The sequence below is a fragment of the Lacibacterium aquatile genome (assembly GCF_042683105.1).
Lineage (GTDB): Bacteria > Pseudomonadota > Alphaproteobacteria > Elsterales > Elsteraceae > Lacibacterium > Lacibacterium aquatile.
In genome coordinates this window covers 108,981-164,960 of sequence record NZ_JBHUIP010000004.1, presented here as the reverse complement: position 1 = coordinate 164,960, position 55,980 = coordinate 108,981, and the positions used below count along the sequence as shown (strand labels likewise).

At 62.5% G+C, this 55,980-nt stretch carries 56 protein-coding genes and 1 pseudogene (2 of these 57 running past the window's edge); 31 read left to right on the top strand and 26 right to left on the bottom strand.

Annotated elements, in window-relative coordinates:
- The 5 genes in view from thiP to ACFSM5_RS06365 are tightly spaced (at most 60 nt apart) and all read left to right on the top strand, a layout consistent with a single transcriptional unit that may run on beyond the window.
- On the top strand, window positions 1-963 hold the 3' portion of the coding sequence (thiP, locus tag ACFSM5_RS06385; RefSeq protein WP_379875471.1) for a thiamine/thiamine pyrophosphate ABC transporter permease. It extends 624 nt beyond the left edge of the window; 963 of the gene's 1,587 nt are visible here — the last part of the coding sequence; its start codon lies off the left edge, out of view; it ends in the stop codon at window positions 961-963.
- Entirely contained in the window at window positions 941-1,654 is a 714-nt protein-coding gene (gene thiQ / locus ACFSM5_RS06380; protein WP_379875470.1) for a thiamine ABC transporter ATP-binding protein, read from the top strand. The genes thiP and thiQ overlap by 23 nt, the downstream gene beginning before the upstream one ends.
- Window positions 1,651-2,922 (top strand): alanine racemase, encoded by a 1,272-nt coding sequence (locus ACFSM5_RS06375; protein WP_379875469.1) that lies wholly within the window; start codon window positions 1,651-1,653, stop codon window positions 2,920-2,922. The genes thiQ and ACFSM5_RS06375 overlap by 4 nt, the downstream gene beginning before the upstream one ends.
- A gap of 60 nt (window positions 2,923-2,982) precedes the next feature.
- Complete coding sequence (locus ACFSM5_RS06370) at window positions 2,983-3,252, top strand: CopG family ribbon-helix-helix protein (RefSeq protein ID WP_379875468.1); 270 nt, start codon at window positions 2,983-2,985, stop codon at window positions 3,250-3,252.
- Complete coding sequence (locus ACFSM5_RS06365) at window positions 3,252-3,527, top strand: type II toxin-antitoxin system RelE/ParE family toxin (protein ID WP_379875467.1); 276 nt, start codon at window positions 3,252-3,254, stop codon at window positions 3,525-3,527. Before ACFSM5_RS06370 ends, ACFSM5_RS06365 begins: the two co-directional genes overlap by 1 nt.
- Here the strand turns inward: ACFSM5_RS06365 and ACFSM5_RS06360 are convergent.
- The 10 genes from ACFSM5_RS06360 to ACFSM5_RS06315 all read right to left on the bottom strand — a co-directional run bounded on the left by ACFSM5_RS06360 (window position 3,524) and on the right by ACFSM5_RS06315 (window position 11,022).
- Window positions 3,524-4,519, bottom strand: a complete 996-nt coding sequence (locus ACFSM5_RS06360; protein WP_379875466.1) for an Ldh family oxidoreductase — start codon at window positions 4,517-4,519, stop codon at window positions 3,524-3,526. The genes ACFSM5_RS06365 and ACFSM5_RS06360 overlap by 4 nt on opposite strands.
- On the bottom strand, window positions 4,516-5,439 hold the full coding sequence (locus tag ACFSM5_RS06355) for a hydroxyacid dehydrogenase (RefSeq protein WP_379875465.1): 924 nt from the start codon (window positions 5,437-5,439) through the stop codon (window positions 4,516-4,518). The genes ACFSM5_RS06360 and ACFSM5_RS06355 overlap by 4 nt, the downstream gene beginning before the upstream one ends.
- A 144-nt stretch (window positions 5,440-5,583) precedes the next feature.
- A complete protein-coding gene (locus ACFSM5_RS06350; RefSeq protein WP_379875464.1) occupies window positions 5,584-6,765 on the bottom strand; it encodes a UxaA family hydrolase in 1,182 nt (393 codons plus the stop codon).
- Between the two features lie 2 nt (window positions 6,766-6,767).
- Complete coding sequence (locus tag ACFSM5_RS06345; protein WP_379875463.1) at window positions 6,768-7,055, bottom strand: UxaA family hydrolase; 288 nt, start codon at window positions 7,053-7,055, stop codon at window positions 6,768-6,770.
- Between the two features lie 465 nt (window positions 7,056-7,520).
- Window positions 7,521-7,967, bottom strand: a complete 447-nt coding sequence (locus ACFSM5_RS06340; protein WP_379875462.1) for a DUF1801 domain-containing protein — start codon at window positions 7,965-7,967, stop codon at window positions 7,521-7,523.
- Complete coding sequence (locus tag ACFSM5_RS06335) at window positions 7,968-8,396, bottom strand: iron-sulfur cluster assembly scaffold protein (RefSeq protein ID WP_379875461.1); 429 nt, start codon at window positions 8,394-8,396, stop codon at window positions 7,968-7,970.
- Complete coding sequence (locus tag ACFSM5_RS06330) at window positions 8,396-8,830, bottom strand: SufE family protein (protein WP_379875460.1); 435 nt, start codon at window positions 8,828-8,830, stop codon at window positions 8,396-8,398. The genes ACFSM5_RS06335 and ACFSM5_RS06330 overlap by 1 nt, the downstream gene beginning before the upstream one ends.
- A gap of 103 nt (window positions 8,831-8,933) precedes the next feature.
- Window positions 8,934-9,347, bottom strand: a complete 414-nt coding sequence (cueR, locus tag ACFSM5_RS06325; RefSeq protein WP_379875459.1) for a Cu(I)-responsive transcriptional regulator — start codon at window positions 9,345-9,347, stop codon at window positions 8,934-8,936.
- 90 nt (window positions 9,348-9,437) lie between these two features.
- Window positions 9,438-10,205 (bottom strand): 3-hydroxybutyrate dehydrogenase, encoded by a 768-nt coding sequence (locus ACFSM5_RS06320; RefSeq protein ID WP_379875458.1) that lies wholly within the window; start codon window positions 10,203-10,205, stop codon window positions 9,438-9,440.
- Window positions 10,206-10,278: 73 nt separating this feature from the next.
- Window positions 10,279-11,022, bottom strand: coding sequence for a tetratricopeptide repeat protein (locus ACFSM5_RS06315; RefSeq protein ID WP_379875457.1), 744 nt, complete (start codon window positions 11,020-11,022; stop codon window positions 10,279-10,281).
- Between the two features lie 24 nt (window positions 11,023-11,046).
- Here ACFSM5_RS06315 and ACFSM5_RS06310 point away from each other — a divergent pair, with 24 nt between their 5' ends.
- Complete coding sequence (locus ACFSM5_RS06310) at window positions 11,047-11,913, top strand: SDR family oxidoreductase (RefSeq protein ID WP_379875456.1); 867 nt, start codon at window positions 11,047-11,049, stop codon at window positions 11,911-11,913.
- On the opposite strand, the gene ACFSM5_RS06305 is transcribed toward ACFSM5_RS06310, so the two are convergent.
- Together ACFSM5_RS06305 and ACFSM5_RS06300 are read right to left on the bottom strand one after the other, a co-directional pair.
- Entirely contained in the window at window positions 11,910-12,200 is a 291-nt protein-coding gene (locus ACFSM5_RS06305; RefSeq protein WP_379875455.1) for a hypothetical protein, read from the bottom strand. The genes ACFSM5_RS06310 and ACFSM5_RS06305 overlap by 4 nt on opposite strands.
- Before the next feature lie 31 nt (window positions 12,201-12,231).
- A complete protein-coding gene (locus ACFSM5_RS06300) occupies window positions 12,232-13,026 on the bottom strand; it encodes an alpha/beta hydrolase (protein ID WP_379875454.1) in 795 nt (264 codons plus the stop codon).
- Between ACFSM5_RS06300 and ACFSM5_RS06295 the strand changes: the two genes are divergently transcribed.
- Together ACFSM5_RS06295 and ACFSM5_RS06290 are read left to right on the top strand one after the other, a co-directional pair.
- Window positions 13,025-14,200, top strand: a complete 1,176-nt coding sequence (locus tag ACFSM5_RS06295) for a glycosyltransferase family 4 protein (protein WP_379875453.1) — start codon at window positions 13,025-13,027, stop codon at window positions 14,198-14,200. The two genes, ACFSM5_RS06300 and ACFSM5_RS06295, sit on opposite strands and share 2 nt — an antisense overlap.
- Before the next feature lie 179 nt (window positions 14,201-14,379).
- Window positions 14,380-15,132 (top strand): glycosyltransferase family 9 protein, encoded by a 753-nt coding sequence (locus ACFSM5_RS06290; RefSeq protein ID WP_379875452.1) that lies wholly within the window; start codon window positions 14,380-14,382, stop codon window positions 15,130-15,132.
- A gap of 542 nt (window positions 15,133-15,674) precedes the next feature.
- Here the strand turns inward: ACFSM5_RS06290 and ACFSM5_RS06285 are convergent.
- The 7 genes from ACFSM5_RS06285 to ACFSM5_RS06255 form a co-directional block, all read right to left on the bottom strand.
- On the bottom strand, window positions 15,675-15,959 hold the full coding sequence (locus tag ACFSM5_RS06285) for a hypothetical protein (protein WP_379875451.1): 285 nt from the start codon (window positions 15,957-15,959) through the stop codon (window positions 15,675-15,677).
- A gap of 23 nt (window positions 15,960-15,982) precedes the next feature.
- Complete coding sequence (locus tag ACFSM5_RS06280) at window positions 15,983-16,261, bottom strand: hypothetical protein (RefSeq protein ID WP_379875450.1); 279 nt, start codon at window positions 16,259-16,261, stop codon at window positions 15,983-15,985.
- Between the two features lie 199 nt (window positions 16,262-16,460).
- The gene (locus ACFSM5_RS06275) at window positions 16,461-17,885 is read right to left on the bottom strand and encodes a saccharopine dehydrogenase NADP-binding domain-containing protein (protein ID WP_379875449.1); all 1,425 of its coding nucleotides are present in this window, start codon (window positions 17,883-17,885) and stop codon (window positions 16,461-16,463) included.
- 153 nt (window positions 17,886-18,038) lie between these two features.
- Entirely contained in the window at window positions 18,039-19,451 is a 1,413-nt protein-coding gene (gene der / locus ACFSM5_RS06270; protein WP_379875448.1) for a ribosome biogenesis GTPase Der, read from the bottom strand.
- Entirely contained in the window at window positions 19,451-20,797 is a 1,347-nt protein-coding gene (locus ACFSM5_RS06265; RefSeq protein WP_379875447.1) for an outer membrane protein assembly factor BamB family protein, read from the bottom strand. The genes der and ACFSM5_RS06265 overlap by 1 nt, the downstream gene beginning before the upstream one ends.
- A 1-nt stretch (window position 20,798) precedes the next feature.
- Window positions 20,799-21,443 carry a tetratricopeptide repeat protein gene (locus ACFSM5_RS06260; RefSeq protein WP_379875446.1) on the bottom strand — a complete coding sequence of 215 codons (645 nt, stop codon included), beginning with the start codon at window positions 21,441-21,443 and terminating at the stop codon, window positions 20,799-20,801.
- A 94-nt stretch (window positions 21,444-21,537) separates the two neighbouring features.
- Window positions 21,538-22,086 (bottom strand): thioredoxin family protein, encoded by a 549-nt coding sequence (locus tag ACFSM5_RS06255; RefSeq protein WP_379875445.1) that lies wholly within the window; start codon window positions 22,084-22,086, stop codon window positions 21,538-21,540.
- A 111-nt stretch (window positions 22,087-22,197) separates the two neighbouring features.
- Here ACFSM5_RS06255 and ACFSM5_RS06250 point away from each other — a divergent pair, with 111 nt between their 5' ends.
- From ACFSM5_RS06250 to ACFSM5_RS06240, 3 genes are all read left to right on the top strand, one after another.
- The gene (locus ACFSM5_RS06250) at window positions 22,198-23,406 is read left to right on the top strand and encodes an MFS transporter (RefSeq protein WP_379875444.1); all 1,209 of its coding nucleotides are present in this window, start codon (window positions 22,198-22,200) and stop codon (window positions 23,404-23,406) included.
- 9 nt (window positions 23,407-23,415) lie between these two features.
- Window positions 23,416-25,905, top strand: coding sequence for an ATP-dependent helicase HrpB (gene hrpB / locus ACFSM5_RS06245; RefSeq protein WP_379875443.1), 2,490 nt, complete (start codon window positions 23,416-23,418; stop codon window positions 25,903-25,905).
- Window positions 25,906-25,974: 69 nt separating this feature from the next.
- A complete protein-coding gene (locus tag ACFSM5_RS06240) occupies window positions 25,975-27,759 on the top strand; it encodes a bifunctional diguanylate cyclase/phosphodiesterase (protein ID WP_379875442.1) in 1,785 nt (594 codons plus the stop codon).
- Window positions 27,760-27,771: 12 nt separating this feature from the next.
- Here ACFSM5_RS06240 and ACFSM5_RS06235 read toward each other — a convergent pair whose 3' ends face one another.
- From ACFSM5_RS06235 to ACFSM5_RS06225, 3 genes and pseudogenes are all read right to left on the bottom strand, one after another.
- Complete coding sequence (locus tag ACFSM5_RS06235; RefSeq protein WP_379875597.1) at window positions 27,772-28,104, bottom strand: hypothetical protein; 333 nt, start codon at window positions 28,102-28,104, stop codon at window positions 27,772-27,774.
- Window positions 28,105-28,191: 87 nt separating this feature from the next.
- Window positions 28,192-28,320, bottom strand: a pseudogene (locus ACFSM5_RS06230) (LacI family DNA-binding transcriptional regulator); the annotation flags it as partial.
- 299 nt (window positions 28,321-28,619) lie between these two features.
- Entirely contained in the window at window positions 28,620-30,101 is a 1,482-nt protein-coding gene (locus tag ACFSM5_RS06225) for a M81 family metallopeptidase (RefSeq protein WP_379875441.1), read from the bottom strand.
- Between the two features lie 153 nt (window positions 30,102-30,254).
- Between ACFSM5_RS06225 and ACFSM5_RS06220 the strand changes: the two genes are divergently transcribed.
- From ACFSM5_RS06220 to cysQ, 8 genes are read left to right on the top strand one after another with little or no spacing between them, the layout of a single operon-like run.
- On the top strand, window positions 30,255-32,129 hold the full coding sequence (locus tag ACFSM5_RS06220; protein ID WP_379875440.1) for a proton-conducting transporter transmembrane domain-containing protein: 1,875 nt from the start codon (window positions 30,255-30,257) through the stop codon (window positions 32,127-32,129).
- Window positions 32,126-33,064: a respiratory chain complex I subunit 1 family protein gene (locus ACFSM5_RS06215; RefSeq protein WP_379875438.1), complete on the top strand. Its 939-nt coding sequence runs from the start codon at window positions 32,126-32,128 to the stop codon at window positions 33,062-33,064. The genes ACFSM5_RS06220 and ACFSM5_RS06215 overlap by 4 nt, the downstream gene beginning before the upstream one ends.
- The gene (locus tag ACFSM5_RS06210) at window positions 33,061-33,678 is read left to right on the top strand and encodes a hydrogenase-4 component E (RefSeq protein ID WP_379875437.1); all 618 of its coding nucleotides are present in this window, start codon (window positions 33,061-33,063) and stop codon (window positions 33,676-33,678) included. Before ACFSM5_RS06215 ends, ACFSM5_RS06210 begins: the two co-directional genes overlap by 4 nt.
- The gene (locus ACFSM5_RS06205; protein ID WP_379875436.1) at window positions 33,675-35,105 is read left to right on the top strand and encodes a proton-conducting transporter transmembrane domain-containing protein; all 1,431 of its coding nucleotides are present in this window, start codon (window positions 33,675-33,677) and stop codon (window positions 35,103-35,105) included. The genes ACFSM5_RS06210 and ACFSM5_RS06205 overlap by 4 nt, the downstream gene beginning before the upstream one ends.
- Window positions 35,102-36,535 carry a hydrogenase large subunit gene (locus tag ACFSM5_RS06200; protein ID WP_379875435.1) on the top strand — a complete coding sequence of 478 codons (1,434 nt, stop codon included), beginning with the start codon at window positions 35,102-35,104 and terminating at the stop codon, window positions 36,533-36,535. The genes ACFSM5_RS06205 and ACFSM5_RS06200 overlap by 4 nt, the downstream gene beginning before the upstream one ends.
- A 3-nt stretch (window positions 36,536-36,538) precedes the next feature.
- On the top strand, window positions 36,539-37,036 hold the full coding sequence (locus ACFSM5_RS06195; RefSeq protein WP_379875434.1) for an NADH-quinone oxidoreductase subunit B family protein: 498 nt from the start codon (window positions 36,539-36,541) through the stop codon (window positions 37,034-37,036).
- 54 nt (window positions 37,037-37,090) lie between these two features.
- Entirely contained in the window at window positions 37,091-39,394 is a 2,304-nt protein-coding gene (locus tag ACFSM5_RS06190) for a xanthine dehydrogenase family protein molybdopterin-binding subunit (RefSeq protein WP_379875433.1), read from the top strand.
- The gene (gene cysQ, locus ACFSM5_RS06185) at window positions 39,391-40,149 is read left to right on the top strand and encodes a 3'(2'),5'-bisphosphate nucleotidase CysQ (RefSeq protein ID WP_379875432.1); all 759 of its coding nucleotides are present in this window, start codon (window positions 39,391-39,393) and stop codon (window positions 40,147-40,149) included. Before ACFSM5_RS06190 ends, cysQ begins: the two co-directional genes overlap by 4 nt.
- 10 nt (window positions 40,150-40,159) lie before the next feature.
- Here the strand turns inward: cysQ and parA are convergent, their stop codons facing one another.
- Entirely contained in the window at window positions 40,160-40,789 is a 630-nt protein-coding gene (parA, locus tag ACFSM5_RS06180; RefSeq protein WP_379875431.1) for a ParA family partition ATPase, read from the bottom strand.
- 118 nt (window positions 40,790-40,907) lie between these two features.
- On the opposite strand from parA, the gene ACFSM5_RS06175 reads away from it, so the two are divergent.
- From ACFSM5_RS06175 to ACFSM5_RS06165, 3 genes are read left to right on the top strand one after another with little or no spacing between them, the layout of a single operon-like run.
- Window positions 40,908-41,864 (top strand): L-threonylcarbamoyladenylate synthase, encoded by a 957-nt coding sequence (locus ACFSM5_RS06175; protein WP_379875430.1) that lies wholly within the window; start codon window positions 40,908-40,910, stop codon window positions 41,862-41,864.
- A complete protein-coding gene (locus tag ACFSM5_RS06170) occupies window positions 41,861-43,273 on the top strand; it encodes an FAD-binding oxidoreductase (protein ID WP_379875429.1) in 1,413 nt (470 codons plus the stop codon). Before ACFSM5_RS06175 ends, ACFSM5_RS06170 begins: the two co-directional genes overlap by 4 nt.
- On the top strand, window positions 43,270-45,042 hold the full coding sequence (locus ACFSM5_RS06165) for an acyl-CoA dehydrogenase (protein ID WP_379875428.1): 1,773 nt from the start codon (window positions 43,270-43,272) through the stop codon (window positions 45,040-45,042). The genes ACFSM5_RS06170 and ACFSM5_RS06165 overlap by 4 nt, the downstream gene beginning before the upstream one ends.
- Here ACFSM5_RS06165 and ACFSM5_RS06160 read toward each other — a convergent pair.
- The 3 genes from ACFSM5_RS06160 to ACFSM5_RS06150 form a co-directional block, all read right to left on the bottom strand.
- The gene (locus tag ACFSM5_RS06160; RefSeq protein ID WP_379875427.1) at window positions 45,039-45,188 is read right to left on the bottom strand and encodes a hypothetical protein; all 150 of its coding nucleotides are present in this window, start codon (window positions 45,186-45,188) and stop codon (window positions 45,039-45,041) included. The genes ACFSM5_RS06165 and ACFSM5_RS06160 overlap by 4 nt on opposite strands.
- A 42-nt stretch (window positions 45,189-45,230) precedes the next feature.
- Window positions 45,231-47,099: an adenylate/guanylate cyclase domain-containing protein gene (locus tag ACFSM5_RS06155; protein WP_379875426.1), complete on the bottom strand. Its 1,869-nt coding sequence runs from the start codon at window positions 47,097-47,099 to the stop codon at window positions 45,231-45,233.
- 203 nt (window positions 47,100-47,302) lie between these two features.
- Window positions 47,303-47,767, bottom strand: coding sequence for an Hsp20 family protein (locus ACFSM5_RS06150; protein ID WP_379875425.1), 465 nt, complete (start codon window positions 47,765-47,767; stop codon window positions 47,303-47,305).
- 229 nt (window positions 47,768-47,996) lie between these two features.
- Here ACFSM5_RS06150 and ACFSM5_RS06145 point away from each other — a divergent pair, with 229 nt between their 5' ends.
- The 9 genes from ACFSM5_RS06145 to ACFSM5_RS06105 form a co-directional block, all read left to right on the top strand.
- Window positions 47,997-48,482, top strand: a complete 486-nt coding sequence (locus tag ACFSM5_RS06145) for a YajQ family cyclic di-GMP-binding protein (protein ID WP_379875424.1) — start codon at window positions 47,997-47,999, stop codon at window positions 48,480-48,482.
- A gap of 21 nt (window positions 48,483-48,503) precedes the next feature.
- On the top strand, window positions 48,504-49,625 hold the full coding sequence (locus ACFSM5_RS06140; RefSeq protein WP_379875423.1) for an NAD(P)/FAD-dependent oxidoreductase: 1,122 nt from the start codon (window positions 48,504-48,506) through the stop codon (window positions 49,623-49,625).
- Window positions 49,626-50,225 (top strand): 2-hydroxychromene-2-carboxylate isomerase, encoded by a 600-nt coding sequence (locus ACFSM5_RS06135; RefSeq protein ID WP_379875422.1) that lies wholly within the window; start codon window positions 49,626-49,628, stop codon window positions 50,223-50,225. It begins immediately after the preceding gene.
- A gap of 2 nt (window positions 50,226-50,227) precedes the next feature.
- Window positions 50,228-51,403, top strand: a complete 1,176-nt coding sequence (locus ACFSM5_RS06130) for an extracellular solute-binding protein (protein WP_379875421.1) — start codon at window positions 50,228-50,230, stop codon at window positions 51,401-51,403.
- On the top strand, window positions 51,403-52,203 hold the full coding sequence (locus ACFSM5_RS06125) for a class I SAM-dependent methyltransferase (RefSeq protein WP_379875420.1): 801 nt from the start codon (window positions 51,403-51,405) through the stop codon (window positions 52,201-52,203). Before ACFSM5_RS06130 ends, ACFSM5_RS06125 begins: the two co-directional genes overlap by 1 nt.
- A gap of 85 nt (window positions 52,204-52,288) precedes the next feature.
- On the top strand, window positions 52,289-53,098 hold the full coding sequence (locus tag ACFSM5_RS06120) for a class I SAM-dependent methyltransferase (RefSeq protein WP_379875419.1): 810 nt from the start codon (window positions 52,289-52,291) through the stop codon (window positions 53,096-53,098).
- 47 nt (window positions 53,099-53,145) lie between these two features.
- Window positions 53,146-54,999, top strand: coding sequence for a DNA helicase RecQ (gene recQ / locus ACFSM5_RS06115; protein ID WP_379875418.1), 1,854 nt, complete (start codon window positions 53,146-53,148; stop codon window positions 54,997-54,999).
- 118 nt (window positions 55,000-55,117) lie between these two features.
- Window positions 55,118-55,657 (top strand): PAS domain-containing protein, encoded by a 540-nt coding sequence (locus ACFSM5_RS06110; RefSeq protein ID WP_379875417.1) that lies wholly within the window; start codon window positions 55,118-55,120, stop codon window positions 55,655-55,657.
- A 32-nt stretch (window positions 55,658-55,689) separates the two neighbouring features.
- Window positions 55,690-55,980, top strand: the 5' end (the start) of a protein-coding gene (locus ACFSM5_RS06105) for an acetylornithine deacetylase/succinyl-diaminopimelate desuccinylase family protein (RefSeq protein ID WP_379875415.1). It continues 999 nt past the right edge of the window; only the first 291 of its 1,290 coding nucleotides appear in the window; the start codon lies at window positions 55,690-55,692; the stop codon falls past the right edge of the window.

Here is a 55,980-nt window from a genome sequence, read left to right as displayed (position 1 = left end):
GTCCTGTCGCTCGGCGGCGGACCGGCAGCCACGACGCTGGAGGTCGCCGTCTATGAGGCGCTGCGCTCCAGTTTCGAGCCCGGCCGCGCCGCACAGCTGGCGCTGGTTCAGTTGGCCCTGACGCTTATCTGCCTTATCTTAGCCCGCCGCCTCACCGCTAACTGGCCGCGCGAAACCGACCTGGGTCGCCGCATCGCCCGCCCGGACAGCAAGCTTGCCACGCTTGCCGATTGCCTCGTGCTGGCTGTGGCGGCTGCTTTTGTCGGGCTGCCGCTGGTGGCATTGCTGATAGACGGGCTGTCCGGCCCTATCGACAAAGTCCTGCTGGACCCGGACCTGCGACGCGCCCTGGGGCGGACCCTGATGATTGCCATAATGGCGGCCCCTTTGAGCGTCCTGATCGCCTGGGGCCTGCTGACCGGCGCCCGCGCTGCCAAGGGTCGGCTACGAGGCCTGCTGACGGGTGGAGGCGATGTCGTGCTGACGGTTCCGCCCCTGGTTCTGGGGACAGGCTGGTTTCTGCTGCTGCGCCCGCTGACGGCTCCGGATGAACTGCGCCTCGGCCTTGTCATTGTCATGAATGCCTTGATGGCCCTGCCCTTTGTCCTGCGCAGCCTGGGCCCGGCAATGAGCGATGCGGGCGAGCGGCAGAACCGTCTCTGCGCCGCCCTGGGGATTTCCGGCTGGAACCGTTTCCGGCTGATCGACTGGCCGACCCTGCGCCGCCCGCTTTGCCTGGCATTGGGACTGGCGGCAGCCTTGGCGGCAGCCGATTTCGCCGCAGTCGCTCTGGTGGGGGCCGACGACAGCGACGCCCTGCCCTTGCTGCTCCACGCCCGCATGGGCTCCTATCGCCTGAATGACGCCTCAGTCATCGCGCTGATCCTGACGCTGACAGGCCTTGTACTTTTAAGCTTCTTCGATCTGGGGGGACGTGTCCTTGGCCGACGCCATCGCGCTTAAGGCGGTAAGTTTCGTTTATGACGGCTTCCCTATGAGCTTCGATCTGCGGGTCGAGGCAGGCACGTTGCTGGCCCTGATCGGCCCCAGCGGCGCCGGGAAAAGCACGTTGCTGAACCTGATTGCGGGGTTCGAGCGCCCGTCGGCAGGCAAGATCCACCTGATGGGCGAGGATGTCACCGCGCTGCCGTCCGCCAAGCGGCCGGTGACCACGCTGTTTCAGGACAATAATCTCTTCACGCATCTCGACGTCCAGACCAACATCGCCTTGGGCGTCGATCCGCGTGGGCGCCTGACGGCTGCAGAGAAAACAGCAGTCTCAGCAGCTCTTGAACAGGTCGATCTGACGGGGTTCGAGCGCCGCCTGCCGTCCGAACTTTCCGGCGGCCAGCGTCAGCGCGTTGCCTTAGCGCGGGCGTTGGTGATGGATCGCCCGATCCTGGCGCTGGACGAGCCCTTTGCCGCCCTCGGCCCCGCCCAGCGGCGCGAGATGCTGGGGCTGATCGACGAGATGCGGCGCACACGCGGTCTGACCGTCCTGCTCGTCAGCCACCACCCGGACGAAGCGCGCCTCGCCGCCGACCGCACTGCTTTTATCGACAAAGGCCGCGTGGTGGCCGAAGATCGCACCGATCTGCTGCTTGCCCGCATCGATCTGCCGGGCCTGACCGACTATCTTGGAGACTATGATTGACCGCCTTGCCGACGCCTGCTGACTGGCCTGCCCTCGCCCCGATCTTCGCCGAAAACCTGCGTTATCAGAAGGGCATCCCTTTTGACGCCGATGTGACCCCGGCCGATATCGCGACGCGTGGCTGGTCCTTGCGCGATGGTTCGACGCCCTGCCCGGCCGCCGTTCTGCGGGCCGAGGCTCTCTCCCATAATCTCACCTGGATGGCGGAATTCTGCCGCTTGAACAACGTGCAGCTCGCCCCCCATGGCAAGACCACGATGGCGCCGCAGCTGTTTGCCGCCCAGCAGCTTTCGGGGGCCTGGGGCCTGACGGTAGCGACCCCCCTGCAGGCCGTGACCGCCCATCGCTTCGGCATCAAGAAGCTGCTGATCGCCAATCAGATCGGCGACAAGATCGGCGTCCAGGCGCTGGCCGATATTCTGGCACGCGACGCGGATGCCGAGATCATGGTGTTGGCCGATAGCGTGGACGGCGTCGCCCTGCTGTCGGGCGCCCGCAAGCGTCCCATCGGTGTGTTGGTCGAAGTCGGCTATCAAGGCGGCCGTACTGGCTGTCGCACGGATGCCGAAGCCCTGGCCGTTGCCCGGGCGGCTGCCAAGGCCGACGGCCTCTTCCTGGCCGGTGTCGAATGCTACGAGGGCATGCTGTCCGATACGGCGGCTGTCGAGGATCTGCTGGGCCGCATGGTCTCGCTGGCCGAAACCGCTGCGGCGGAAAAGCTGTTCCCCGGCAAGATCGTGATTTCCGCTGGCGGATCGACCTATTTCGACCTTGTCGCCCGTACCATGGGCAAGGCCCATCTTCCCGAGGTGCTGCCGATCCTGCGCTCGGGCTGCTATGTCACCCAGGACAGCGGCACCTATGAAAAGGCCTTCGCCGATCTGATCCGGCGCGGCGCGGTGAAGCTGCCGGACGGTCCCGGCCTGCAACAGGCGCTGGAGGTCTGGGCCAATCTGCAATCGCGGCCCGAACCCGAACTGGCCTTCCTGACCGGCGGCAAGCGCGACCTGTCGCACGACGATCATCTGCCGCGCCCCCTGCGCTGGTGGAACGGCAAGCAGCTTCAGGACATGCCGCAAAACGCCAAGATCAAAGGGCTCAACGATCAGCACGGCCATCTGGTGATCCCCGCCGACTGGCCGGGCAAGGTCGGCGACCGCGTGATCCTCGGCATCTCCCACCCCTGCACCACCTTCGACAAATGGCCGGTGCTGCTGGTGGTCGATAAAGAGGATAAGGTCGTGGGCGCGGTGCGGACGTTCTTCTAATTCCCCTTATCAAATCCAATCAGCTTGATTAAGTTTGAATCAAGCTGATTGGAGGCGAGGATGTCAGAAACGAAAGTGTTAACCGCACACGTGCCGATCAGCCTTGCTGAAAAGGTCGATGCTCTAGCGGCTCGCCTTGAGCGGCCACGCGGCTGGATCGTCAAGCAAGCTTTGGCTGCCTGGATCGATCAGGAAGAGGAACGGGATCGCCTGACCCGCGAAGCGTTGGCCGATGTCGATGCCGGGCGGGTGATTGATCATCAATCCGTGCTCGCCTGGGCGGCGAGCCTGGATAGCGAGCAGCCGCTGCCACCTCCGACCGTCCGTTGATGGAGATTAAATGGAGCGAAAAAGCCCTCAGCGATATCGCGAGGCTTTATCGGTTCCTCGAGCCTGTAAACCGGGCTGCAGCGGCCAGGACGATCAATAGTTTGGCAACTGCCCCGAACCGATTGTCGACACACCCCAAGATCGGCGAAAAACTGGAGCAATTTTCCGGCCGCGATGTGAGGCGTCTGCTTATCGGTGCCTACGAGCTGCGATACGAAGTGTTGGACAGGCAGGTCATCATTCTGCGCATCTGGCATACACGCGAGGCTCGTTAAGCCAGCCCCCGCAGCTCCTCCAGCAAGGCCGTAGGAATATTCACCCCGTCCAGCGTCGCTTTCTCCCGGAGCGCCAATCGCCGTTCCCCTGGCAGACGGGTGCCCTGTTGGCCGAGAATAGCGGCTGCCATCGCGGCCATGCGCTCGGGAAAATGCCCACCCGACAGCGGGCCCGGCGCGAAGGCCAGCACCAGTTGCCCGATGCGCGGCTTCACCCCGCCTGCGGTGAAGAAGGATCCGGCCTCATGCCCGATGCTGGATCCGGTCAGGGACGCGGTCAGCACCTCCACCACGAAGGCCAGCGCAGCCCCCTTGGCGCCGCCGATGGGAAGCATGGTCCCGGCCAGAGCAGCCTTGGCATCCGTCGTCGGCTGGCCCTCAGCATCGAGCGCCCAATCGCCGGGGATCGCCTCGCCGCGCTGGGCCGCCACCATGATCTTGCCGCGCGCTGCGACCGACAGGGACAGATCGATCACCAGCGGCGGTTTGCCTGCCCCCATCGGCGCGCCCATCGCAATCGGATTGGTGCCGAAGATGGCGCTGCGGCCACCCGCTGGCGCAATCGCCGCTGGAGAATTGGAGAAAGCCAGGGCTACCAGCCCCCGGTTCGCCAATGCTTCCACATGATAGCCAGCCGCACCGAAATGATGGCTGGCGGCAATGGCGGCAACCGAAACCCCGGTGATCGGCGTCAAGGCGGCCAGTTCCTCGACCGCCAGCTCCAGGGCCGGAAACGCAAAACCGTCCGCCGCATCGATGCGCACAGCCGCCGTGCCGGTGTGGGTGGAGGTCGGCGCCGCCTGCCCGTCGACCTTGCCGCTGCGGACCTGCGCTGCATAGGCGGGCAAGCGCGACATGCCATGGCTCGCCAGCCCATCGGCTTCGGCAGCAACCAGGGCGCGGGCGACGGCAGCGGCATTGGCGGGTGATGTCCCAGCCTTTACCAGCACAGCAACCGCAAGCTCATGGGCTTCTTTCAGCGACAGGTTCATGACAGAGCCCGCCGGATATTCTGCGCGGTGACGCTGGAGACCCGGACATTGGACTCCTCGGTCACGCCTGCGATATGCGGCGTCAGGATCAGGTTCGGCAGATCGGGAAAGACATTCTCCGCCCCCAGCGGCTCGCGCTCGAACACATCCAGCATCGCGCCACCCAGCCGACCGGAGGCCAGCGCGCGCACCAGGGCCGCCTCATCCACCACACCGCCGCGCGATGCATTGATCACAATGGCACCGGGCTTTGTGGCAGCCAGCGCCTTGTCATCCAGCAGATACTTAGTCTTGTCCGTTAATGGCACATGCAAGCTGACGACGTCGCTCTGCGCGATCAGATCATCGAAGGCCAAGGGCTCCACCCCATGTTCAGCCCAGATCGGCGCGATGGAGGGGATGAAAGGATCATAGGCGACGATCCGCATATCGAAGGCCCGCGCCCGCTTCGCCACGGCCCTGGCGATGCCGCCGAAGCCGATCAGACCGATGGTGCGCTCGAAAACTTCCCGCCCCATCAGCTTGCCACGGGGCCAGCCGCCGCTGCGGGTTTCGGGTGAACTGAAATAGGCCCCCCGCAACAGCATCAAGGCGCCTGCCATCACATATTCGGCGACCGAGACGTCATTGGCACCCGATGCCGGAAAAACCGCGATCTCACGGGCGGCGCAGGCTTCCATATCGATATTGTCGAGCCCGACGCCCAGACGTCCCACGGCCTTGAGCTTTCCCCCCGATGCCAGCAGCTCGCCGCGCACCTGGGTCCGGTTGCGCACGATCAGGGCGCGGGCGTTGGCGATAGCGGCTCTCAGCTCGGCGGGATGATCGACGAGGTTGGGGTCATAGTGCGTATCGAAGTCGCGCTTCAGGTCGGCAACTGCCGCCTCGTCCATGAATTCGCTGATGACGATATCGGGCATGTTTTTCCTCTACCCCAAACCAGTTCTGTCATCCCGGTGCTCGACACCGGGATCTCCTCCGGGAGCCCGTCCAATTCCGCTGATTCCGCGTGGAAACACCCTCGGAGGAGATCCCGGGATCAAGTCCCGGGATGACGACGAACTTTACGCGCTGCGATAAAGCTTGGTCATCACGAACTCGCGATGGCCAAGGGCTTCGGCAGCCGTGAGACGGCCGTTGCAGGTGCGGATCATGATATCGATCAGCGCATCGCCCGCCTGATCCATATTCATCTCCCGCCGCAGAATGCCCGAGACGTCGAGGTCGATATGCTCGCCCATCGTGCGCGCGGTCTTGGGGTTGGCCGTCAGCTTGATCACCGGTTCGATGGGATTGCCGATGACATTGCCCTGGCCGGTCGGGAACAGATGCACGACAAAGCCCGCCGCCGCCTGCAAGGTCACGCACTCAGCCGCTGCTGACGAGGTGTCCATGAAGTAAAGGCCCTTGCCCTTGGACGGTTCCTCGCCCGGCTCCAGCACATCGATGAACTTCGCCTTCTTGCCGATCTTCTGAAGATTGCCGAAGGCTTTTTCCTCGATAGTGGTCAGACCGCCCGCGATATTGCCCTTGGTCGGCTGGCTGTCAGAAAGATCGGAGGTTTTATTGGGCTCGATCACCTCGTCCATATAGGCCTGCCAGGTCTTCATGAACTTCTCGGCCGCTTCGGGAGTGGCAGCGCGGCTGGCGCAGATCTTTTCCGCCCCGGTCAGCTCGGACGTTTCGCCAAAGCAGGTGGTGGCGCCGATGGCGTCCATTTTGTCGATGAGATTGCCGACGGTCGGGCAGGATGCGAGGCCGGAGGTCGTGTCGCTCTCGCCGCATTTGGTCGAGATCCAGAGTTCTTCAAGCTTGCAGGGTACCCGCTGATATTCCGAGGTCATCTGCAGGAAGTCCTTGGCGGCGCGGGAAGCGGCGGCAATCGTCGCGATATCGCCGTTGCCTTCGATCCCGAAGCCCGCCACCGGCTTGCCGGTCGCCTTGATGCCGTCGACGACCTTCTGGGTCCAGCCCATCTCGATCCCGATCACCACCACGGCCGCCACATTGGGATTGCAGCCGGTGCCGATGAGGGTGCGGAAATGCAGGTCCAGATCCGCACCGAACTGCAGACGCCCATAGGCATGGGGCAGCGCAAGGCAGCCCTTGATGTTGTTCGCGACCGCTTCGGCCGCCGCATTGGACAGATCGTCCAGCGGCAGGATGATCACGTGATTACGGATGCCGACACGGCCGTTTTCGCGACGGAAACCATGGAAGGTCCGATCAAGCCAGTTCTTCGCCATGGCTACCACCTCTTGGTCTTCATGTTCTGGGTATGGACGTGACGGCCCTTGGCGGCATCGGCGACCATGCGGCCAACGTCGTTGCCATACTTCAGGACGGTCTCGCCCGACGTCAGATTGCCCAACGCGATCTTATGGCCCAGGGGGATGACGTCCCCCGCCTCGATCTCGATGGTGCTGTCGTCTTCCATGACCCAGCCGGTCAGACGGTCGCCCGCCTTGACAGTCTCCACCACGATCACGCCGACATTGTCGGCCTTGTCGTGAACGATGAAATGCGTGGTGCCCATTGGTGCTGCTCCGCTCCCCAAATTGGCTCTTTGGCGCTCTCTTTCGGCGCGGAAGGAAGCCTAGCCGCGAGTCCGGCAGTCGGTCAATTGATATCTTATATAAGACATAAAGCTTGAGTTGGGTAACTGCACCTTAAGTCGTCATCCCGGACTTGATCCGGGATCCGGCCGTTGTTTGTTGCTCTGCCCTGCACGAGGTCGGCCACTCCCTATGGCCGGATCCCGGCTCGGGGGCCGGGATGACAGAGTTTTTAGGGGGACAAGCTCCCGGAGGAGATCCCGTGGTCAAGCCACGGGATGATGAATTAAAATCCGGGATCCCTCTCAAGCTGTTCCACCCCAGATAGACCCCGCATCAAGTGCGGGGTGACGAGCTATTTGGGAAATGGTTTTAAGGAACGCGTCAAAGAGAAGCTGTCATCCCGGATCAAGTCCGGGATGACGAAGTTCTTTGGATAAGGCTGATTATGGCACCCAGCCCGGCATGGCCGCCGCCTGCCGGATCCAATCCGTCAGTTGCGACTCGTCCAGCACGTCATCCTCGTAAATATCCAACCAGCGCGCCTCGCCGCTTTTCGCGGTTGCGCCGGGCGGCATGGGCGCCAGCGCGGTTCCCTTGAAAAAGGTGAGCTTCACATAGCGCGTCAGCACATGGAACGAGACGAACCAGCCCTGGCCCGCGCCATAAAACGGTGAGTTCCAGCGCACGGCTTTCTCTACATCTGGAACCGTCGCGACGATCAGCGCATCCAACCGGCGGCCGAGGTCGCTTTTCCAGCCCGGCATGGCGGCGATATAGGCTTGTACCGGCGCATCGCCGTCGGCCTTGGCGATCTGCGGATTACCACCGGCGAGGCGGACGATGCCATCGGCGTCGGGTTTCAGAGCTTTCCGCGCCGAAGGTTTTGCCACCTATTCCCCCAGCCCCTTGAAAGCCTTGGCGAAAGCCAGGAACGGCAGGCGCATGGCGCCATAACGTCCCCGCTCCTTGCGGGCTGGCGCGAGGGCGAGCAGCGGTGCCCAGGGCGCTGCCGGTTCGGCATCGGATCCAGCGAGGATCGCGTTGAGAGACTCGAGACCCGCCGCAAATTCCGCCGGTGTCTTTCCCAACGCCAGGGACGCGACTATAGACGTGGCGGCCTGCCCCAGGGCGCAGGCATTCACGGTCAGGCCGATCTCCGCCACCTTCCCGTCCGCCATCTTGAGATCAAGAATCAGGCGAGAGCCGCAGAGTGGGCTGACCTCGGTCACGCTGATATCGGGCTGATCAAGCCGCCGGATATGGGGAATATCGGCAGCGAGCCGCAGGATATCGGTGCTGTAGGGCAGTGTCCCCGTCATCAGACGGCGGTTCCATACTGCACCGCCGCTTCCCGCAGGCGCTGCAACATCGACATCAGGCCATTGGCCCGCGATTGCGACAGGTGGCGGGACAGGCCAATCTCGGCAATGAAGTCGGGCGGTGTTTCCAGCACCTCACGCGGGGGGCGGTTGTCATAGACCATCTTCAGCATCGCGATCAGGCCCGACACGATGATCGCGTCGCTATTGGCATCGAACCGCAGACGACCCGCCTCCAGACGCGGGCGCATCCACACCCGGCTCTGACAACCGCGCACCAGAATATCATCGGTCTTTGCGGCTTCGTCCATGGGGGCAAGCTGCTGACCCAGCTCGATAATATATTGATACTTCTCCTGCCAGTCGGGGAGGAAGGCGAAGGTATCGATCAGCTCCTGCTGGGCGTCCTTGATGCTGGTTTCGGGCAGGCTCAAAGGAAAGGTCCTTATGTGTTTTGCCTACCGGCCTTTGGCCTACTTGAGGCGTGTTTGCCTATAGGCCTTCGGTCTACTTGAGGCAGGAAGGTTCTATACCCCCTTAGTCATTCATCTGCGAGCGGCTTTGCGAGGCGCCCAGATCCTCGATGATCGGGCAATCGGGGCGATGGTCGCCATGGCAGCTGTCGGCCAGATGTTTCAGCGACTGGCGCATCGCCTCCATCTCCTGGATCTTCTTCTCCAGCTCGTCCATGTGGTTGAGCGCAATGCGCTTCACTTCGGCGCTCGACCGCTCCCGATCATCCCACAGCGCCAGCAGATTGCGGATATCCTCGATGGCGAAGCCCAGGTCGCGCGCCCGGCGGATGAACCGCAATCCATGCAGGTCACGCTGGCTGTACAGGCGATATCCCGAATGAGTCCGCGAGGCACGCCCGATCAGGCCGATGCTCTCGTAATAGCGGATCATCTTGGTCGAAACGCCGGTAGCCTTCGCCGCTTCCCCGATGTTCATCGCGATGCCTCCCCCCTATCCTGATTAAAAGAGATAGGGAGGAGTCATCGCCTAGCAAGATGGCGGAATGAGGTTACAGGCTTGTCCGACCTAAAGCGCGGTCCAGCCGCCATCGACCGAGATGGTCGTACCGGTGATGGAAGCCGCGCCGGGGCTGCACAGGAAGACGGTGGTGGCCGCAACTTCCTCGACCGTGACAAATTTCTTCGTCGGCTGGCGGGCGAGCATAATGTCGCGGATGACCTCGTCCCGGTTCTTGCCATGGACCTTCATCTGATCGCCGATCTGACCTTCGACGATAGGGGTCAGCACATAGCCGGGGCAGACGGCATTGCAGGTGATGCCCTTTTCCGCCGTCTCCAGGCCCAGGGTCTTGGTGAAGCCAACGACGCCGTGCTTGGCCGCGACATAGGCTGACTTATAGGGCGAAGCGCTAAGCCCATGGGCCGAGGCGATATTCACGACGCGGCCCCAGCCCTTCGCCAACATGTTCGGCAGCGCGAGCTTGGAACAATGGAAGACGGCCGACAGGTTCAGCGCGATGATCGCATTCCACTTGTCGTCCGGGAAATCCTGCACGGCGGCCACATGCTGGATACCGGCGTTGTTCACCAGGATATCGATTGGGTCGATACGACCGAACATGGCCTGGATCGCAGCCGGATCCATCAGGTTGGCACCGTCATAGACGCATTTTACGCCGCGGCCTTCAATGCCGCTGCGGGCAGCTTCGATAGCGCCTGCATCGCCCAAGCCGTTCAGGACGATATTGGCGCCCTGGTCGGCAAGCCCCTGCGCAATCGCCAATCCGATGCCACTGGTGGACCCTGTGATAAGCGCGGTTTTGCCTTTAAGCATCGACGATCTCCAACAAAAAAGACGGGCAATTACAGAAGCCTATGCCGGACGATGGCGTCCTGCATCGGCTTCGTCAACGGGGCTTCACATCCAGCTTTTCAAGATTGGCGCGGGCCGCCTCGGATTCCGCCGCGTTCGGGGCAATCCGCAGCAATGCCATCCAGTCGGAGCGCGCACCGGCATCATCGCCCTTCAAGCGTCGCTGAATCCCGCGCTCCAGCAGGGCCGCCAGATTACGGGGATCGGCACCGACCGCTTTCTCCGCATCCTCCAGACCAAGCTCCAGCTCGTCCACATAGCGATAGGCGGTCGCGCGATAGACCAGAGCATCCACCCGCCGGGGTGCCCGCTGAAGCACGAGGTTCAGATCGTCGATCGCTTCCCAATAATGGCCCGACTGGCCCAGGGTGATCGCCCGATCCGTCAGCAGATCCATATCGCCAGGGCGCCGCTTCAAAGCCTCGCTCTGCAGCGCAAAAGCCCGTTGCAGATCCCCCACCTCGACCCAGGCCAAAGCCGCCTGTCCCATGAGGTCGGGCACCAGATCCTTGCGATCCTCCGGCACCAGCTTGATCAGGCCTTCCAACTCGTCGGCGGCTTCCTTGGGCTTCTTCAGGCCGATCAGCGCGCGGGCAAGGCAATGGCGCGCGGGGATGCCGCCGCCGCGCTCCGCCCAGGTACGCGCGCTTTCGGACGCCTCCATCGGCGAGCGGGAAATCAGCGCCATGCAGGCCTGGTATTGAGCGGACTGATCGATACCAGCCGCGACAGCCGACCCGGAGATGCAGCCTGCGGCAAGGAGGGGGATGAGAATCATGCGCATTCCCGCTATATAGGCGCTATGACCCAGCTTCGTCCATCCACCCCCCTGTTGTTTTGTTTTGGCCTGGGCTTCAGCGCCAAGGCAACCGCCCGTGCCTGGATCGCCCAAGGTGGCCGCGTCGCCGCGACCATGCGCTCCCCCAAACCAATGCCCGATGGGGTTGAAGCACTGCCATTCGATCCGGCGGATGCCCGGACTTTGCAGCTTCTGCAGGAGGCCGATGCAATCCTATCCAGCGTTCCCCCAGCCGGGGACGGCGGGGATGCGGATGGTCCACTAGATCCTGTCCTGGCCAAGTTTGGCGATGCTCTCGGAAGCCTCAAGCCGCGCTGGGTCGGCTATCTGTCGACGACCGGGGTCTATGGCGATGTGCAGGGCGCCTGGGTGGATGAGAACAGCCCTCTGCAGCCGATCTCCGCCCGCTCCCGCAATCGCCAGGCGGCCGAGGAGGCATGGCTGTCCCTGCCCTTGCCCGTACATGTCTTCCGCCTGTCCGGCATCTATGGCCCCGGACGCGGCCCTCTGGCCCAGGTGAAAAGCGGCACCGCCCGCCGCACTATCAAGCCGGGCCATGTGATGAACCGTATCCATGTGGAGGATATCGCAGGCGCCGTCCTGGCCTCGTTTGAGCGGCCCTCCCCCGGCGCGGTCTATAATATGGCTGACAATGAACCAGCCGAACCGGCCACGGTCATTGAATATGCCGCCAAGCTTCTAGGAGTGGAGCCGCCTCCGGCTCAGGTGTTCGACCCCGCCGCCATGACCCCAATGGCGGCCAGTTTCTGGGCGGAACAGAAGCGTGTATCGAACCGTAAGTTGACCGAGGAACTGGGATATCGGCTGAAGTATCCCACCTATCGTGAAGGCTTGGCTGCCGAGCTTTAGCCGGTGCCGGACAGCCCCAGGTGACGTTCCACCCGGCGCAGGCGGTCGTTCAGGTCTTCGATATGCACGCCATGCCCCAGGACGGAGGCATGATATTCCGTCACGGTCTGACGCAATCCGGCGACGTCCTTTTTGACCTGCGCCAGATCGCGGTGCACGCCGCTCATGTCCGACGAAAGGCTGTTGAGCATCAATGAGTGAGTTTTCAGCATCTCGCCCTGCTCTCGCTGCGTCGCCGCAACCGTTCCAAGCAATTGATAGATCGCGCCGATATCGACTTCTGCCATGATGCCTTCTAAGCGCCTCCCCAACGCAACCCTAGATGTTCTTGATTAGTTCGTCCAGCGTGTTTGCCAGCAGCGCCAGATCCTGGGGTCGCGACAGGCGGTGATCGCCGTCCTTGATCAGAGTCACCCGGACATCGCTCCCCTCGATAGCTTCGGCCAATCTGAGGCTGCGCTCGGGCGGCACATCGGGGTCGGCCTGACCATGCAGCAGCCGCACCGGAACCTCTATTGGCAGGCCGCGGCGCAGCACCAGATGCTCCCGCCCCTCGTCGAGCAACTGCTGAGCGATGATGAAGTCCCCGCCATAGGCTGACGGCCGCCTCAAAACCCCATCCCGGCGCAGGATCACCCGGTCCTCTCCCGTAAGCGACGGTCGCATCAGGTCTTCGGTAAAATCGGGGGCGGACGCGATCCCCACCAGGGCCGACACCCGCTCAGGCCGAGTAAGAGCCGCCAGTGTCATGAGCCACCCCCCCATAGAAGATCCGACAAGGATGAGAGGCCCCTGCACCACTTTATCGATCACACGCAGCGTATCCGCCAACCAGCGACCGATGGTGCCATCCTCGAAACGCCCTTCGGAAGCGCCATGCCCGAAAGGATCGAAACGGACGAAAGCCTGTCCCCGGTCCGCGGCATATCGCGCCAGGAAGGAGGCTTTTTCCCCGGCCATCGATGAATTATAACCGCCGATGAACAGGATGCAGGGCGACCGGCCAGGAATCGCTTGGTAGGCTATCGAAGCGCCATCGTCTGATTTAAGTACCTTTGCCGTCGCATTTTCGCTAATGGACTGTGCCGTTAGCGTGCCACCATTAACTTCCATGGCTTCCCCCATCGTGCAGACCGACCCCCGCCCCGCCACAGTGTTGCAAGTTCTTCCCCGCCTGCAAAGTGGCGGTGTCGAGCGGACGGCGGTTGACGTCGCTGCCGCCCTGGTCGCTGCCGGATGCCGTGCCATCGTCGTATCGGCTGGCGGGCAGATGGTCCATGAATTGACCCGTGTCGGCGCGGAACACATCCAGTTGCCCGTGGAAAGCAAGTCGCCCTGGACCATCTGGCGGAACATCTCGCGCCTTGCCGACCTCATCAAGGCCGAGAATGTCGATATCGTCCATGCCCGCAGCCGGGCGCCCGCCTGGTCGGCCTATTTTGCTGCCCGGCGCACCGGACGCCCGTTTGTGACTACGGTGGCCTTCAACAGCGCTAAGCGGAAAATCAACCGCTTCAAGAAATTCTATAGCTCGATCATGGCGCGCGGCGATCTCGTCATCGCCAACTCCTATTACACCGCCGAGAATGTGCGTGCGAATTTCGGCGTTCCCGATGTCCGTGTTCGCGTCATTCCGCGCGGCATCAATCTCGATATCTTCGATCCCGCTGCCGTCTCGCCCGAGCGCATCATCCAACTGGCTCAGGCTTGGCGTCTGGACGCTGGGGTTCCCGTCGTCATGATGCCCGCCCGCATTACCCGCGCCAAAGGGCATGCGACCCTCATACAGGCCATGGCGCAGGTCGCGCGGCCGGGCGTGCAGTGCCTGATGGTGGGGACGGATGGCGGCAAGGAGGATCTGCGGCAGGAGCTTGAAAAGCTGGCCACCGAATGTGGTGTCGGCGGCACCGTGCGGTTCGTCGGTGATTGCCGCGATATGGCCGCCGCTTACATGCTGGCGGATGTCGTCGTTTCAGCCTCCACGGAACCGGAAAGCTTCGGCCGCACCCTGGTCGAGGCCCAGGCCATGGGCCGCGTCGTCGTCGCGACCGATCACGGCGGCGCCCGGGAGACGGTGGTTGAAGGGCAAAGCGGTTGGCTGGTCCCTCCTGGCGACGTCATGGAGATGGCAAACGCACTGCGCACGGCGCTGGTCCTGCCGGCCGCTGTTCGCGCAGCCATGGGGGCGAAAGCTCAGGCCCGGGCACGCCAGCTTTACGCCAAGGAAGCGATGACCGGTGCCACGCTGGCCGTCTATAACGAGCTGCTGGCAGGGCGCCCCGTTTGAAGACGGAGACATCCGGACCTATCCTCGTCATCAAACACGGGGCCTTCGGAGACATCATCCTGGCGATGGATGCGTTCGCCGCCATTCGTAAACATCATCCGAATCAAAAAATTATTGCCCTTACTACAAAGGGTTACAGGGGTATCTTAAGCCAAACACCCTATGTCGATGAGGTGTGGGTGGATACCAAGCCCGGCTGGTCATCCCCCGGCGAATGGCTGGCCCTGCGCGCCCGGATAAAAGCCGCTGGTTTTGCACGAATCTATGATCTGCAGGGGTCGGGGCGCACGGCAAAGATATTCCAACTGCTGCGCCCGAACCCGCCTGAATGGAATGGCACCGCCTGGGGCTGCGCTTTGCCGGATCGCCGACCAGAGCCCAAGAAGCGCCATCCGATCCAGCGCCATCGTCAGCAATTGGAACAAGCTGGGATAACGGATTTCCCTGAGCAGGACTGGTCCTGGTTCGATGAGCCCGTCGATTTTCCCCTGCCGGAGCGCTACGTCCTGCTGGCACCGGGATGCGCGCCGCATCGACCGGAGAAACGCTGGCCGGCCCTCCATTTCGCCGAGCTCGCGCGCTGGCTGGTGGCGCGACAGCTGACCCCGATCATTCTGGGAACGGCTGCTGAGGGCGAAGCTTTGGCGACCATTGCAGCGGGCTGTCCGGAGGCGCTTGATCTGCGCGACCGCACCAGTCTGCCCCAGATCGCACGGCTGGCCAGGGGAGCACAGGCTGCCGTTGGTAACGACACGGGACCGATGCATCTGATCGCTGCCGTCGGCTGCCCCTCGCTTGTCCTGTTTTCCCACGCCTCCGACCCGGAGCTGAGCAGCCCGCACGGGCGCAAGGTCAGGACCTTGAGGCATATTCCTTTGGCGGACCTCCCCCCCAAAGACGTCGAGCAGGCCCTCTCGGACCTGCTCGGCTAAACGCTCGACATTTATGGAAGCCCTGCTGTTAAGCGGTCAGTCCTGATTGCGACGCGGCAGGGATACCGGCGGCGCCTGCATTTCTGCCGGCCGCGACGGGGACGGACGTTCGTACCCCGGACCATTATCCATGACCTTTACCGCGCCACTCGTAACCGCCATTCCAAACAGGGCGGCCATCAATGTTTCTGTAGCCTTCGCACCCATCACCATCGCTGCCTCCATTCCGCAAGAATTGATCTGTATCACGCGAGAACTTATAAAAATACTTTAACATCATTATGTAAGTCATTGTAAACAAAATAATTTTATCATTTTTCTGCCCTCCCCTGCCGGTCATACGGTCGTCAGGCAATTTTTGCCGGGCTAGGCGTTATCTACGGTGGATAAGCGAGATCGCGGCGCCAGTTTCAAGGCCCCGGTCACGCTAATGCCCAAAAGCAAAACGAGCCTGCCGTCACGCGACGGCAGGCTTCGTACTTAGGGAACTCTTGGCGGAACTTGGCGGTTCCGCTCGTTTCTAATTTAAAAGAGGCGGCGCTTTAGACGACGCCGGAATAACTGACTGTCGGAAGATGCAGGGCCAGATCGACGCGACGTACCTGATCCAAGCGCAGACGTCGCCGGGTGGCCTGGAACAGCGCTTGCCGGGCAACAGCAATAGCGATCTCCCGCTCCAGCGGATTAGCAAGATACAGCGCCCGCTGCATCAAATCGCGATAAGCAGATAGTGCATAAGGCGACCCCTTGAGGTTCATCAGGGCCGACAATTGGCGCAGGTTCGGTTCAGTTGCGGGCTTAGCCGCACGAGACACGATGTTTTCCATTTGTCGCTCCTTTCCTCAACGATCTATAGGGCTGTCGTGCGGCCGGGCGTAATCGCCACCGGACGGGTCGTTGCCTTTTTCGGCACTTGGGGCGTTTTCACCGGCTGCGCTTGGGGAGACGACTCGACCAGACCAACCTTGCGGCCAACCTGATCAAGCGAACGGCTGAAACATTCAAAGAAACCCGCCGAGCAGTTCGCCTTGCCACCACCATTGGCCGACCCGCTGTCGACCTCGGCAAACGCCGGACCGGCTGCGGACAAAGTGACCGCCAATATTGATGTAATGCAGAGACGACGCATGCTCGATTTGCCTCCTTGATGAACTCTCAAACCACTAATGACATCGTGGTTCCCAAGTACTCAAGCCTCGCAGGCACGGATCACTGCCTTATCACGCTGCGGTCGATAAATCGCCACAGGCCGATAAATTTTTCTCTAAAATACAAAAGGCAGCCGAAGCTGCCTTTTGTCACATTTTCAACTCAACCTGTGACAGAAGTTAACGCACCAGGAAGTTTGTGAACTGCCACGGATCTTCCCTGTCCAGCCAAGGCTCCGGGAAAAGATCATAGCGTTCGGTATGCGGGGTCCAGTCGCTCTGAACCGAGACCACGGGGCCAAGATAGGGCTTGGCGATTTCCAGGATCTCGGCATGGGGCAGAGCCTCGGGCTCGCAATATCCCATGTTCGGGTTGGTCACAGCCCAAACACAGGCCGAGATCACACCGGCACAGACTTGCAGCGCCGTCGCGTTCTGACCGGGGATAACCTTGCGGGCCTCGTGGATCGACAGCTGCGAACCATACCACCAGCTGGTCTTGCCATGACCCATCAGCAACACGCCAAGCTCGTCGACGCCATCGACGATCTCATCCTGCAGGATGCGGACCTTCTGCGGCACTTCCCAATCCTTCATAATCACCTCACGCAAGGACACAATCGCGTCCTGGCAGGGGTGATAGGAATAATGGACGGTCGGGCGCCAGATCGGACGGCCATCCTCGCCATAGGTGGTGAGGTAGTTCGAGAGCGTGACGCTTTCGGAATGGGAAATCACGATCCCGAAGATCTGCCCACCCTTGGGCACCCAGGAACGCACCTGGGTCAAACCGCCCGGCTTGTCCATATAGATCGCATTGCCGGGACCGAAGGTGAAATGCTGGCCCAGCGGCGGCAAGCGCTTCTCATGCGTCCCCCAGCCCATCTCGGCCGGATAGGTCGCCTCGCCCCAGAAACCCAGAACCGACCAGGTATTGACGAACTCGTCCGGTTCCTTGGGCTTGGAGGAAACCTGAGTATCGCGCTCGGAGATATGGATGACCTTGGTGCCGGTGCGGCGGAACAGATCGGCCCAGTCTTCGCGCGTCGTCGGCGTCGTAAAGCTCAGATCCATCGCCTTGGCGATATCGAGCGTCGCGGCCTTCACGAAGTGATTGACGATGCCGGGGTTCGCCCCATGGGTCACAACAGCCGTCGGGCCATCCTTGCGCCAGCTTTTAGCGGCATGGCGGATGGTTTCATGGCTGTTGTAGTGGGTACGCGACCAGGACGGCAGGCTCAGCTCGCCATAGCTGTCGGCCCAGGGCTCCAGCGAGGTGTCGACATAGAGCACACCGGCATCCTGGCACCAGGAGATGATCGCCATGGCGTCAACGCCGGCGGTCAGGTTGATGAGCAAGTCCCCAGCGGAAAGATGCTGACCGAGAATCTCAGCCAGATTGTTAGGATCGAGCGTTACGATCTTGTAATTCATGCCTTTTTTAGAAAACGGCGCGAATTTATCCGTATGGTTGTCGGCTTCGATCACCGTGACTTTTTCTAGCGGCATCTCGAAATGCCGCTCGATCACCGGAAGGACGCACTGACCAACGCTGCCATAGCCCAACATCACGATCCGTCCGCTGAACGGGACTTTTTTGTACATCATCACCTCAAGGTTGAAGTTGCAAAGGGGTCAATAAACGCGGGTTAAGCCAGAAAAGCAACCACGCCACAAAAGATTAACGCCAGCCGCCCCAGGGAATGGGGCGGCTGGTTAAGAATTTTCGCAAACAGAATGGAAGCTGGGAACCCTCTGTTAGTCTTCGTTCACAAAGGGATTATCGCCCTTTCTCAGGACGACGCGCACTGGAACGCCCTCTAGACCGAAAGTATCCCGGAAAGAGTTGATCAGATAACGCATGTAACTCTCCGGCAACTCGTCAGGCCGGGTCGTGAACAGTGCGATTGTCGGCGGCCGCTGCTTGATCTGCGTGGCATAGCGGATCTTGAGACGGCGCCCGCTGACCATGGGCGGCGAATGGGTCTCGATAGCGTCCCCAAGCCAGCGGTTGACCTTGGAGGTCGAAACGCGGAAGCCCCATTTGGCGTGCAGCGCCAGCGCGGCATCCAACAGCGTATTGAGGTTCCGGTTGGCAAGTCCGGACGTCGTGATGATCGGCAGGCCTTTGACCTGGGGAAGCGAGATCTGCAGACGATCCTTGATGTCTTGCATCATCTCGTCCTTGTTCTTGACCGCATCCCACTTATTGATGGCGATAACAAGACCACGGCCTTCCTGGACCACCAGCGAGGCCAGGGTCAGATCCTGCTTTTCAAGGCCAAGGGTGCCATCAAGCACCAGCACCACGATCTCGGCAAAGCGGATGGAGCGCAGCGTCTCGCCCACCGACAGCTTCTCGAGCTTTGCAGTGACACCGCGCTTGCGGCGCATGCCGGCGGTGTCGACCAGCTTGAGCTTCCGGCCCTTGAATTCGAAGGGAACCGAGATCGAGTCGCGCGTAATCCCAGCCTCGGGACCGGTGAGCAGGCGCTCCTCGCCAAGCAACGCATTGATCATCGTCGATTTACCCGCGTTCGGGCGGCCGACAATGGCCATCTGGATGGGCTTGTTGGCGCGATAGGCGGCCTCTTCGTCGGTTTCGTCGCCTTCAACGTCCGAATCGAAATCGAGGTCGTCCTCGCTGGGTTCGACGATCCCCTCCTCCGCGCGCTTTGCGATCCAAAGCGGGCGCAGGAACTGATAGAGATCGGCCATGCCTTCGCCGTGTTCGGCGGAGATAGCGATGGGCTCACCCAGGCCGAGCTCATAGGATTCCATCAGCCCGTCGGCGCCCGCCTTGCCCTCGGCCTTATTGGCCAGCAGCAAAATCGGCTTGTCCGAGCGACGCACAAGAGCGGCGAAGAAACGGTCGGTTTCCGTCAACCCGACACGCGCATCAATCACAAAGAGCGTGATATCGGCATCGCGGATCGCGGCTTCAGTCTGGCGACGCATACGCGCCTCCAGGCTGTTGTCCGTCACATCCTCGAGACCAGCGGTATCGATGATCGTGAAATCGAGATCGCCCAGATGCCCGTCGCCTTCGCGCCGATCACGGGTCACGCCGGGCGTGTCGTCGACCAGGGCGACACGGCGGCCGACCAGACGGTTGAACAGGGTCGATTTGCCGACATTGGGTCGGCCGACAATTGCGACTTTCAAAGTCATTAGCGATACGCCACCAGTGTGCCGTCGTCCGTCAGGACCAGCAGTGTCTTGGCCGCGACAACGGGCGTGACGCCGCTGCCACCGGGGAGGTTTTGTTGCCCCAGGATCTGGCCGGTATAGGGAGAAACAGCAACCGCATATCCGTGCGACCCCACAAGGATCAGGCGGTCACCCGCCAGAACAGGTCCTGCCCAACGGATAGGATCACGCTGCTTTTCGGGATCTTCATAGCGGTCGAGCGACAGGGACCAGCGCACGCGCCCGCTTTCCCGCCGCAGCGAATAAAGCTCGCCTGTCGGGGTCAGCGCGAAAACATAATCGCCAGCCACCCAGGGGCTATCACCCAGGGGAATTTCACGATCCCAAAGCCGCTCGCCATTCCGCATATCGATTGCGGCCACACGGCCCGAGTTGCTGCCCGCAATAACCAACCCGCGATCAATCACCGGATTGCCGCGGATATTGGCAAGTGCCGAAACTGAATCGGAGCGCCGGGCGGACGCCAGATTATCACCCCAGGCGATACGGCCTGTATCTGCCCGCAAAGCGAAAAGCTCACCCGAACTATAGGGACTGACAACAATACCACTGTCGACAGCTGGTGACGCGGCACCCAGCAAGCCGGCAGCTTCGTTGATCCCGGCATGGCTCCAGAGGCGGCGGCCATCTTCGGCCGAAAGCGCAACCAGCTGATTATCGATGGTCACGACAAAAACGCGGTTGCCAACGATGGTCGGAGCGCCGCGCATCGGCGCGGGCTGCGCCTGACGCCAGATTTCCTTACCGCTCGCGCCGTCCAACGCAACAACCTGGCCGAAGCTGGTGGCAGCATAGAGGCGACCGCTGTCATAGGCGACAGCACCTGAGATGGTGCCATCATCCTCGTCCGAGGGCGTCACATCGACACGCCAGGCCTGACGACCATTCTGAAGTTCGGTTGCCGTCACATTGCCGAAGACGTCGATGGTGAAGACCTTGCCGTCAGCAACGACCGGCGCCCCAGACAGAAAGCGGCGCTTGGCCGAGCCACTGCCGATTGAGGAACGCCAGACTTCCTTCAGAGAGTCGCCGAGTTCCAGATGCTGTCCGGCATGATCCGGCCAACCGCCCGCCTGCGGGTAATCGGGATATTCAGCCGGCGGAGGCAGTTCCACCTGCATTTCGGCAAGGGAAGGATCCGCTGCAATCGCACGACCTGCCTGCAGAACCGCGATACGCTCACCCGGCAAGGGGGGCTTAGGCGGTTCGCCAAACCAATCGTCGAAGGTCGAGCAGCCAACCAGCATGCTGGCAGCAAGCATCAGGACAGCCGTACGATGGATGCGGGCAGTGCGGATGACCGTCATATCAGGCCCCAAGCGCGGCCAGCAGCTCAGCGGCGCGGCTGCGCACACCCGCCGGGGCGGCCAGATCGTCGGACAGCGCCTGGAAGGCTTTTTTCGCCTCGTCGGTCTTGCCTGCCTTCAGATTGGCCAGCGCCGCCAGTTCGCGCGCCAGATGACGCCACGGGTTCGCTTCTCCGATGATCGGCTGCAGACGGCCGACAAGAGCCTGCGGATCTTCGGTATCGAGGCGCAGCAGGGCAGCCCGATACACGGCATAATCACGATAGAACTGCTCAAGGCTCGAGGTGGCAGCCAGTGCATCGAGCGCAGTCAGCGCCCCGGCGGTATCGCCCTTGTCGAGCTGAAGTTCGACCTGCTTCAGGCGCGCCAGGAAACCGAAGCCTTCGGTCGAATCCTGCGCCAGGGTGGCAAAGCCCGCCATCGCCTGATCTTTCTGCCCCTGCTCGATCGCCGTCATCGCGGCTGCATATTGCTCGCCCTGGGCACCGCGGCGCTTTGCCGACTGGTCTTTCCAGAAGACATAGCCGCCCACGCCGATCACGACCGCCAGCGCAACGCCAGCCAATACACCGCCGTAACGGGCCCAGAGGCGCTTGTATCGTTCGGTGCGAAGGTCTTCTTCGACTTCGTGGAAAATATCAGCCACGGGACGGCTTTCCTTACATTAACGGAACCAGAAGCGCGGGACGTTACTCTGCCGCGCGCCGCGATGCAAACTCAAGAAAAGCAGGGGTGTCAATTCACCCCCGCCACTTCACCGAACAGCCCAGGCTCGGCAGCTGTTCGCGCGGCCCACTGCCGGTCTGAGCTACCAGCTTCATGGCTTCGAAAAGATCCCGCCGGGCGCCCGGAACGACGTTTTTGCCGCCCACGTCAATACGACCGCGATATTGCAGGCGCAGTTCGCCATCGAAACCGAAGAAATCGGGCGTGCATTTGGCGTCATAGGCGCGCGCAATCTGCTGGGTCGGGTCGATCAGATAGGGAAACGGCAGCTGATGGGCCGCCGAGAAAGCCACCATGTGATCGAAGTCATCCTCCGGATAGGCATCGGTGTCATTGGGCATGATCGCGACCGACCGGATGCCAAGTCCCTCAAGCTCCCGCGCATCCCGGACGATGCGGTCGATGGCGCTTTTGACATAGGGGCAATGATTGCAGATGAACATCACCAGCGTGCCGCGCGGCCCCCGGACATCGGCAAGCCGCCAGAGTTTCCCATCCGTGCCCTTCAGGGCAAAGTCAGGCGCCGGCCATCCGAAGTCGCAAATGCCGCTTTCAACCGCCATAGTCCTGATACTCCATCCAAATTTTGTCCTGATCGCCTCTTAAGGATGGGGGATGCCGCCTTGAGCATCAAGCCGGTTCCCCCTTTTGCCCGCTTGATCTAGGGTAGCTCCATGTTCGGCCATATGCTCGCCCCCTTCGCCACCGTCTTCTTCCTGATCGCCGGTGCGGGGCTCATCAATACCCTGGTCCCGCTGCGGGCGCCCGTCGAAGGCTTCAGCCAGGGCGTCGTCGGTCTGTTTTCCTCAGCGCATTACCTCGGCATGCTGTTTGGTGCCATCGCCGCACCGCGCTTGATCGTGAGTGTCGGGCATATCCGGGTCTTCGCAGCCTTCGGAGCGATCTGCGCCATCTGTATGCTCAGCCACGCCCTGGTGGTAGATCCTTTCGCCTGGGGCTTTTTGCGCGCCGTCAATGGCTTCGGTTACGCCGCGCTCTTCACGGCGACAGACAGCTGGATCAATGCCAAGGCCCCCAACGAGGCGCGCGGGCGCACCATGGCGCTCAATACCATCATCCAATATGCCGGTAACGCGGGCGCCCAGAATTCGCTGCGCATTTTCCCGGCGAGCGGCTTTCATCTTTTCTCGGTCGCGGCCTGCTGTTTCCTGGCCGCCATCGTTCCGCTGGCTCTGACGCGCAAGGTTCCACCCGACCGCCCTACCCAGCCCAAGCTGCAGTTGCGCTGGCTCTTGAGCGTCTCGCCGGTCGCCGTCGCCGCCTGCTTCGTCTCCGGTTTTGGTAATGGCAGTTTCTGGACACTAGCCCCTTCCTTTGGCACCAGTATCGGGCTGGACGCCATCGGGGTCGGCACCATGATGACGGCTGCCATTATCGGATCGGCCATCGGCCAATGGCCTGCGGGCAAGATCTCCGACCGGGTAGACCGCCGCTATGTCATGGCGGGAGCCGGGGCGATTGCCGCCCTGATGTGCCTTGCCATCGCAACCATCGGCAATATGGTGCCCTCCAGTCTGACCTTCCTGGTTTTCGGCTTCGGTCTGGTGGGCTTCGCGCTCTATCCCGCCGCCACTTCCCACGCCAATGATATGGGCGGGCGGGAGAACAGCGTCTCCATCTCCTCCGGGTTGCTGCTGGTCTATTGCATCGGCGCCGTGATCGGCCCGACGGTGGCCGCTTTCCTGATGGAGCGCATCGGCCCCTCGGCCCTATTCATGCTCATCGGTACCGGTGACGCGGCCCTGGCGGTCTTCGCCCTCTATCGCCGCCGTGCCCGCCCCGTTGCTCCCAGCGAGCCTGCGGCCCCGGCTCCGATCCCCCTGGAAGAAACGGCCGAGCGTCCGCCCGCCGACCTGCGATAGACCTGCCCCATGGATAAGCTCCCCATCGAACCGGTCATTCCGGCGTTGCTTAATGCGCTCGCATCCGCCGGACGCGCCGTACTCCAGGCTCCACCCGGCGCAGGCAAGACCACACGCGTTCCGCTGGCCCTGCTGGATGCCCCCTGGCGGGCAGGTGGCAAGATCATCGTGCTGGAGCCCCGCCGCCTCGCCGCCCGCAGCGCCGCCCTGCGCATGGCTACCACGCTGGGCGAGGAGGTCGGAGAGACCGTCGGCTATCGGGTTCGTCTTGATAGCCGGATCGGGCCGAAGACGATCATCGAGGTCATGACGGAAGGCCTGTTTCTAAGGCGCCTGCAGTCAGACCCCAGCCTCGATGGCGTCGCGGGGGTGCTGTTTGACGAGTTTCACGAAAGATCGGTCGATGGCGACCTCGCCCTCGCCTTTTGCCTGGAAAGCCGGGCCGCCTTGCGCGACGATCTGCGTCTGCTGGTCATGTCGGCGACCCTGGATGGCGAGGCGGTTGCGCGCCACCTGGACGACGCCCCGATCATCACCTCCGAAGGCCGCGCCTTTCCGGTCGAGATACGCCACCTCCCCCGTCCCGACCGGCTGGAGCCCGCGATGGCCGCCGCCATCCGGCAGGCGCTGAACGAGGTTCCCGAAGGCGATATCCTCGCTTTTCTGCCGGGCGGAGCAGAAATTCGCCGCACCGCCGATGCACTGGTAGGACTGCCCCCGACCATCGACCTGACGCCGCTGCACGGCGACCTCCCGCTGGCCGAGCAGGACCGCGCCATCAAACCGGCCCCCACAGGGCGCCGCAAAGTGGTGCTCGCCACCAGCATCGCCGAGACCAGCCTGACCATCGAAGGGGTGCGGGTCGTCATCGATAGCGGCCTGTCGCGCGTGGCGCGGTTCGATCCCAATTCCTCCATGGGCCGGTTAGAGACCGTGCGCGTATCGCTGGCAGCCGCCGAACAGCGCCGGGGCCGCGCGGGCCGCGTCGCCCCGGGGGTTTGTTATCGTCTTTGGCCCGAAGCTGAGACGCGGGCGCTGCTGCCCTTCCATCCGCCCGCGATCCTGGAAGCCGACCTGACGCCGCTCGCCCTGGAGCTCGCGGTCTGGAGTGCCGATAGCCTGCCCTGGCTGACCCCGCCCCCCTCCGGCACGTTGAGCGCGGCCCGCGAACTTCTGAACGACCTCGGCGCCCTGGACGAAGGCCGCGTCACAACGCACGGCAAGGCAATGTCGGAGCTTGGCGCCCACCCGCGCCTTGCGCATCTGATGCTCACGGGCGCAGCCGACGGCTATGGGGCGACAGCCTGCCTCCTTGGAGCGTTACTGTCGGAGCGAGATCCCCTGCGGGGGCCGATGGCGCGCGATACCGACCTTGGCCGCCGCGTCGATCTGCTGCGCGGCGAAGAGACTTCCCCTGCCCTGGATCGCGGAGCCGCAGCCCGCATCCGCGAACAGGCCAAGGCCTTCCGTCGTCAGCTGGACCTGCCCGCCCAGGATCGCGAACGGTCGGACGGGGAATTGATAGGCCGTCTTGTCGCCCTGGCCTATCCCGACCGTATTGCCCAGCGGCGCGGACCGCCCGGCCAGTTCCGCCTGTCCGGCGGACGCGGTGCCAGCCTGCCGCCCGAGGATCCGCTCGCCGCCAACGAATTCCTGGCAGTCGCCGCCATCGATGGCCAAAAGCAGACTGCCCGCATCTTCCTGGCCGCCCCCGTCAGCCGTGCCGGGCTGGAGGCCGATTTTCCCGAACGTCTAGCCGAACGCGCTTTCGTGGAATGGGACGAGCGGGAAAAAATCGTGCAGGCGCGGCGCCAAATCCGCCTTGGCGCGCTTATTCTTTCCGACAAGCCTCTGACTAACCCAGGTTCGACGGATGTCGCAGCAGCCGTCATGGCAGGAATCCGCCGCCATGGCTTGGCTCTGCTGCCTTGGAACGACACCTGCGAAACCCTGCGCCAGCGGGTGGCTTTTGCCCGTCGTTATGATTCCGATCAGGATTGGCCCGATCTTGGAGACGAGGCGCTTTTATCGACCCTGGAAGAATGGCTGGCGCCCCATCTGGACGGGATTTCCCGCGCCACCCATTTCAGCCGCATCGACCTGTTCCAGGCCTTGAGCAGCTTGATGCCCTGGCCGTTGCCCGCGCGCCTCGACAAGATCGCACCGACGCATCTGTCTGTTCCCAGTGGCTCCCGCATCCCCATCGACTACAGCGGCGAAGAGCCTGTGCTGGCGGTGCGCCTGCAGGAAATGTTCGGACTGGCGACGACCCCCAGCGTTGCCGAGGGCCGCGTGCCGGTGCTGCTGCATCTTCTGTCGCCCGCGCGCCGTCCGGTTCAGGTAACTCGGGATCTGGCAGGTTTCTGGCGGGGTGCCTATGCCGAGGTGCGCAAGGATCTGCGCGGGCAATATCCCAAGCACTATTGGCCCGATAATCCGCTCGAAGCCGAGGCGACGGCCCGCACCAAGAAACACATGGGGAAACCCACACCGCAATAAGCCTGCAACAAAACTGCGTTAGTCATACGGGCGATGAAAAAGAAAGATGACTAGCGGAGCGCCTACCGAATGCTTGCCGCCCTTGATGCGACCCCCAGGCGTATGGCCCCCACGCCTGCTGGACTGACCAATCTGGACTATGCCTTCCAGCCGATTGTTGCCATGCGCACCGGCAGGACTTTGGGATTCGAGGCGCTTCTGCGCGGTCTGGACAGCAGTCAATATCCGACCCCGGCCGCCCTTTTTGAGGAAGCTTTCGCCGACGGTCGTCTGGTCGATCTCGAGACCACACTGCGCGCTACCGCCTTGAGCAAATTCGGTCGCAGGGCCGAGGCGCTGGACGAGGCGATGCTGTTCCTGAATGTCGACGTCAGGCTGTTTTCGTCGGCCGGATACGATGCTCGCCTCACCATTGACCTGCTGGATCGCGCACGGCTGTCACCGACCGGGATCTGCCTGGAATTGGCGGAAAGGCACGAATTCACCATGGCCGGTCAGGCGGCCGATATTTTCGAGCATTACCGCCGCAGCGGTTTCTGCGTCGCCATCGACGATTTTGGTGTCGGTTTTGCCGGGCTGAAGCTGCTCTATGACGCCAAACCGGATTTCATCAAGATCGACCGCTTCTTCATCTCCGGCATCGATCAGGATGTCCTGAAGCGCGGCCTTGTCGAGCAGGTGGTGCGCTATGCCCATATCCGCGGGACGCAGGTCATTGCCGAGGGGATCGAACGCGATGCGGAATTCTATGTTTGCCGCGACCTTGGATGCGACTTTGCCCAAGGCTATCTGATCGCCCGCCCGACCATGGCGCTTGAGGAGATGGAGGCCCGCTATGACGTTGTCTCCGACCTCAATGCCCGCGACCGCCGCCGCCGCCAGAGCACCCCGGCGGCCATGCCTGCCGAGGCCATGGAGATGGTCGAACCGTTGCCGCTCAATCTCAAACGCGGCGAATTGCTCGATTTCTTCCGAAACGATGACGCTCCCTCCATCGTGCCGGTGCTGGATGAGCGCAAACGGCCCCTGGGTGTGGTGCGGGAACGGGAGTTGAAACCCTTTGCCTATAGCCGCTATGGCGGTGAGCTTTTGCGCAACAAGGGCATCGGCGACAGCATCCGCGAATTCATCCGCCCCTGCCCTGTCTGCGATGTGGAAACCCGCGTCGACCGTATCGTCGAGGCCTTCTCGGGCGATGCCGCTGCCGACGGCATCATCCTGACGGAAGAAGGCCGCTATGTCGGCTTCCTGTCGCCGCGCGCTCTGCTGAAGCTGGTGAACGAATACAACCTTGCCGCCGCCTCGGACCAGAACCCGCTCTCGCGCCTGCCGGGCAATCATCGGATTGAGCGGCATCTGGAACAGGTGGTCGACGATACCAGCCGTCCCGCGTGCCTGGTCTATTTTGACTTCGACAACTTCAAGCCCTTCAACGACACCTACGGCTTCCGCCAAGGCGACCGGGCCATCCTGATGTTTGCCGAGCTGTTGCGGAATGCCGCGACCAGCCATGGCGGCTTTGCGGGACACGTTGGCGGGGATGATTTTTTCTTTGGCCTCAGCGGCCTGCCCGAGGAGGAGGCGCTGACGATCGTCGCCGATATCGTCGCGAAGTTCCGAACCGATGCTGAGTCACTTTATGACGCCGAGGCGCGCGCTGCGGGCTTCATCACAGCAAAAGATCGTTTCGGAGAAACGCGCGAGTTCCCATTGCTGCGAGTCTCCGGGGTGGTGGTTTGCATGAACCCGGAAAGCCTGCGCCCCACCGTCGACGCCTTCGGTATCCTGGCCGCCGAGCGTAAGCCGCGCGCCAAGGAGATCTTCAACCACCTCTATATCGAGCGCCTACCCTGATCGGGGCGACCGTTAGAGCTGCTGGTTCTGCCCGCCGGAAACACGCACGTTGATCGGCCCTTGATCATCCGACTGCTTGGCGCGCTTCAGGATCGTCTTGATAAGCCGACCATCGAAGGGACCATCGCTCTCCGCGCCCTCAACTTCGTCGCTGGCCTGGGTCAAAGGCCCGGCATCGGCACCTACGTCCAGGCTGACGATCAGGTCGACACGCCGTCCCTTGAGCAGACGCTCGGCCGCAGGATCAAGATCATCCTTAGGCGCTGCAATTACCAGCAGATCCAGTCCGGCCGCACGGATGCCTTCGGCAACTCTCGGGATCAACGCAAGAGCGGCCGCAGGCACCTTTCTGTCCTCGGGCATCGCGAGAAGCAGGCCGATAGTATCGGTACGACCGGTTGCAAGTCGTCGTGCGGTCGGATTGGCATGATACCCCGCCTCTTGTGCCGCGGCGACAACTCTAGCGCGTGTTTTCGCACTGACTTCCGGATAACCGTTCAAGGCCCGCGACACGGTCGTCATCGATAGGCCGAGCTGAGTGGCAAGTTCCCTCAGGTCCATATTGTGTAATAGCTTCCAGAGACTTAGCAGGAGACGGCGGACGCCCCGGATGGGACGACTTAACCCTCTCAGTTCAAATTGTGGCTACACACATAACATCACTTTTAGTCAATTCTAGCATCTATTTCCTTTAAAAGCGGTTGCAGGGTGCGGTTTCTCCTTATGGTTCTCACTGCCTTTGCACAACAACAACCTATGACTTCATTCAAAGCGTTTAAAATTCATTTCCCGAATTTTATGCAAGACAGATTCAGAACAATTTTTCCGTATGAAAGTAAGGAACCTTAACCAATCTAATCTCAAGCTTGAGGTTTACGCCGAATGGATGCACGCAAACGAGTATAAGGCAGGGCTGCGGGATCGGCTGCATTAAGTCCTGGCGCAGCGACCACTAAGATCTGTTCAGCTATAGGCTGGAAGTCGGCCCGGAAATGAACCGAGCTTTTGAGCACCAGGATACGCGCAGCGGTTGGGTCGATGCCCACATGACGGAAGATCGCTTGCGTCGATGGCTGCTGACGGATCGATCCGATGGCAATATCCACGCCCTCCACACGCAAGGCTGCCATGGGGCCCAGATGGAGTGTACTTCCCTCCCACATCGGGCCGGACCCGGCAAAGACGCCATCGCCGATGGCTCGGACTTCACCGGTGACATGCAGGGGACTATCGCCGGGTGTACCCTTCCCCCCCAGATCCAGGGTGATTTTCGCCCCGACTCCCGCCTTGTGACAGGCCAGGGCCGCCTCGGGATCATAGAAGAGGCCTAGGGCTGCATTTTCGATCTTGGCATCCAGCAGAGCGCGTAGAAGCCCGGTAGTGTCCGAAGAGGAACCTGCGCCGGGATTATCCTGGGTATCGGCCAGAATGATCGGACGGCTGGCGGATCGGGCAAGTTCCACCGCTTCCGTAACGCCTTCTGCGACCGTCCGAACCCGTTCGCGAGCGAAGATCGGTTCCGCGTCGAGCAGCGCCTGGGTCAACCGCTCCACCGCCTGATCCGCCTGGGCCTGACTGGGAGCCGAGGCGAAGATAGCCGGACCGCAGTCGGTAATATCGGCAGGCGGGAATCCGGGGGTGAAGGAGAGGTCTGCGCCAGTCTCTCCTTCGATCTGCTCCAGCAGGCGGTAGAAGCCCGCCATCGGCTCGGACAAAGTGCATTGCGCTGTGATCGGGATGAGGTAGGGCAACTGGCGGAAGGCCTTCCCGTCCCATTTGCCCGTTGTCTCGATCAGACGTTGCGCGGCACGTGCCCCAATGTCGGCCATATCGACGTGGGGATATGTACGGAAGGCCAATAGCAGATCCGAGTGATCGACCATTGCCCGCGTCACATTGGCGTGGAGATCAAGGGAGACGACAATGGGGACAGTCTTGCCGACGATGGCGCGCACCCGGCGCAGCAATTCGCCTTCGCCGTCCTCCAGCCCTTCGGTCACCATCGCACCATGGAGATCGAGATAGACGGCATCGACCGGTCCTGCCGAAGCAAGATCCGACAGGAGCATCGCGACGATCCGCTCATAGGCATGATCCGTTACCGGACCGGACGGTTCTGCACTGGCCCAGAGCAGCGGGATCAGCGCGGCGCGACGGCGACCGGCTTCCTTGATGAAACCGGCGATGGGCAGATTGATGCCCGCGACGCCGTCAAAAAGCTCGTCCCCGTGCAGCAGACCCGGCCAGCCGCCGGGCCGTACAAAATCCTCGAAGGTGGCATTGGAGGGGGCAAAGCTGTTGGTTTCATGCTGAAAACCGCCGACCGCGATGCGCAAAGCCATAATCTTTCCTCGATACCTCGATAAACCACGCTGGCCTCTATACCCCTTCATGAGGGCGCGGCGCCATGGAAGTTCGCAATGCTTGCAAGCATCTGCGGCTTGGCGGCAAGCTCTAAGGGTCCCTTTTGTCACGGAAGCGGAACGAGCCTTGACGTGCTGATCCCTGTTCTGCTGCTGATCGCCGGATTGATCCTCTGCGCCCCGCTTGTCGGTAGCCGTCGCTACGGGCGCAAGCTGGCCGCCCTGCTGGTTTGCGGCATTGCGGTTGCAGCACTGCTGCATCTGATCCGTTTCGGGGGCCTCGGCGATACGCTGACGGTCACTGCCGGGCCACTGGCGTCGCTCATTCATCTGCGGATCGATGGGCTTTCGGCGTTGTTCCTGCTCGTCATCACCCTGCCCGCTGCCCCGATTCTGTGGTTCGCCGATGCCAGCGCCCGCCGGGGAGCCGAGCCGACAGCGACAGGCCCGCTGCTGATCCTGTTCGTTGCCGCCCTCTGCGCCGTGCCATTGGCCGACGATACGCTGACGTTGCTATTCGCCTGGGAAGCCATGGCGTTGACCTCCTGGCTGCTGCTGATCGCCACCCCGCGCGGCGCCGAAGCGGGCAAGCTCTATCTGGCAATGGCAATCCTGTCGGGACTGGCGCTGGTTATCGGAATCGGCTTGCCGCCCGCTTACGGCTTTCTAGCTCCCGCCGCCATCCTCATCGGCTGCATGGCAAAGGCCGGAATTGCTCCGCTGCACCTCTGGCTTCCCCCCGCCCACGCCGAAGCGCCCTCCGCTGCCTCTGCCCTTATGAGCGCGGTCATGACCAAGATGGCGATCTATGTCATCGCGCGCCTCTGGCTGGCGGGGGGTCAACCGCCGCCCTGGGGATGGGGATTGACCCTGGCAGTTTTCGGTGCCGTTTCCGCCGTGCTGGCTCTGGTTCAGGCGTTGGGCGAGCGGGATATCAAGCGGCTGCTGGCCCGCTCCACCCTCGATAACCTGGGACTGATCGCCCTCGCCCTTGGGCTAGCCGTCAGCTTCAAGGCAACGGGGCAACAGGCTCTGGCCGGTATCGCCTTTACCGGAGCCATCATCCATGTTTTTGCCCATGGAGCGATGAAAGCACTGGCCTTCTGTGGCGCCGGCGCTCTCGTCCAACTGATCGGCAGCCGCGATCTGACCCATACTGGGGGGCTTGCCACAAGGGCGAGGAAACTCTGCGGCCTGCTGCTGATCTCAGGCTTCGGTCTGGCCGCCGTCCCTCCCTTTGCCGGTTTCGCCGGGCTGTGGCTGATTCTGCAAGCCCTGCTGGCGGTGCCAACGGGCGCCCCGACCCTGCTACGTCTGGCGGCACCGCTGCTGATTGCGGCCGTCGGCATCGCGGGCGGTCTGTCGTTGGCGGTATTGGTGCGCGGGATTGGCCTTACGCTTTTCGGGCGCCCCCGCAGTCCGGCAGCCGAAGCCGCCAAGGACCCGCCTGTAGATGTCTGCCTAGCCCTAGCGGCGCTGGCAGTCTTGTCTGTCCTGGTGGGTCTGCTACCGGGCATTCTGCTGATGATCATCGAGCCCGGTCTACGCCAGATTGCGCCGCCGCCCTCGGCAAGCCTGCTCGGCGGGCTGCTGCTTTCAAACGGCGCGGGCTATAGCCCCCTGCCCGTGCTGGCGGCTTTCATCGCCCTGTTTGTCGCGCTGCAATGGCTGCTGAAACGCAAGTCGGCAGGCCAACGGGTGGCCCCAACATGGCTGGGCGGACATCCGGATCACCCACTGGAGGCGCAACCTTCGCCCGATGGTCTGGCCGAACCCCTGCTGCGCATCACCGGCCCGTTGCTTAGCCGGAAGGCCCAGCTAGAGGATGCGTCCCTCACCGTTTCACAGATCGAACCGATGGCGCCCCTGATCCAACGCGCCAAGGGCTGGCTGGCCAAAGCCATGGAGGCTACCGACTGGCTGCAACGCTTGAGCGAACGGGCAGCCCTTGCCACGGTGCTGGCTGTGCTGGCGGTTCTCCTGACCATCGTGGCGGCCCTGGCATGAGCGGCATTCTGATCCAAGCCCTGCAGGCTATACTGATCCTGGCAATCGCGCCCTTGCTGACCGGGATCGTGAAAACCGTTCGAGCGCGCGCCGCCGGTCGCCGCGGCCCATCACCGCTTCAGCCCTACCGCGATCTGCGCAAGCTGTGGCTTAAGGAAAGCCTTCTCATCGAAGGCGCGAGTCCTTTCCATGCCAAGGCGCCCCTTCTGATCCTGGTTTCGATGGCGCTGGCCGCTGCTCTGCTGCCGTCGGCCAGCCGGGATCTGATCACCATCGGCATTGCCGACCTGCTGGTTGTCATCGGCTTGCTGGCGCTTGGCCGGGCAATGCAGGTGTTGGCGGCCTTGGAGAGCAGAACCGCCTTCTCTGGACAGGGGGTGGGTCGTGAACTCCTGACCGCCGTTGCCGCAGAGCCGGTGCTGCTGGTCGGGCTCATGGGAGTCGTGCAGGTGGCCGGAACCAGTGATCTTGCCGGTGCCTCCAGTTCCCTGGCTGCCGCCGGGGTGAATGTATCGCTGGCGCTGGCGCTGGTTGCGCTGATCCTGGCTGCCCTGGCCGAAGCCGGGCGCATGCCCTTCGACAATCCCTCCACCCATCTGGAACTCACCATGGTTCATGAAGCCATGGTGCTGGATTATGCGGGCCGGGAACTCGCCTGTATCGAAGCGGCCAAGTCCCTGCGTTTGACGGTTTTGCTGGCCCTGCTGGCGGCGCTGTTCCTGCCTTTTGGAACGGCAGCCTCCGGCGATTGGCTGGGAGCTTTGATCGGCGTACCGCTGTGGATCGCCAAGATGATCGGCCTGACGCTGGCCTTGGGCATCGGTGAAGCGACCGTCGCCAAGCTGCGGGTGTTCCGTGTACCCGAACTGCTGGCTCTGGGGCTGTTGTGCGGTTTGCTGGCCGTCGTGTTTCTGCTGCTGGGAGGCCGGGTATGAGCGAGATCGGCTATGATATCGCCCATCTTTTTGGCGCAGCCGTGCTGCTGACCGGCTTCACCTTGCTGACCGGGCGACGGATCAACGTGATGATCCGCCTGCTGGCCCTCCAGGGCGCGCTGATCGCGGCCCTCGCCACCTGGACAGCCTGGACGGCAGGCATACCGGCGCTGCTGATCACCGGCGCCCTGACCCTGGGGCTCAAGGCCGTCGTCGTGCCGATCGTCCTGCTCCGCCTGCAACGCCGTATACCGCCGACGCCGCTGTCCACCGTCCGTCTGGCCCCGCTGCTGCTGGCAGCCCTGGGACTGACCGCGTTGGCAATCCTGCTGATGGCGCCGATTTCCAACATGCTGCCCGGATTGGCGCGCGAGCAACTGGCCATCGCCCTGTCGATGATCTTCCTTGCACTGCTGCTAATGATCGCCCGTGGCGAGATGCTGGCCCAGGTCGTCGCGGTCTTCGCGTTGGAGAACGGGTTGATCCTGGCTGCCGTCAGCGCCGCCGGCATGCCGCTGGTGGTGGAAATGTGCGTGGCCCTGGCGCTGCTGGGCATGCTGGGACTGGCCGGACTTATCGGCCTTGCCCCGCGTGAGCAGGAGACGGTGGAATGATCCCACTCTTTATCCTCCCGCTCTTTCATCTCCTCGCCGGGTTGCTGTTCATAGCCCTGCCGCCCGCCCGCGGGCCGGGATGGCTCAATCTTGCCGCAAGCACTATCGGCGGCGGCCTTGCTATCGCCATCGCGATCAACCCGCCGCCCGGCGATCCGCTGCTGTTCCTGGATGCGCTGAACCGCCCGCTGCTGGCGCTGTTCGGCATCCTTTCGATCACGACGGCTGTTTTCAGCGTTGGCTTTCTGCCCGCCGAAATCGCCAGTGGCCGCCTGAAAGGCTGGGGTTTGCGCCTCTATCACCCGCTATTCCAGAGCCTGCTTGCCTCGCTCTCGCTGGCCCTGATCGCCAATAACCTCGGCCTGCTGTGGGCAGCGGTCGAGGCGGCGACGCTGTCGACGATTCTGATGATCGCCCTGTCCCGCACCGAGGCTGCTTTGAAAGCAGCTTGGCGCACCTTCATCCTGGGTGGTGTCGGCATCGCGCTGGCGCTGTTCGGCACAATCCTGATCTATATCGCTGCCCAGGGCGTGGTCGGCACCGGCCTTGCCGCTATGACCTGGAGCGCGCTGATCCAGGTGGCAGGCGAACTGCCGCCCAACCTCGTCAGCCTTGCCTTCGTGGTCCTGCTGATCGGCTATGGCACCAAGGCCGGTCTGGTGCCGATGCAATCCTGGCTGCCCGATGCCCATGCCGAAGGGCCGACGCCGATTGCCGCCGTGCTGTCGGGTCTGATGCTGACCGTCGCACTCTATGCCCTGGTGCGTCTCAAGAGCATCACCGGCGCCGGGAGCCTGCCCCCCGGCTGGCCGCTGGTCGCCCTGGGCCTCGCCTCGGTCCTGGCTGCTGGCCTGATGCTGCCGAAACGCGGGGAGATCCGCCGCTTCTTCGCCACCTCCTCGGTCGAGCAGATTGGCCTTGCCGCCGTCGCCTTCGGCCTGGGCGGCAAGACGATGGCGCTGGTCGGGCTGCTGCTGGCAATCAATCATATGATCGCGAAATCGGCGGTCTTCTTCATCCTGGGCCGCGCCCTGCAGCTCCATGGCCGCCATCCGGTGCAGGCGCTGGCCTATCGCTATCCGCTGATGGGCTGGTCGCTGGTGCTGTTGATCGCCAGCCTACTCGGCCTGCCGCCTTTCTTAGGCTTTGCGCCAAAGGTGACCCTGGTTTCCGGCATCGCGGCCCATGCGCCGCTGCTGCTGATCCCGCTGGTCGCAGGCCTGCTGCTGGTGGCTGTCGCCTTGGTGACCCGATTGAACGAGACGGTCTTTGCAAGGCCTCAGACCCAGGAACAGCTTCCGGCCCTGAGCCACGGCTGGACGCTCTATGGCCCGTTGGGGATCCATATCGGGCTGCTGGTGGCGAGCGGCCTTTCCCTCGGTCCGCTGCAATCGCTGCTGGTCGCAGCGGCGGAGGTGGCGCGATGAGCAGCCTTGCCGGTTTCTCGGGCGATCTGCCCCAACTGATCACCGCGCTGAACGAAGAACCGTGGGAGGTTCTCTCCCTCTGGGTCGAGCCCAAGGGGCTGCATGTCCTGTTGCGGGACCCTGAGCTTAACATCGTCGTCCATCGCGCCTTCTCGCTGATGGATGACCGCTTTCCAACGCTCAGCAATGTCCGCCCCGGCCTGAGTCGGCTGGAGCGCGCGATTGCGGACCGTCAGTGGGTCACCGCCGATGGCGCCAGCGACAAGCGCGCCTGGATCGACCATGGCAAATGGCCTGCCAAGGGCAGTTATCTCGGCAGCCGCTTCCTCGCCGCCGCCCCCTATGTCTGGGAACCCGCCAAGGCCGAGGGCTTACATCTCGTTCCGGTTGGGCCGGTACATGCCGGGATCATCGAGCCTGGACATTTCCGCTTCTCGGTCGTCGGCGAGACAATTGTGCGCCTGGAGACACGTCTCGGCTATGTCCACCGGGGTGTCGAAGGTCTGATGGTCGGACGCTCTGTGACCGAGGCTGCGCGCCTCGCCGGGCGACAGTCGGGCGACAGCACGGTCGCCTATTCTCTTGCCTATGCCCGTGCGGTGGAAAGTATCGGCGGCATTCAGGCGCCAATCCGGGCACAGCATCTGCGGTTGCTGATGCTGGAGCTGGAGCGCATCGCCAATCACATCGGCGATATCGGCGCGCTGTTCGGCGATGTGGGCGCCCATGTGCTCCAGATGCGCTGCGCCAGTTGGCGCGAAGAACTGGCACGGGCAGCGGAAAGCGCGTTCGGCCATCGGCTGATGATGGATTGTATCGTGCCGGGCGGCGTGCGCTCGGCGGGGGATCTGTCGAGTTATCGCCAGCTCTGTCAGCGGCTGGCCGACGATGTGCCGCGCCTTATCGCCGCTTATCGTGCCAGCGCCACGATCCGCGACCGGATGCTGGGGATCGGCGTCGTGACGCCTGAGCTGGCCGCAAGCTATGCCGCAGGCGGCTTTGTCGGACGCGCCAGCGGGCGCACATTCGATGCGCGTTCCCTGGATCCCTTGATGGTGGAACTGGGCTTCCAGGCCAAGGTACTGACCGAAGGGGATGTTCAGGCCCGGCTGCTGATCCGTCTGGAGGAGATCGCAGCCTCGCTGATCCTGATTGCCACCCTGCTGGACCGGCTGGCTGATATGGATGGATTGGCGCAAGCCCCCTTGCCCGCGCTGTCAGGCGAAGGGCTGGCCCTGGTCGAGGGGTTCCGGGGCGATGCCGCCGCCTGGGTTCGGGTCGAGGAAGGCCGCCTGCTGGCCTGCCATCTGCGCGATCCCTCCTGGTTCCAATGGCCGCTGCTGGAGGGGGCGATGGCGACCGCGATCCTGGCCGACTTCCCCCTGGTGAATAAAAGCATCAACGGCTCCTATGCCGGGCATGATGGGTGAAGAATGCGTCGTATCTTATTGAAAAACATCATTTCAAAGACACGATTCGAGCCTCCTCCGCTGCCCAGCGGCGATGGCCCGGCGGTCGAGGGTTTGATCCGTCGCAGCTTCGGTCGGTCGCTAGCGATCCGGCATGTGGATGCAGGAAGCTGCAATGCCTGCGAGCTGGAACTTCAGGCGCTGAGCAACCCTTATTATGATCTGGAGCGCTTCGGCATTTCCTTCACCGCCAGCCCGCGCCATGCCGATGTGCTGCTGGTCACGGGCATTGTCACTTGGACGATGGCCGATGCGCTACGGGAAACCTACGAGGCGATGCCAGGCCCGAAATGGGTGATCGCCTCCGGGAACTGCGCTATCAACGGTAGCTTTTTTGCCGATAGTCCCGTCTGTGCGGGGGCCGTTGGGACAATCCTCCCGGTCGACCTGACCATCCCCGGCTGCCCGCCGACGCCGCGTGCTGTTCTGGCCGGGCTTTTCGGGCTGCTGGAAAAGTCATGAGAGCTTGCCTATCTTTGCCCTCAAAATACCTGCCGTAAGCGCAAGGAGTTCATAATGGGTCAATTCGGAATGGGTCAGCCGGTTCGCCGGGTCGAGGATGTCCGTCTGGTCACCGGCGCCGGTCGCTATACCGACGACATCGCCCCCGCGAATACGGCAGCAGCCCTGGTGGTCCGCAGCCCCTATGCCCACGCCCATATCCGCGCCATCGATACCTCCGGCGCCATGGCGGTCGAAGGCGCTCTGGCAGTCTATACGGCAGCCGATATCGCCCATCTCGGCACCATTCCTTCGCCCATCGATATTCCCGGCCCCGGCGGGCGCCCGATGGCCCGTCCGCTTCGCCCACTGCTGGCGCGCGAGAAAGTGGTCCATGTGGGTGAAGCCGTCGCTTTCGTGGTGGCGGAGACGGTCGAAGCCGCCCGCGATATGGCCGAGGCGCTGTTTGTCGATTACGACGATTTGCCCGCCGTTGCCGATATGCGGGTCGCGATTTCCGGTTCCGCCGCTCAGATCCATGAAGGCGCGCCGGATAACATCAGCTTCGTCTGGACTCTGGGTGACAAACCCAAGACCGAGGCCGCCTTTGCCAAGGCCCGCCATGTGGTGGAAGTCGATATCGTCAATCAGCGCCTCGTCTCTTCCGCCATGGAGCCGCGCAACGCGATTGGCGAATGGGACGGCACGCGCTTCACCCTGACCACCACCAGCCAGGGCGTTCACGGACTTCAGAAGACCTTCGCCACCATCATGGGGGTGGAGCCTGCGAAGATGCGCGTCATGACCCCGGATGTGGGCGGCGGTTTCGGCACCAAGCTGTTCCCCTATCCCGAGCATGGGCTGGTGCTCCATGCCGCCAAGGAATTGGGCCGTCCGGTGAAATGGATTGGCGAGCGGCCGGACAGTTTCCTGGGCGATGCCCATGGGCGCGACAATCTGACGGCAGCCAGACTGGCCTTGGACGAGAACGGCCGCATCCTCGGCCTGGATATCGATACGCTGGCGAACCTCGGCGCACTCATCTCGCCCTACGGTCCCTTCGTCGCCACCATGGCGGGCTGCGGAATGCTGTGCGGGGTTTATGATATTCCGGCGGCCCATGTGCATGTGACCGGCGTCTTCACCAATACCGTGCCGGTCGATGCCTATCGCGGCGCTGGACGCCCCGAAGCCGCCTATGTGATCGAACGCCTGATGGATGAGGCCGCAGTGCAGATCGGGCTGTCGCCCGCCGAAATCCGTCGCCGCAACTTCATCCGGCCCGAACAGATGCCCTATACGACCGCGCTTGAGCAGACCTATGACAGCGGCGAATTCCAGCAGAATCTGGAAGACGCTCTGGTCAGGGGCGATGCGGCCGGATTCGAGGCGCGACGCGCGCAATCGGCCGCGAAAGGCAAGCTGCGGGGCATCGGTCTTTCGACCTATATCGAGGCCTGCGCGGGTGGCAGCGCCGAAGTCGCGCGGCTTGTCGTCAATGATACGGGCAAGATCACCATCCTGATCGGCACCCAGTCCAACGGCCAGGGCCACGAAACCGCCTATGCCCAGCTTGCCGCCGACCGTCTGGGCCTGACGCCGGACGATATCGAGGTTGTGCAGGGCGATACGGACCGGATCGCCACCGGCGGCGGCACAGGCGGCTCGCGCTCGGTTCCCGTTGGCGGTGCTTCGGTCGATCAGGCATCGGTCGGGTTGATCGAGAAGGGCAAGCAGTTGGCCGCCCATTATCTGGAAGCAGCCGCTGCCGATATCGAATTTGCCGATGCCCGCTTCACCATCGCCGGGACCGACCGCTCGATCTCCTGGGTCGATGTCGCGGCCCGCGCCGCAGGTGGCGATCTGCCGGACGGTGATAAAGGCTTCGAGGCCAGCTCCAGCTTCAAACCGCCCGCTTCCACCTACCCCAACGGCTGCCATCTGGTAGAGGTGGAGATCGATCCCGAGACCGGCGGTACCGAAGTTCTGCGCTACACCATCGTCGATGACTTCGGGACCATCGTGAACCCGCTGCTGCTGGCGGGGCAAGTCCATGGCGGTGTCGCCCAGGGGTTGGGTCAGGCCCTGATGGAAAGCATCGTCTATGATGAGAACGGCCAGTTGCTGACCGGCTCCTTTACCGATTACGCCATGCCGCGCGCCGACGATCTGCCGCATATCGATTTCACCACCAACTCCGTCCCCTGTACCACCAACCCCCTGGGTGTCAAAGGGGCGGGCGAAGCCGGAACCATCGGCGCCACCCCTGCCGTCATGAATGCCGTCATGGATGCCCTGCGATCCAAGGGTGTGCAGAATCTCCACATGCCTGCCACACCGGCCAAAGTCTGGCAGGCCCTGCAAAGTGCGGCGGCATGAAACCTGAACAGATCGACGCTCTGATCGCCCTGGTGCTGAAGGCCGGGGAAGAGGTCATGCGGTTCTATGATGGCGAATGCGCCACCCGCTCCAAGGAGGATGGCTCTCCCGTCACCGAGGCGGACGTGGCCGCAGAGACCATCCTGCTGGCGGGCCTTGCTGAGATCGCCCCGGAGATTCCGGCGCTGTCGGAAGAACAGGTGGAGGCAGGCAGCCTGCCTGATCTTTCCGGCGGGCGCTTCTGGTGCATCGACCCCATCGACGGCACCAAGGAGTTCATCAACCGCACGGGCGAATTCACCGTGTGCCTCGGCTATAGCGAGGATGGTGAAGCGACTGGCGGCCTGCTGCATTCCCCCGCCCTTGGGCGCACCTTTGTCGGCCTCAAGGGCTGGGGTGCTATCGAGGTGCTGGCGGATGGCTCAAAACGCCCGATCCAGGTTCGTGCGCCGGGGGGCGATAAGCTGGCCCTGGTCAGCCGCAGCCATCACACAGGCCGCAAACTCGATGATTTTCTGGCAGCCGAAGGGGCCGATCAGAAGGTGGTCGGCAGCGCGTTGAAGTTCGGCCTTATCGCAGCAGGAGAAGCGGATCTGACCGCCCGCGTCGGCCCGACCTGCGAATGGGACACCTGCGCCGGACAGGCCGTACTGGAAGCCGCCGGCGGCAGCGTCAAACTGCTGGATGGCAGCGCCCTGACCTATGGCAAGCCGGGATTCCGGAATCCGGGGTTTGTGGCGCGGGGTGGCCTCTAAAGGCCTTGGACTAAATCCGCCCCAGGCTCTCGCTCAGCAGTGCGCCGATCTCCTTGGCCGCCACGCTCGACGGCTCCGTCTCGGCAACGCCCTTGCCTTCCAGCAAGGCGGCGGCCAGCGCGGTGCGGTTGCCGAGGCGAGTCTCGGCCAGCGGCACCCCCAGCTTCAAAGCTTCCGCAATCACCGCTTCGGCGGCTTTCCCGCGCGACGGCACCCGGTTCAGCACCAGCATCGCCGGGCGCTTTTCAGCGGCGGCGAGATCCAGCGTCGGGCGGGTCGCCCAAAGGTCAAACGGGCTGGGCTGCACCGGCACCAGCACACGGGACGCCGCCCGCACCGCCACTCGGGCATCGGTTTCAGCATGGGGCGGGCTGTCGATAATCAACAGATCGTGGGATGTCCGCAGCTTGTCGAGTTCCCCCGACACCCGCCATCCGGTCAGAGCCTGAACCGACAGAGGCCCCGGAACTCCCCGCTCCTCCCGCAGGCGCCCCCAGGCGGCAAGACTACCTTGGGGATCCACATCGATCAGGCCGACGCTCATCCCGCGCTTCAGGGCGGCGATGGCCAGATGAATGGCGAGCGTGGTTTTTCCGGCGCCACCCTTCTGCTGGGCGATGGTCAGAATCTGCGCAGTCACTTGGGCGATCCCCCTGAAGGCTCGGACGTTGCGGTGCAACACACTCCCTACCATGACAAGAGCAGGGCCCTGCGGGCAAGACTTGACCCACGTGTCAACCGGCGCGATTGTGCCTTCCATGCCGATTCTCTCGCCAACTCCCGAAAATATCACCGAAGCCGCCCGCCATCTGATCTCCGGTGGCTTGGTGGGTATGCCGACCGAAACCGTCTATGGCCTTGCCGCCGACGCGACCAACGGCCGGGCCGTCGCCCAGATCTACGAGTTGAAAGGCAGACCGGCCTTCAATCCGCTGATCATCCATGTCGCCGATGTCGCTGCCGCAGAGAAACTGGCCGTGCTGGACGAGCGGGCACAGTTCCTCGCCCGCCGCCTCTGGCCAGGAGCCTTGACGCTGGTCCTGCCGCGCCGGGCAGATAGCTTCATTTCCGGCCTTGCGACCGCCGGGCTCGATACCATCGCGATCCGCATCCCGGATCATGGCGTCGCCCTCGATCTGCTGCGGACAGTGAACCGCCCCCTCGCCGCCCCATCGGCCAATCTTTCCGGCCATCTCAGCCCAAGCTTGCCGGGTCATGTGGCTTTAGAGTTCGGCAATCAGTTGGGCATCATTCTGGATGGCGGTCCTTGCCGCGTCGGGCTGGAGTCGACCGTGCTGGATCTGACCGGCCCGCTGGCAACGATCCTGCGCCCCGGCGGCATCACGCGCGAAACCATCGAAGCCTCCATCGGTCCGGTATCGGCCGCCAATCCCCACATCCCGGAAAGCCCCAAGAGCCCCGGCATGCTGGCCAGCCATTATGCGCCTTCCCTGCCGCTGCGCCTCGATTGGACCCATCCCGGGGAAAAAGAGGCGCTGCTGGCCTTCGGCCCCCTGATCCCAGAGGGTTTCGCGACGGTGCTCAACCTGTCCGAAACCGGCGACCTGCATGAAGCGGCAGCCAATCTCTTTGCCTACCTCCACGCCCTCGACACGCCCGAGCATTCCGGCATCGCGGTCATGCCGGTGCCGAACCAGGGCCTGGGCATTGCCATCAACGACCGCCTGAAACGCGCAGCAACCCCGGCATCATGATCGACAGCGCCTTTATCGCACGCCTCACAGAACTGCTCGGACCCAAGGGCGTTCTGACCGACACCAATGACCTCGAACCCCATCTCAAGGAATGGCGCGGCCTCTATCGGGGTGGCGCGCGTGTCGTTGCCAAACCAGCCTCGACCGCTGAGGTTTCCGCTGTCCTGAAGCTCTGCAACGACGCTGGCGTTCCCGTGGTTCCCCAGGGCGGCAATACCGGGCTGGTCGGCGGGGCCGTGGCGCCCGAAGGCAGCCTGATCCTGGCGCTGGGCCGCATGAACAGGATCCGCGCCATCGATCCGGTCGCCCATACGATGACCGTCGATGCGGGCTGCATCCTGGCGGACATCCAGACGGCGGCCGAGGCCCATGACCGGCTCTTCCCCCTATCGCTGGCCGCCGAAGGTACCTGCCAGATCGGCGGGAATATCTCTACCAATGCAGGCGGCACTGCTGTTCTGCGCTACGGCAATACCCGCGATCTCGTGCTGGGGGTCGAGGTGGTGCTGCCGGACGGCCAGACACTGGAAGGGCTGCGGCCCTTGCGCAAAGACAATACCGGCTACGATCTGAAGAACCTCTTCATCGGGGCCGAAGGGACATTGGGCATCATTACAGGCGCCGTCCTGAAGCTGTATCCCCGCCCCCGCGATGTGGCGACCGCCTTTGTCGCCGTGCCGGACGCCCAGGCCTCGGTGGATCTGCTTAGCCTTGCGCGCGGCCAGTCCGGCGATACGGTCACCACCTTCGAGCTGATGAATCGCCTGTCGGTCGAAATGGTGTTCCGCCATGTGCCGGGATGCAGCGATCCCTTGAGCGAGGTCAGCCCCTGGTATGTTCTGATCGAACTATCGAGCCCGAGGGACGGTGGCGGCCTGACCGCTGCGCTGGAAGAGATTCTGGGCGGCGCCATGGAAAGCGGCCTCGTGACAGACGCGGCCATCGCCCAAAATGAGGCTCAGGGCGCGGCGCTCTGGCGTTTGCGCGAAGAAATCTCCGATGCGCAGAAGTTCGAAGGCGGCAGCATCAAACACGATATCTCCGTCGCTATCGCCGATGTACCTGCCTTCATGACCGAGGCGACCGAGGCGGTCCTCGCCCTCATGCCCGGCATCCGGCCCGTCAGCTTTGGCCATGTCGGCGACGGCAATATCCACTTCAACCTCTCGCAACCAACCGAGATGGACAAACAGGTCTTCCTGGACCGCTGGGCGGAGGTTGCCCATGAGGTGCATGAGATCGTCCATCGCTTCGGCGGCAGTTTCAGTGCCGAACATGGCATTGGACAATTGAAGGTTGGCGACCTCGAATATTATAAATCTCCTGTGGAACTGGAGATCATGCGCCGGGTTAAACGGGCGCTGGATCCAAAAAACCTATTAAATCCAGGGAAGGTCGTTATTCCATGAGCCAGTATGTCGCTCCGATTTCAGATCTACGTTTCCTGCTGGGGAGCGTCATCGAAACGGGCGGCATCCTTAACGGTGTTCTGGATTTAAGCGATATCGACGCTATTCTTGAGGAGGCTGGGAAGTTCGCCTCCGAAGTTCTGGCGCCTCTAAATAGCGTCGGCGACAAGCACGGCGCCCGGCTGACCGGACCGGTGGTCGATATGCCGCCGGGGTTCGCCGAAGCCTGGACAGGCTTTGCCGAGGGCGGCTGGAACAGCGTCACCGGCAACAGCGACCATGGCGGCCAGGGGTTTCCGACCCTGATCGGGACCGCGCTGAACGAGATCTGGAACGGCGCGAACATGGCGTTTGCGCTCTGTCCTTTGTTGACCCAGGGCGCCGTCGAGTGTCTGGAGCGTGTCGGCAGTCCTGAGCTTCAACAGAAATATCTGCCTAACCTGATCAGTGGCCGCTGGACCGGCACGATGAATCTGACCGAAAGCCAGGCCGGATCGGATCTTGCCGCCCTGCGGACCAAGGCCGTGCCCGAGGGCGATGGCTATCGCATCACCGGCCAGAAGATCTTCATCACGTTTGGCGATCACGAGATGACGGAGAATATCATTCATCTCGTCCTCGCCCGCCTGCCCGACGCGCCGCCGGGGATCAAGGGCATCAGCCTGTTCCTGGTGCCGAAGTTCCGGGTCAACGCGGACGGCACGCTTGGCGCGCGCAACGACGTTCGCTGCGTGTCCCTGGAACATAAGCTCGGCATCCACGCCTCCCCAACCGCAGTGCTGTCTTTTGGTGACGAGGGCGGCGCGTTTGGCGAACTGATCGGTGAAGCCAACCGGGGCCTCGAATATATGTTCATCATGATGAACAACGCCCGCCTCAACGTGGGTGTCCAGGGCATCGGCATCGCCGAACGGGCCTATCAGCAGGCCCGCGACTATGCCCGCACCCGCATCCAGGGGCGTCCGGTCGGAATCAGAAGCGACACGCCGTTGCCGATCATCCAGCACCCCGACATCCGCCGCATGCTGCTGACCTCCAAGGTGCGTATCGAAGCCGCGCGAGCTCTGGCGCTGGAGGCTGCCGCCAGCCTGGATCGTGGACGCGGCGCCAATGCCGATCCCGCTCAATTGGCCAAGGGCGAGTTGCTGATTCCGATCTGCAAAGCCTGGTCGACCGACCTCGGGGTCAGTGTCGCCTCCCTGGGGCTCCAGATTCACGGCGGCATGGGCTATATCGAGGAAACTGGAGCAGCCCAGCACTATCGCGATGCCCGCATCGCCCCCATCTATGAAGGCACCAACGGCATCCAGGCAAACGACCTGCTGGGCCGCAAACTGCTGCGCGATCAAGGCGCTGCCATGAAGGCACTGCTGGAGGAGATCGCCGCGACGGTTGCGCAACTCGCCGAAGCAGAAGGGGACGATCTGGCTATTCTGCGGCATCGCCTGTCGCTGGCCCGTGAAGTGCTGGTGCGCTCGACCGACAGTCTGCTCACCCAAGCCCAGGAAGACATGCGCACGGCCCTGGCATCAGCGGCGACCTACCTAGACCTCGCCGGTTGCGTCATCGGCGGCTGGATGATGGCGCGTTCAGCCCTGGTCGCCCAGGAACGGCTGTTCGCCGGACAGGATCCCGACGGCTTCTGCGACGCAAAGCTGATGTCGGCCCGGATCTATGCCGAGCATGAACTGGTCCGCGCGCCGGGTCTGGAAGTTGTGATCAATGACGGCGGCCGCTGCCTGCTGAATTACCCGGACGAGGCGTTTTAGGCATAGATATACTGGGTCGCTGTCGCATGCGGATCGCCCAGGTGCGCGTTGCGCATGAACATGATCGCAAGCACGTCCTCGTACCAACGGCGCGTCCCGGAAACGTCGAGGGTCTGCAGCATCGGAACGAGACCGGTGAAGCGCATGTTTATTTTCGTGATAGTCAGAGTTGAAAACAAAACCGCCGCCTAAACAGCGGCGGTAGTATCACTTTCAGCGTGAGAGGCAGAGGCTGCCGGTGCAGCGATCCCCTTCCACATTACAGGCACCACAGTGACAGGCTCGGGGAAGCCCTTCAGAGGCACGCGGATCGGTGCATCGTAAGCAAAACCGTCCGTCGGCGCCTGGGCTGCAACGCTTTCGGCAACCGTAATGGCGCCCGGATCGCCAACCGAGGACAGGCGGGCCGCCGTCTGCACAACGGTGCCGAAATAATCATTGTCTTCCTGCACCGGACGGCCGGAGGAAACGCCGATGCGGAGCGCGAGCGACCGCTGCAGCGTCACCGAATTATACTGCGCAACCTCGACCTGGATCGACACTGCCGCCTTCACGGCATCCCCCACACGCGGGAAGACCGCCATGATGCCGTCGCCGGTATGTTTCACCTGATGGCCGCGGTGCTTCTTGAGGGCGGTACCGACGATGAGGTTATGCGCCTGCACCAGCCGCATTGCGCCTTCGTCACCCAGCGCCTGGGTGGTTTCCACGGACGACACCATGTCGGTGAACAGGATCGCGATATCGCCTGTCGGCGCGACCTGCCCCGGCTGGGTTTCCGGGTTCGCAACCCAGGAAGTCAAGGCCTCGGCCAGCGCCGTACCGGGCACCCCCTTGCCAGACAGGAACTCGGCCATCGCATTACGACCAGCCTCGATGGTTCCGCTATAGAGCCGGTCCTTGCGATATTCTTCGATCCGGGCCGCAAATTCGCTGGCGCGCTGTGGCGAGGTGCCCAGCATGGCCAGAGCCATCTGTAGAACGGTGCCAAGCTGATTAGGCGGCAGCGAGCGGCCAGTGAGCGACATCACCGCATCGCCAGCACCCAGCAGGAAGAGATGGCAGGCGAACCGCTTGCGCTTGCCGTCCGGACCGGTATCCGTGAACAGCTTGGCGCCATCGCCCAGCAGGCAGTTCTTGAAGAAATCCCGCAGACGGATGCGGTCGTCGTCGCTGGCGACGGGCAGCGCATGTTTGTCTTCCGGCTTCTTGGGCGCTTCGACAACCTGCTTGACAGGTTCGACGGCGGCTGGGGCAGCCTCAGCTTCGGCCTTTGGCGCGCTGGTCTTAGCCTTGGCCAAAGCCTCATCGAACTTAGAGGACCAATCCGTATTTTCAGCCGCCGGTTGCCCGGCAGCAGCCTGCGGCGGCGCAATTGCCTCGCCTGCCCGGCTCGTGGCCATCATCTCGCTCAAGGTAGCCGGCGGCGGCGGCGCAGCCTGCGCCTTCTTCGCCTGGGCATTCTTGAGCTCGGCCTCTTCCGTCAGCAGTCGGCGGGTGCGGGCATAGAGGAACAGGGCCACCACGAACGCGACGATCAGCAACGCGATGGAGAACATGAGGTAGCGGGACGGCAGGCCGATACCCAGCCCGAATTGCTCCATCAGCACCACGCCACCGACACCGCCCAGGGCGATGACGCCGGTGGTCGCAAGTGCCACACGCCGCAGAACCTGACCGATCGATACGGTAGCTTCCGGAGCTTCCTTGGGCGGAGTCTGCCGCGCAGGGTCCGGTTTGGCTTCCGGCTTGGACGCCGGTTGCGCCAGGGGGCGCGCCTGGACGGATCGCGCTATTGGCGCCGGGCGCGCCGGACTAGCCTTCTGTTCCTGAGGCTTAGATTTGGGGGTACCTTCGCGATACAGGGTGCGCTGCTTGAAGAGGCCCGAAGCCTCGTCATATGTCTCGCGTACGACTTTAGTTGCCTCGGACCCATTCGTGATGAGTCGCTTGGCAGCGGCGATGGCATCGTCTTTTTCGGAGCCTTTGTAACGCTCCTCGATCCGCCATTTGCCGTTGTCATACACATGGACCTCAATGAGATCCTCGACCTTCACCCCACGTACCCCCAATCTAGAGTAAGACGGTGTTTAGGCCACAAAAATGCCACACCGGATTAGGGCAAAATGACATCGTGATTTATTAATGGCAACTTATATCCCGACAATTAACGGATTTTTTTATGAAATTAGTCAGCCCGCCTCCTGGCAAGGAGACGGGCTGATCGGTCTTTATTGTCTTACAGTGAAGACTCGACTGTTTAGTGCGCGCTTTCCAAACGCTGTGGAGCACCCGCGTTAACAATTTCAATGATACGCGGCTTCATTGCTTCGGGCACTTCGCGCTTAAGCTCCACATGGAGTAATCCATGTTCGAGGCTGGCGTTGGTCACCGCGATATGGTCGGCCAGTTCAAACCGGCGCTCGAAAGCCCTGGCCGCGATGCCGCGATGCAGGAACTTACCCTCGGTCTTGTCGCTGGCGTCCTTGGTGATCTTGCCGGTTACGACAAGGCTGTTGGGCTGAGCCACGACCGAGATGTCCTGGGGACCGAAGCCCGCCACCGCCATGGAGATGCGGTAGGTATCGTCGGTCAGCTTCTCGATATTGTAGGGGGGATAGCTCGACGTCTGTTCCTCGACCCGGCCATGGGTATCGAGCAGGGAGGCCAGCCGATCAAAGCCGACGGTGGAGCGGAACAGCGGAGACAAGTCGAAACGATGCATTACCCTATCCTCTTATGAGCAAATGGGTTCTCAAGACATTCGGACACCCCATCATTGGGCCTGTCCGAGGGTTCATGTGCGGCCCGGAGAGTGGCGCCGTCACAAAACGATAGGTAGGTAGGGGGCAATCTATCGTCAAGAGGATGATTTTTTCCCTTGCACAAGATAGCCTGACCACGCCATTTCCCGGCTAAGAAAAGCCATTACCTGATCTGGAGGAACGCCCGCCATGCCGTCTTTCGATATCGTCTCCAAGACCGATGTTGCCGAGGTCGACAACGCTCTTGCTGGGATTACACGCGAAATCGGCACCCGGTTCGATTTCAAGGGCGCCAAATGCTCGATCGAGCGCAAGGACAATGAACTGACGGTTCTGGCCGACGATCAGCTCAAGCTCGATCAGATGCATGAACTGCTGAAGGTCTATTTCACCCGCCGCAAGCTCGATGCCGGGGCACTGGACTATAAGACCGTCGAAAAGGCCTCCGGCAACACGGTGCGCCAGGTCATCGTCGTCAAGCAGGGCCTGGATCAGGAACTGGCGAAGAAGATCGTTCGGGGCATCAAGGACTCCAAAATGAAGGTCCAGGTCGCCATCCAGGGCGACGAGCTGCGCGTCACGGGCAAGAAGCGCGACGACCTCCAGGAAGCCATTGCCTTCGTCAAGGGCATGAAGATCGAACAGCCCCTGCAGTACGAAAACTTCCGCGACTAATCTGGCAGGCTGGCGCCGGTCATGGAGACAGTGGATTGCATGGTCGTCGGCGCGGGTGTCGTCGGCCTTGCCATCGCCCGTGAACTGGCGCTCGCCGGACGCGAAGTTCTGCTGCTGGAAGCAGCCGACGGCATCGGCACCGGTGTCTCCAGCCGCAACTCCGAAGTCATCCATGCCGGGCTTTATTATCCGGCGGGCAGCCTGAAATCCCGGCTTTGTATCGCCGGGCGACAGAAGCTCTATGGCTATTGCGCCGAACGGGGCCTGCCCCACCGCCGCCTTGGCAAATTGGTGGTGGCAACCGACGAAAGCCAGCTAGCGGCGCTCAAGGCCCTGCAGGAAAGCGCCAGAGCGAACGGTGCAGGCGAACTGACTTTCCTGACGGGGGATGAGGCCCGGGCGCTGGAGCCGCAGCTTTCCTGTGTCGCCGCCCTCCTCTCTCCGAATTCCGGCATCATCGATAGCCACGCCCTGATGCTCAGCCTGCTGGGTGATCTGGAGAATGCAGGCGGGATCCTTGTTACGGGTTCACCCGTTGTGGAGGGGATCGTCACAGCGCAGGGCATAGAACTCGCCATCGGCGGGCAGGAGCCGACACAGGTGCAGGTCCGTACGCTGATCATTGCAGCCGGGCTTGAAAGTCAGGCTGTGGCGGCACGGATCGCGGGCATGTCGCAAGAAAGCATCCCGCCGCTCTACATGGCCAAGGGCAGCTATTTCGGCCTCACGGGCAAAGCCCCCTTCTCCCGGCTGATCTATCCGATGCCGGAGGCCAATACGGCGGGCTTGGGCACCCATATCACCCTCGATATGAACGGTCGGGGGCGCTTTGGACCGGATGTGGAATGGGTGAGCGAGATCGACTATCGGGTCGACCCGGCGCGGTCGGCCCCCTTTTACGCCGCAATCCGGCGCTATTGGCCAGGGCTTCCGGACGGAGCCCTGTTCCCAGATTACTCGGGCATCCGCCCCAAACTATCGGGACCGGGACAGGCCGCGGTCGATTTTTGTATCCAGGGGCCGGAAAGCCACGGTGTTCCGGGACTGGTTGCGCTATATGGAATCGAATCGCCCGGCCTGACCGCATCGTTAGCTTTGGCAACGGAAATTGCGTCTCGTCCGGACATCCGAAAGGGCGTTTAGTTGGAAAAGATCGTCGAGTATTTCTACACGCCCATTTCGCCCTTCGTGTACCTGGGCGCCGCCCGTTTCCGAGCCATCTGTGCCGAACATGGCGCCACCATCCACCATAAGCCTATCGAGATGGCGCGCGTCTTTCCGGCGGCAGGCGCTTTGCCGCTGGCACAGCGCCCCCAGCAGCGTCAGGCCTACCGATTGGTGGAACTGAAGCGCTGGAGCGATTTCCTTGGCCTGCCCATGGTGCTGGAGCCGACGCATTTTCCCGTCCCCGCCACCAATGCCGCCTGCCTGATCCTGGCCGCCCGCGACGCCGGGTATGATCCCCTGCCCTTGACTGAAGCTATCGGCGAGGCTGTATGGCTGAACGACAGGGATGTCTCCGATCCGGCAACCCTGATCGAACTGGCCGATAACCTCGGACTACCCGGCAGGCAGTTGATAACGGATGCCGCCAGCAACACGGTCGTCGATACCTATATGCGCTATACCGACGAGGCGATTTCGCTCGGCATTTTCGGGGCCCCCACTTATTGCTATCGCGGCGAGATGTTCTGGGGCCAAGATCGTCTGGATTTCCTGTCGCGCGCCCTCAGCGAGAAATAAACATGATCCCGTTCCGTGACCTTGGCCTTGTCGCCCCCCTATTTGCTGGGCTGACGCTGTTTGCCACCTCCGTGCAGGCCATTGGCCCGCAGCAAATGGCTCAGAATACTCCAGCGCCCACGGCACCGCTTGTCCAGGGTCAGACGCCGCCAGCTCCTCCCGCTCCGGTGGAACAACCCTCCACGCCCGTCGAACCTCCCCGTGAAAGCCTAACGCTCTTCACCGCCTTCGACAGCCAGCGCATGGCGCAGGTCTTCCAGGAATTCTCCGACAATCAGAAGATCAATGTCCGCATCGAAAGCGACGAAGCCGACCTGATTCTCGGCCGCCTGCTGCGGGAAGGCGCAACCAGTTCGGCCGACGTCATCATGGTCCCGACGCTATCCCGCCTGGAACGCGCGACCACGGCTGGCCTACTTCAGGCAATGCCGATCCCGGAGCTGGAAAAAGCCATCCCGGCCGCCTATCGCGACGCCCAGAATCGCTGGTTCGGTATCGCGATGTCCGCCCGTGCCGTCGCTTTCTGGAATGACCGCCTGAAGCCAGGTGAAGTCAACAGCCTGCGCGATCTTGGCAAAGCATCGCTCAAGGGCAAAGTCTGCCTGCCGCCTTTCGATCGGCTGTCCAACCGCACTTTCATCGCCTCTTTGCTGCAGGGGGCGGAAGCGCCCGCGATCGAAGGCATGCTGAAGGCGATTGTTTCCAACGCTGCCCCCCTTCCCGAAGATCTGCCCCGCACGAGCATCGACGGCGATGACCGGGTGCTGCTGGTGGCCATGACCAAGGGCGTCTGCGATGCAGCCCTGATCGGGTCGCGCAGTCTCGCACGGCTTGCCGACAAAGGCGATGATGCCATCAAGGCCGCCCTCGACAAGGTGACTATCGTCTGGCCGCAGATCGAAGGTCGCGGTACTCCCATCGATGTGATCGGCGTCGGCACCACCGCCTCCTCCAATAAAAAAGAGGCCGTGGCCAAGCTGCTCGCCTATCTCGCCTCCGACAGCGGCCAGCGCAAGATGGCCGAAGCCCTCTGGGCCTATCCTATCAAGGCAGGCGTTCCGCTCTCCAACCCGGTCACCCGCTGGGGGCCAGTGAAAGCCGATCCAACACCCTTTGCGACGTTGCAGCCCCTGCTGCCAGCTGCGGGGCAATTGGGTGAGCAGCTGTCGGTGCGGTAATGGCAGCACGGACCAGCATTAGCGACACCTCTGCCTATCTTGCGAAAGTGACAGAGGCCGTCGAAAGCGACGAAGCTTTTGCCCGGTTTCGAGTGCAGCCCTATCTAGCAGCGATTTTCGATATCGTTGGCTCGACCGGCATGCAGCAGGCTTTCATCAATAATCACCTCGACGTCGCCGAGAAGGTCTTCCCCGCCCTTATGAGCCTGCTGGGGCTGGCACGACTGAATGATACCATCGGCGGCGCACCTGTCTTTCCCACCCGCCATGGCGTCGATCTTTCGGCGGCGACGGCCCGCTATTTCAAGTATCTGGCCGACCTGCGCCATATGTTCGGCCGGTTGGATGGCTGGAACATCGTCGAGGTTGGCGGCGCTTACGGTGGGCTTAGCGCGCTGATGCATTCGACCTATCAGGGGCATGCCAGCCACCGGCTTTATGATCTGCCCGAGGTGAACCGACTGGCGGCGCGCTATCACCACTCCCTTGGCGTTAGCGGGGTCAGCTACCATACGTCGGCCGAACTTGACGACGGTGCACCGGTCCCCAGCGACCTCTTCATCTCCACCCACGCCCTGTCGGAGATCAATCGCGACCTTCAGCAGGTCTATATCGACCGGCTGGTCAAGCCCGCCCGCCACGGCTACGTGCTCTACAACCACTTCTTCGAAGATGAGGGCAGCGAGATCATGGCGCTGGCGGAATTCGCCGCCCAGATCCCCGGCTGCAAGCTGGTCGCGGATCTGCCTTTCGTTCTTCAGACCGATGCGCGGCACCCCAGCACCCTGATTGTCTGGTAAGGCGACGCGCGGATGAAATGGTTCCTAAATAATTGATTTTCCGCTAAATACTTTCGGAAGCAGACTAATACGATAGGAAATCGAGATGGGCGAACGGACAAGTATCAGCAATCTGCCCCCCTATCGTGAAATGACCCTACGCGCGATTGAAGATGATGCGGTCTTCGAGACGTTCCGGATCGAAGCAGAGCTTGCGAGCATCTATGAGGTCGTCGGCGATTCGGATTTCCTACAAGGTTTCGTTCAGAATCATCTGGATGTCATTGGGATAACCCATCCCGATCTGCTGAAGCAGATAGAGGTCGCTGCCTTAAATGAACTCTGCGGATCGGCTCCGGTTTTCCCGACGGAGTACGGCGTCGAGCTATCGGCGGCCACGGCGCGGTATTTCAAATATCTGGCCGATCTGCTGTATCTGTTCAAATCACTTGCAGGCTTTGACATCATCGAGGTTGGGGGCGCCTACGGCGGCTTCAGCTCGCTGGTCATGAATACCAAGCAAGCCCCCCGCAGCTATACGATCTTCGACCTTCCTGAAGTCAATCAACTCGCAGCCCGCTATCACGATAGATTGGGCGTGACGGGTGTAACCTATAAAACAAGCAACGATATCGCTGCCGTAGAGGCGGTGTCTTGCGACCTTTTTATCTCAACCCATGCCATCTCGGAACTGACACGGCCGCTGCAGATATTCTACATCGACAAGATCGTCCGGCATGCCAAACACGGATATATTTTATACAATCATTTCTTTGAGACGGGCCGTAAGCAGAATTTCGACATTATGACTGTCGAGGAATTCGCATCCTTCATTCCTGGAGCCCGACTTCTAACAAGCCAGCCACTGGTGATCCAGACAGATAGCCATCATCCCAGTACGCTCATCTTCTGGTAAACCGCATTCGCCGTTGAAAGACGGCTCGCTTGGGCTATAGTCCGCCAATGCCCTCCGAAGCTACATATCGCCAATCCGGCGGCACCAAGCCACAAGCGCTTGAGGTCCTGCACCGGGTCTTCGGCTATGACGCCTTCCGGGGCGAGCAGGCGGCGATTATTGAGCATCTGGTGGCGGGCGGCGACGCGCTTGTCCTGATGCCGACCGGCGGCGGCAAATCGCTGTGTTATCAGATTCCGGCCCTCTGCCGCGATGGCGCGGGCATTGTCATCTCGCCCCTGATCGCCCTGATCCAGGATCAGGTCGCGGCGCTGGAGGAAGCGGGTGTGCGGGCCGCGGGCTTGCATTCCGGCCTTACCCCCCAGGAGCAGCGCGACATCCTGCGCGCCCTGGTAGAAGGCGATCTCGATCTACTGTATGTCGCGCCGGAGCGGGTGAATACCCCCTCGTTCCTCGATGCGCTGGACCATGCGCGGATCGCGCTTTTTGCCATCGACGAGGCCCATTGCGTCTCGCAATGGGGACATGATTTCCGCCCGGACTATCGCCAGCTCGATATTCTGCACGAGCGCTTTGCCTGGGTGCCCCGGGTTGCCCTGACCGCCACTGCTGACCCGCCGACCCGCGAGGATATCGTGCGGCAGCTGAAGCTGGATCGGGCGCGGGTGTTTTCGACCTCCTTCGACCGGCCGAACATCACCTATCGGGTAGTGGCCAAGCGCGAGCCCAAGAAGCAGATCCTGGCCTTCATCAAGGACGATCACGCCGAAGACGCGGGCATCATCTATTGCATGACCCGCAAAAAGGTGGACGATATGGCGGCCTGGCTGACGGATCAGGGCATCCCGGCCCTGCCCTATCATGCCGGGCTTTCTGCGGATGTACGTGCAGCTAATCAGGCCCGTTTCATCCGGGAAGAAGGTCTGGTGATGGTCGCGACCATCGCGTTTGGCATGGGCATCGACAAACCCAACGTGCGGTTCGTCGCCCATCTGGATCTGCCGAAAAGCATCGAGGCTTATTATCAGGAAACCGGGCGTGCAGGCCGCGATGGTCTGCCTGCCACCGCCTGGATGGCCTATGGTCTGGCGGATGTGGTCTTCCAGCGCCAGCGCATGATGCAGAGCACCGCGCCCGAGGAACACAAGCGGCGCGAGCGGGTGAAGCTCGACGCCATGCTGGCCTATTGCGAGACTGCCGAATGCCGCCGCCGCTTCCTGCTGCGCCAGTTCGACGAACATCGCGCAGAGCCTTGCGGGAACTGCGATATCTGTCACGAGCCTGTCGTGACCTGGGATGCGACGGAAGCTGCCCAGAAGGCCATGTCGGCGATCTATCGGACCGGCGAGCGTTTTGGGGTCGAATATCTGCTCGATATCCTGCGCGGCAATGGGACCGACAAGGCCAAGGACAATGGCCATGACCGCCTGAAGACTTTCGGCTGCGGCAAGGATATGTCCAACGACGAATGGCGCTCGATCTTCCGCCAGCTCCTGGCCCAGGGCTTCGTGAGCGTGGATGTGGAGGGCTTCGGCGGCCTGACCCTGACCGAAAGCGCAAGGCCGGTCCTGCTGAACGGCGAAAGCCTGCGCCTGCGCAAGGATCCCGTGAAAGCCAGCCGCAAGGCCGATGTCTCGACCAGTCGTGGCCGGACCGTGAAGTTCTTTGGTGCCGATGCCGATCTCTTCAAGCTGCTGAAGGAATGGCGCCTGGCCGCCGCCCGCGACCATGGCGTGCCACCTTACGTCATCCTGCATGACGCGACCCTCATCGAGATCGTCGAGGATCGCCCGATGACCCTGGATCAGTTGGGCCGCATGCCGGGCATCGGCAGCCGCAAGCTGGAGCGCTATGGCGAAGATCTGCTCGCCATCCTGAAAGACCATCGCGCGGCGGCCTAAGGGTGGGCCGCACCCTGTGAGGTTTCCCCAACGGGCCGATTGGCCCTTCTCCGGCAATAGGGCAATCGGTATCGTCGAGGTGGCGCTTAAAAATTATCTCTAATTTTATGATTGGCCGATGGACGACCTGCTGTCATCTCGTGCACGCCTCTACGCCAATCATTATCGCAGCTTGCTGACGTCGGACGCTATTCCGCTCCGCTCCACCTTCGATATCCGCGCCGTAAAGACCATTCTCGACAGTTTCGTGATCCTGGAGCCCTTATCGCTGGAAATTGTGCGTTTCCGTCTTGTCGGCACCCGCGAAGTTCAGCGCTACGGGCAGGATGTGACAGGCGGCAACTACCTGGATTTCTGCCCACCTGAACGGCGTCTTTCGGCCTATGCCGCCTTTGAGACAATGGCCAACCATGCGTGCGGCATGCAGGCTGTTATCCGCTCCAAAACCTCGGTCGGCGTCGATATCTTGAACGAGGCCGTGGGCTTTCCGTTCCGATGCGACCGGACAGGCGCGATCCATCTGATCTTTCAAAGCAACGATCTGGACCGCGACACCCATTGGAAAGGCCAGGACGCGGCCGTCAACAATCACGCGACGATCCTCTTGCGCACCTATCTCGATATCGGCTTCGGTATTCCGGCGCCTGTTAGCGTTTGACCCGCCGCTCGATCTAGGTTTAGCGTTTGTCCATGTCTGAAGCCGCTGCCCCGCCGGTGCTGGACCGGCTCTTCGCCCGAATCGATGCCATGCGCGACGAACTTGTCGCCTTGACGCAGGATCTCGTCAGAATCCCCACCATCAACCCGCCGGGTGATGCCTATAGGCCTTGCGCCGAACTGATGGGCGAGCGATTGCGAGCCTCCGGTTTCGCCATCGAATATTTGCGGGCCGAGGGGGCGCTGGGCGACAGCGACCGCTATCCCCGCACCAATGTCGTTGCCCGCCGCGAAGGCAAGCGCCCCGGCAAGACCGTCCATTTC

Excerpts from the sequence above, each read along its gene's own strand:
- ACFSM5_RS06370 (WP_379875468.1), top strand. The coding sequence starts at position 2,983 with ATGTCAGAAACGAAAGTGTTAACCGCACACGTGCCGATCAGCCTTGCT.
- ACFSM5_RS06365 (WP_379875467.1), top strand. The coding sequence starts at position 3,252 with ATGGAGATTAAATGGAGCGAAAAAGCCCTCAGCGATATCGCGAGGCTT.
- ACFSM5_RS06360 (WP_379875466.1), bottom strand. The coding sequence starts at position 4,519 with ATGAACCTGTCGCTGAAAGAAGCCCATGAGCTTGCGGTTGCTGTGCTG.
- ACFSM5_RS06355 (WP_379875465.1), bottom strand. The coding sequence starts at position 5,439 with ATGCCCGATATCGTCATCAGCGAATTCATGGACGAGGCGGCAGTTGCC.
- ACFSM5_RS06350 (WP_379875464.1), bottom strand. The coding sequence starts at position 6,765 with ATGGCGAAGAACTGGCTTGATCGGACCTTCCATGGTTTCCGTCGCGAA.
- ACFSM5_RS06345 (WP_379875463.1), bottom strand. The coding sequence starts at position 7,055 with ATGGGCACCACGCATTTCATCGTTCACGACAAGGCCGACAATGTCGGC.
- ACFSM5_RS06335 (WP_379875461.1), bottom strand. The coding sequence starts at position 8,396 with ATGACGGGGACACTGCCCTACAGCACCGATATCCTGCGGCTCGCTGCC.
- cueR (WP_379875459.1), bottom strand. The coding sequence starts at position 9,347 with ATGAACATCGGGGAAGCGGCGAAGGCTACCGGCGTTTCGACCAAGATG.
- ACFSM5_RS06320 (WP_379875458.1), bottom strand. The coding sequence starts at position 10,205 with ATGCTTAAAGGCAAAACCGCGCTTATCACAGGGTCCACCAGTGGCATC.
- ACFSM5_RS06315 (WP_379875457.1), bottom strand. The coding sequence starts at position 11,022 with ATGATTCTCATCCCCCTCCTTGCCGCAGGCTGCATCTCCGGGTCGGCT.
- ACFSM5_RS06310 (WP_379875456.1), top strand. The coding sequence starts at position 11,047 with ATGACCCAGCTTCGTCCATCCACCCCCCTGTTGTTTTGTTTTGGCCTG.
- ACFSM5_RS06305 (WP_379875455.1), bottom strand. The coding sequence starts at position 12,200 with ATGGCAGAAGTCGATATCGGCGCGATCTATCAATTGCTTGGAACGGTT.
- ACFSM5_RS06295 (WP_379875453.1), top strand. The coding sequence starts at position 13,025 with ATGGCTTCCCCCATCGTGCAGACCGACCCCCGCCCCGCCACAGTGTTG.
- ACFSM5_RS06300 (WP_379875454.1), bottom strand. The coding sequence starts at position 13,026 with ATGGAAGTTAATGGTGGCACGCTAACGGCACAGTCCATTAGCGAAAAT.
- ACFSM5_RS06285 (WP_379875451.1), bottom strand. The coding sequence starts at position 15,959 with ATGGAAAACATCGTGTCTCGTGCGGCTAAGCCCGCAACTGAACCGAAC.
- ACFSM5_RS06280 (WP_379875450.1), bottom strand. The coding sequence starts at position 16,261 with ATGCGTCGTCTCTGCATTACATCAATATTGGCGGTCACTTTGTCCGCA.
- ACFSM5_RS06275 (WP_379875449.1), bottom strand. The coding sequence starts at position 17,885 with ATGTACAAAAAAGTCCCGTTCAGCGGACGGATCGTGATGTTGGGCTAT.
- der (WP_379875448.1), bottom strand. The coding sequence starts at position 19,451 with ATGACTTTGAAAGTCGCAATTGTCGGCCGACCCAATGTCGGCAAATCG.
- ACFSM5_RS06265 (WP_379875447.1), bottom strand. The coding sequence starts at position 20,797 with ATGACGGTCATCCGCACTGCCCGCATCCATCGTACGGCTGTCCTGATG.
- ACFSM5_RS06255 (WP_379875445.1), bottom strand. The coding sequence starts at position 22,086 with ATGGCGGTTGAAAGCGGCATTTGCGACTTCGGATGGCCGGCGCCTGAC.
- ACFSM5_RS06250 (WP_379875444.1), top strand. The coding sequence starts at position 22,198 with ATGTTCGGCCATATGCTCGCCCCCTTCGCCACCGTCTTCTTCCTGATC.
- hrpB (WP_379875443.1), top strand. The coding sequence starts at position 23,416 with ATGGATAAGCTCCCCATCGAACCGGTCATTCCGGCGTTGCTTAATGCG.
- ACFSM5_RS06240 (WP_379875442.1), top strand. The coding sequence starts at position 25,975 with ATGCTTGCCGCCCTTGATGCGACCCCCAGGCGTATGGCCCCCACGCCT.
- ACFSM5_RS06225 (WP_379875441.1), bottom strand. The coding sequence starts at position 30,101 with ATGGCTTTGCGCATCGCGGTCGGCGGTTTTCAGCATGAAACCAACAGC.
- ACFSM5_RS06215 (WP_379875438.1), top strand. The coding sequence starts at position 32,126 with ATGAGCGGCATTCTGATCCAAGCCCTGCAGGCTATACTGATCCTGGCA.
- ACFSM5_RS06210 (WP_379875437.1), top strand. The coding sequence starts at position 33,061 with ATGAGCGAGATCGGCTATGATATCGCCCATCTTTTTGGCGCAGCCGTG.
- ACFSM5_RS06205 (WP_379875436.1), top strand. The coding sequence starts at position 33,675 with ATGATCCCACTCTTTATCCTCCCGCTCTTTCATCTCCTCGCCGGGTTG.
- ACFSM5_RS06200 (WP_379875435.1), top strand. The coding sequence starts at position 35,102 with ATGAGCAGCCTTGCCGGTTTCTCGGGCGATCTGCCCCAACTGATCACC.
- ACFSM5_RS06195 (WP_379875434.1), top strand. The coding sequence starts at position 36,539 with ATGCGTCGTATCTTATTGAAAAACATCATTTCAAAGACACGATTCGAG.
- ACFSM5_RS06190 (WP_379875433.1), top strand. The coding sequence starts at position 37,091 with ATGGGTCAATTCGGAATGGGTCAGCCGGTTCGCCGGGTCGAGGATGTC.
- cysQ (WP_379875432.1), top strand. The coding sequence starts at position 39,391 with ATGAAACCTGAACAGATCGACGCTCTGATCGCCCTGGTGCTGAAGGCC.
- ACFSM5_RS06175 (WP_379875430.1), top strand. The coding sequence starts at position 40,908 with ATGCCGATTCTCTCGCCAACTCCCGAAAATATCACCGAAGCCGCCCGC.
- ACFSM5_RS06170 (WP_379875429.1), top strand. The coding sequence starts at position 41,861 with ATGATCGACAGCGCCTTTATCGCACGCCTCACAGAACTGCTCGGACCC.
- ACFSM5_RS06165 (WP_379875428.1), top strand. The coding sequence starts at position 43,270 with ATGAGCCAGTATGTCGCTCCGATTTCAGATCTACGTTTCCTGCTGGGG.
- ACFSM5_RS06160 (WP_379875427.1), bottom strand. The coding sequence starts at position 45,188 with ATGCGCTTCACCGGTCTCGTTCCGATGCTGCAGACCCTCGACGTTTCC.
- ACFSM5_RS06150 (WP_379875425.1), bottom strand. The coding sequence starts at position 47,767 with ATGCATCGTTTCGACTTGTCTCCGCTGTTCCGCTCCACCGTCGGCTTT.
- ACFSM5_RS06145 (WP_379875424.1), top strand. The coding sequence starts at position 47,997 with ATGCCGTCTTTCGATATCGTCTCCAAGACCGATGTTGCCGAGGTCGAC.
- ACFSM5_RS06140 (WP_379875423.1), top strand. The coding sequence starts at position 48,504 with ATGGAGACAGTGGATTGCATGGTCGTCGGCGCGGGTGTCGTCGGCCTT.
- ACFSM5_RS06130 (WP_379875421.1), top strand. The coding sequence starts at position 50,228 with ATGATCCCGTTCCGTGACCTTGGCCTTGTCGCCCCCCTATTTGCTGGG.
- ACFSM5_RS06125 (WP_379875420.1), top strand. The coding sequence starts at position 51,403 with ATGGCAGCACGGACCAGCATTAGCGACACCTCTGCCTATCTTGCGAAA.
- ACFSM5_RS06120 (WP_379875419.1), top strand. The coding sequence starts at position 52,289 with ATGGGCGAACGGACAAGTATCAGCAATCTGCCCCCCTATCGTGAAATG.
- recQ (WP_379875418.1), top strand. The coding sequence starts at position 53,146 with ATGCCCTCCGAAGCTACATATCGCCAATCCGGCGGCACCAAGCCACAA.
- ACFSM5_RS06110 (WP_379875417.1), top strand. The coding sequence starts at position 55,118 with ATGGACGACCTGCTGTCATCTCGTGCACGCCTCTACGCCAATCATTAT.